Origin of the sequence: Pseudomonas sp. RA_15y_Pfl2_54, assembly GCF_963971015.1 — a bacterium.
Lineage (GTDB): Bacteria > Pseudomonadota > Gammaproteobacteria > Pseudomonadales > Pseudomonadaceae > Aquipseudomonas > Aquipseudomonas baetica_A.
Genome location: NZ_CAXAPN010000019.1, coordinates 1 through 54,315, shown reverse-complemented (window position 1 = coordinate 54,315; position 54,315 = coordinate 1). Strand labels below are relative to the sequence as shown.

The following is a 54,315-nucleotide window of genomic DNA, read 5'->3' as shown; positions in this document are numbered from 1 at the left end:
GTTGAGGGTCATTTTGCCCAGCGGCGTGATCGGCACGATTTCTTCGGGGATCAACTTGGTCGGGTCGAGGATGTCGAAATCGAAGTCGTGCTCGTTTTCCTCCTCGATGACCTGCACGCCCAGTTCCCATTCCGGGTAGTCGCCCATCTCGATCGATTCCCAAAGGTCGCGACGGTGATAGTCCGTGTCCTTGCCGGCGAGTTTCTGCGCCTCATCCCACACCAGCGAGCAAGTGCCGGCGGTAGGGCGCCAGTGGAATTTGACGAAGCGCGATTTGCCTTCGGCGTTGATCAAACGGAAGGTGTGGATGCCAAAGCCCTGCATGCTGCGCAGGCTTTTGGGGATCGCCCGGTCGGACATCGCCCAAATGACCATGTGCGCCGATTCCGGGACCAGCGAGACGAAATCCCAGAAAGTGTCATGGGCCGAACCGCCGGTAGGGATTTCGTTGTGGGGCTCGGGTTTCACCGCATGGACGAAGTCGGGAAACTTGATCGCATCCTGAATGAAAAACACCGGCATGTTGTTGCCGACCAGATCGAAGTTGCCCTCATCTGTGTAGAACTTCACCGCGAAACCGCGTACGTCACGTACGGTATCGCCAGAGCCGCGTGGCCCCTGCACCGTGGAAAAGCGCACGAACACCGGAGTTTTCTTCCCCGGATCCTGTAGGAAGCCAGCCTTGGTCAGCGTGGCGTGATTCTCGTAGGCCTGAAAGAAGCCGTGAGCCCCGGTGCCGCGGGCGTGGACGATGCGTTCTGGAATCCGCTCGTGGTCAAAGTGCGTGATCTTTTCACGCATGATGAAATCTTCGAGCAGCGACGGCCCGCGGGCGCCGGCCGTCAGGGTGTTCTGGTTGTCGGCTATTTTTACGCCCTGATTGGTGCGCAGGGCCTGGCCGGTGGCGTCGGAGCGAAACTTCTCCAGGCTGTCGAGTTTGGCGTTGGTGTTGGCGCGATCCTTGGTATCGGTTCCGGCCAGTTGGCTTTTGTCAGCGGTGGGCTTCTTACTGCTCATCAGACGTAAACTCCTCGTTTGACCCCGAGGCTTGCCGGGGGCTCTTGAGTGGTTCCCGGGCACGGCACCCAGGGTTTTCAAGTCGCTTACCTAGTGACTGACGAGGATTTTGAGCGTTCCTTTTTTATGACCTTTGATCTTGTTATTGCCAAATCGAAGGTTAATTGCGAAATAAATGCTAAGAACCTCTATACGGACAGGCTAAAATGCGCGCCCGGCTAAACGCTGATCCTTTTCTAACGCGCCCCACAAGGTTCGCTACGTGATCGAGTTTCAAAACGTCCACAAGACTTACCGCGTCGCCGGTAAGGACATTCCCGCCCTGCACCCGACCAGCCTCTCGATCGAGAATGGTCAGGTCTTCGGCCTGATCGGTCATTCCGGTGCGGGCAAAAGTACCCTGCTGCGTCTGATCAATCGCCTGGAAGATTCCAGCGGCGGCAAGATCTTCGTCGACGGCGAAGAAGTCACCGCGCTGGACGCCAACGGCCTGCGTCGTTTCCGTCAGCAAGTCGGGATGATCTTCCAGCACTTCAATTTGCTCGCGTCCAAAACGGTGGCCGACAACGTTGCGCTGCCGCTGACCCTGGCGGGCGAATTGTCGAGCAGTGAAATCGACAAGCGCGTGGCTGAGTTGCTGGCGCGGGTCGGTCTGTCCGATCACGCCAGGAAGTACCCGGCGCAATTGTCCGGCGGCCAGAAGCAGCGCGTCGGCATTGCCCGCGCCCTGGCGACCAAACCCAAGATTCTGCTCTGCGACGAAGCCACCAGCGCCCTTGACCCGCAGACCACCGCGTCGGTCCTGCAACTGCTGGCCGAGATCAATCGCGAGCTGAAACTGACCATCGTCCTGATCACCCACGAGATGGATGTGATCCGTCGCGTGTGCGATCAGGTTGGCGTGATGGATGCCGGCGTGATCGTCGAGCAAGGTTCGGTGGCTGATGTGTTCCTGCATCCGCAGCACCCGACCACCAAGCGTTTCGTGCAGGAAAGCGAGCAGATCGACGACAACGAACAGCGCGATGACTTCGCGCATGTGCCGGGTCGCATCGTGCGTCTGACTTTCCAGGGCGAAGCGACCTACGCGCCGTTGCTCGGTACCGTCGCCCGGGAAACCGGGGTCGACTACAGCATCCTCGCCGGTCGCATCGATCGCATCAAAGACATTCCGTACGGGCAATTGACCCTCGCCGTCACCGGTGGCGACATGGAAGCGGCGTTCGCCCGCTTCACCGCCGCTGACGTTCACATGGAGGTGCTGCGTTAATGGAACTGCTCAAGACTTTCTTCGAAAACATCGACTGGTTTGAAATCTGGCTGGCGACGGGCGACACCCTGCTGATGCTCGGCGGTTCGCTGCTGTTCACCGTGCTGCTCGGTTTGCCGCTGGGCGTGTTGCTGTTCTTGTGCAGCCCGCGTCAGTTACTCGAAGCCAAAGGCGTCTACGCCATGTTGTCGCTGGCGGTGAACATTCTGCGTTCGCTGCCGTTCATTATTCTGTTGATCGTGATGATCCCGTTCACGGTGCTGATCACCGGCACGTCGCTGGGCGTGGCCGGTGCGATTCCGCCGTTGGTGGTGGGTGCCACGCCGTTCTTCGCGCGTCTGGTGGAAACCGCCCTGCGTGAAGTCGATCGCGGCATCATCGAAGCGACCCAGTCGATGGGCGCGACGACCCGGCAGATCATCGTCAACGCTTTGCTGCCTGAGGCTCGTCCGGGGATCTTCGCGGCGATTACGGTGACGGCGATTACTCTGGTGTCCTACACGGCCATGGCCGGTGTCGTGGGCGCGGGTGGTCTGGGTGACCTGGCGATCCGCTTCGGCTATCAGCGTTTCCAGACTGACGTGATGATCGTCACCGTGGTCTTGCTGTTGATCCTGGTGCAAGTGTTGCAAATGGTAGGTGACAGACTGGTCGTGCATTTCTCGCGCAAGTAACCGGTTTCGTCATTAATAAATGAGCCGGCCATTCGCTGGCAGGCGCCGCAAGCGGGTGCCTCAAATGGAGTTAGCTGAATGAAAAAACTGATCGTTGCCCTCGCCGCCGTGGCGGCTTTTTCGGCCCAGGCAGAAGAAACCCTGACCGTTGCCGCCACTCCGGTGCCGCACGCTGAAATCCTCGAGTTCGTGAAGCCTGCTCTGGCCAAAGAAGGCGTGGATCTGAAGGTCAAAGTCTTCACCGACTATGTTCAGCCGAACGTGCAGGTCGCGGAAAAGCGTCTGGACGCCAACTTCTTCCAGCACCAGCCGTACCTCGATGAGTTCAACAAGGCCAAGGGCACCCACCTGGTGGCTGTGACCGGCGTGCACCTGGAGCCGCTGGGCGCTTACTCCAGCAAGATCAAGGATCTCAAAGACCTGCCAAGCGGCGCCAATGTGGTGATCCCGAACGACGCCACCAACGGCGGCCGTGCGCTGTTGCTGCTGGCCAAGGCTGGCGTGATCAAGTTGAAGGATTCGAACAACATCCTGTCGACCGTCAAAGACATCGTCGAAAACCCGAAAGACCTGAAGATCCGTGAACTGGAAGCCGCGACCATTCCGCGCGTGCTGACTCAGGTCGACCTGGCGCTGATCAACACCAACTACGCGCTGGAAGCCAAGCTTGATCCATCCAAGGACGCGCTGGTGATCGAAGGCAATGACTCGCCTTACGTGAACATCCTGGTGTCCCGCGAGGACAACAAGGACAGCGACGCGATGAAGAAACTGGCTGCGGCGTTGCACAGCCCAGAAGTGAAGCAATTCATCACCGAGAAGTACAAAGGCGCGGTATTGCCGGCGTTCTGATTCAGAACGCGGCAATGAAAAAAGGGGCGCATTCGATGCGCCCCTTTTTTTGCCTGGAATATGGCCCCTGTGGAAGCGGGCTTGCTCGCGAAAGCGGTGTGTCAGTCAGTAGAGAGCTTGGCTGGACTGACGCCTTCGCGAGCACGCCCGCTCCCACCAGGGAACCGTGGTGTCTTTACTTGCGGTTAAGCATCACTGGCAACTGCGCGACAAGCTTGGCGTTGTTCAACGGTGCCCGAATAAACCCGCGCTGTGTCCCGTCCGGCCCGATCACCGCCAGGTTGCCGCTGTGATCAACCGTGTAATTGGGCTTGCTGGTATCGGCCGGGATAAACGGAATGCTCACCGCGTTGGCGACTTTCTGCAGCTCCTCGATCGAGTTCGGCGTCAGGCCGATGAACTGTGGATCGAAGTAGCCCAGGTACTGCTTCAACTGCTTCGGGTTATCGCGATTCGGGTCGACGCTGACCAGCACGATCTGCAACTTATCCACAGCCTCTTTGGGCAACTCGCTCTTGATCTGCCGCAGTTGGGCGAGGGTGGTCGGGCAGATGTCCGGGCAGAAGGTGTAGCCGAAGAACAACAGGCTCCACTTGCCTTTGAGCTCATTGATCGCGACCGGTTTGCCGTCCTGATCGGTCATCGTCACGTCCGGCAGGGTGCGGCTCTGCGGCAGCAGGATGATGCCGGCGTCGATCAGCGCGGTGGGGTCGCCCTGGCCCTTGCCGCTCAGCACTTTGTTAACGGTAAGTCCCAGGATCAGCGCGATCACGGCGACGAGGATGAAGACGGTTTTCTGGGTTCGAGTCATAGGTTCAACAGTAAGTAGTGGTCTACGAGCAGGGCGATGAACAACAGGAACAAGTAATAAATAGAGTACTTGAAGGTGTTGATCGCCGCGTGCGGCCGAGTGCCACGGTACAGCACCACGGCCCATTGCAGAAACCTTGCACCCAGGCCGAGGGCGCAGATCAGGTACAACACGCCGCTCATGTGGATCACATACGGCAGCAGGCTCACCGCGAGCAGGGCGAAGGTGTACAGCAGAATGTGCACCTTGGTGTAGTGCTCGCCGTGGGTGACCGGCAGCATCGGTATATCGGCCTTGGCGTATTCCTCTTTGCGGTGGATCGCCAGTGCCCAGAAGTGCGGCGGGGTCCAGGCGAAGATGATCAGCACCAGCAGTAACGGTTCGGCGCTGACATGGCCGGTGGCAGCGGTCCAGCCGAGCAGCGGTGGCGCGGCGCCGGCGAGGCCGCCGATGACGATGTTCTGCGGCGTCGCGCGTTTGAGAAAACCGGTGTAGATCACCGCGTAACCGAGCAACGAGGCCAGCGTCAGCCACGCCGTCAGCGCATTGGTAAAGGTCAGGAGAATCGCCTGACCAAGTAAGGCCAGCACCAGTGCAAAGGTCAACGCCGCTACTGGCGAGACGCGACCTTCAGCCAATGGCCGTTTGTGCGTGCGCGCCATCACTGCATCGATACGCCGATCCACCACATGATTGACCGCCGCCGCGCCACCGGCACACAGCGCAATACCCAGATTGCCAAACACCAGCACCGTCCACGGCACCCCGGCGCGGGTCGCGAGGAACATGCCGACCAGCGAGGTGATCAGCATCAACACCACGACTTTTGGTTTGGTCAGTTCCAGATAATCACGCCAGATCGCCTGAGTGGGACGTTCGCCAATCAGAATCGCCATGGCGTTTCTCCTTTTAGGGTGATGGGCGCAGCGCAGTGTTTACGTGGGCTCAGGCGCCAGCGCGCAAGCACCGGCTGCTTGACCCGGACCAGACTGGTGCGCGCGTGATAATTGACCAGCACCAAAGTCAGCAACAGCGCTGCGCCGCCGGCGTTGTGCGCCACGGCCACCGGCAGTGGCAGATGGAACATCACGTTGCTGATGCCGAGCGTGATTTGTGCGCCGAGGGCGATCAGCACCAGCCCGGCCAGCCGCGTCATGCCGACCACTTTCAGTTGCCAGGCCAGGCCGAGCAGCACCAGCGTCACCAGCAGCGCGCCGATGCGATGAGTCAGGTGAATCGCCGTGCGCGCATCGCTGTCGAGTTGTCCGCCCAGGTAATTGGGGCCGATGTGTTGAGTCAGGTGAAAACCGTTGGCGAAGTCGGCGGGCGGCAGCCATTGGCCGTGGCAGGTCGGGAAGTCGATGCAGGCGACTGCCGCATAGTTGGAGCTGACCCAGCCACCGAGCGCGATCTGGCCGATCACCAGCAACAATCCGGCAGTTGCCCAATATTGCAGACGTTTGGGCACGGTCAACGCCGGCAGCACGCCGGACAATCTCAGGGTCAGCAAAAACAACAGACTCAGCGTCGCAAAGCCGCCGAGCAAATGCCCGGTGACCACTTGCGGCCAGAGCTTGAGCGTCACCGTCCACATGCCGAACGCCGCTTGCGCGAACACCACCGCCAGGAGAAACAGTGGCAGCTTCAACGGTTGTCCCGGATGACGACGGTTGACCCACGCACGCCCGGCCAGAATCGAAATGAGCAGGCCAAGGGTGCCGGCGAAGTAGCGGTGGATCATCTCGTTCCAGCCCTTGTGCGCCTCCACTGGCGAGTCGGGGTAATGCCGTTCGGCATGGGCCAGTTGGGCTTCGCTTTTCGGCACGCTGATAAACCCGTAGCAGCCCGGCCAGTCCGGGCAGCCGAGGCCGGCGTGGGTCAGGCGGGTGTAGGCGCCAAGCAGCACGACAATCAGTGCCAGCAGGGTGGCAAACAGCGCGAGGCGAAATCCAGGTTTGGCCATGACGATGCCCTTATCCGATGTTCGACAGTTTCAGCAGGTGGCGCAGGTCGTTGAGCAGGTCCTTGCCCTTCACCTTCGGGTCGTAACGCAGCACAAGGTTGCCGTGGGGGTCGATGATCCACAGTTGCGGCGTGACCTTGTCGCCCGTCGTTTTGCTGAACACGGCGGCGTCCAGCCGATAGCGCTGCAATTGCGGGTATTCGCGGCTGAGTTTGGCTTGATAGTCGGTGCTCAGCGGTTGCGCGGCGGCGAGGGCGTGGCTGGCACGGCCGGCATCGCGGCCCAGGCCGATCTGGATTTGTCGCGCCAGGTACACCAGTTGCTGGCAATCCACCGCGCAATCTTTCGGCGCGGTCACCAGCATCTGCCAGCGCTCTTCATCGGCCTGCACGCCAAGGTCGGCGCGGGTCTGGCCGTTGCCGATCAGTTCGCCGTGATAGCTGCGACCTTCCGGCACCCAGAACTGCAATTTGTACATGCCGGTGGCGAGGATCATCGGGCCGACCACGCCGAGCACAATCAGCAGCAGTTGAAGGCGTCCGCGACGACGGCTGGCGGCAGGTTTCGCCTCAGACATGCTGGGTGGATTCATGGCCGTTCCCATGGTGTTTCTCCTTTGCGTTGTGCCAGCCGAGGTAGACATAGAGACCGAGCAGGGCGGTGGCCATGGCGAACCACTGCACGGCGTAACCGAGGTGTTTTTCCGGGCCCATGGCAACCACCGGCCAATCGGCCTGATAGCTGGCCGGGCCGGGCTCGGCGCGTAATTCATAAGCGAAGCCGTCGCGCTCGAGGGTTTTCCACAGCCTGGCCGGCTCGACGGCGGTGATGGTTTGCGGCCAGGTATTGCTGACCGGGTCGGCGTGCAGCTGGAAGGTTGCGCCGGGGGCGACGTAGACCCAGGCGTCGATGTTCAGCGCCTGGGTAGGCGTGGTGAATTGCGGCGGTACGCGTCGGTCCGGCCACGGCAGCCAGCCGCGATTGACCAGCAGCCACAATCCCGTGCGCTGATCCTGAAACGGTTGCAGCAACTCGACGCCGACCTTGCCGTTGCGCTGGCGGTTGTCGAGCAGCAGGCTGTGGGCGGTATCGAACTGGCCATAAAGGTGTACGCGGCGATAGGCCGGGTCGGCGCTGTGCAGCAACTCGCCGCTGGCCATAGGATCAGCGGCACGACGTTCGGCATAACTGGCGAGCAGGGCGGTTTTCTCTGCGCCACGGCCCAGTTGCCAGAAGCCCAGCGACACCAGCAACGGCAGCAACAACGCCACCACCACCGTCGGTATGACGCCCGGACGGAAGCGCATCATGGCCGCGCCACAAAGTCAGTCGTCGTGATCGCTATACTCAAACACATCGCCTGTCCCCCGGAGTCTTCCCATGCTCAAAACAGCCATCGTCCTGATGCTGATAGCCACGGTGATCAGCCTGTTCAGCGGCCTGTTTTTCCTGGTCAAGGACGACAGCAGTTCCAATCGCCTGGTCATCGCCTTGAGTGTTCGGGTGGCGTTGGCCGCTGCCACCGTCGGCTTGATCGCCTGGGGCTTTTACAGCGGCCAACTGGTGTCGCATGCGCCTTGGTAGTGCTGATTCTCAGAGCACGTAAACGAAAACGAACAAGCCGATCCACACCACGTCGACGAAGTGCCAATACCAGCTCGCCGCTTCGAAGCCGAACTGGTGCTCGTTGTCGAAGTGGCCCTTCATGATCCGCATCAGCATCACAAACAGAATGATCGTGCCGATGGTCACGTGGGCGCCGTGAAAACCGGTGAGCATGAAGAACGTCGCGCCATAAATGCCCGAACCCAGTGTCAGGCCCAGTTCGTGGTAGGCGTGCATGTATTCCTCAGCCTGGAAGCCGAGGAACGCGCAGCCCAGCAGCACGGTGATCGCCAGCCAGATTTTCAGCGCGCCGCGATGGCCCTTCTTCAAGGCGTGGTGGGCGATGGTGATGGTCACGCTGGAGCTGACCAGCAGAATCGTGTTGATCAGCGGCAGGCCCCACGGGCTGATGACTTCCTTGGGTGGCGGGAACAGTTTCGGATCCGGGGTGTGCAGCAGCGGCCAGGTGAACTGGAAGTTCGGCCACAGCATATGGGCAATGCCTTTGGGGCCTTCACCGCCGAGCGCCGGGCCGGAGATGTGACGCACGTAAAACAGCGCACCAAAGAAGGCGGCGAAGAACATCACCTCGGAGAAAATGAACCAACTCATGCCCCAGCGGAACGAGCGATCGAGTTGCGAGCTGTAGAGCCCCGCACGGCTTTCCTTGATCACCACCCCGAACCAGCCGAACAGCATGTACGCCAGTAACAGTCCGCCGACGAAAAAGATGTACGGCCCGTGGGATTCCGGGCGTGCAGCCTTCAGATCGTTGAACCAGGTGGCCAGGCCATACATGGTGATGGCCATGCCGAACGTGGCGATGATCGGCCATTTGCTCTGGGCCGGGACGTAATAGTGCTCATGAGTTGCCATTTATTGTTCTCCTTATCGGGCACGCTTAACCGCCAGTGTGTACAGCCACCGGTGGATGTCGGGCGGTGATATCGAACAGCGTGTAGGACAGCGTCAGGTGCTTCACATCCTTGGGCATGTCGCGGTCAACAATGAAACGCACCGGCATCTCGATCTGTTCACCGGGCTGCAGCACCTGCTGGGTAAAACAAAAGCACTCGGTCTTGTGGAAATACGCCGCCGCGTTGCTCGGCGCGATGCTCGGCACGGCTTGCGCACTCATTGGTTTGTCGGTGGGGTTGCGGGCGATAAAGATCATCTCGTTGACCGCCCCGGGGTTGGCCGTCAGCTCGTCGTGCTTGGGGTAGAAGTCCCACGGCATGTCGACGTTGTTGGTCGACAAAAACTGCACGCGCACCTGCCGCGAAGTGTCGACGACCTGCTCGCCCTCATACTGCCCGGCGGTCTTGCCATTGATACCCAAGGCTTTGCACATCACGTCGTAGATCGGCACCAGGGCGAAACCGAAAACAAACATCGCCACCACCACGCCGAGCAGGCGGGTGACCAGTTTCTTCAACGAAATCGAGTCAGCCATGGTTCCAGCCCTCAACCGAGAACCCCTGTGGGAGCAAGCCCCCTCCCACAAAGGCAAGGCGTTTCATTTCACTTCCGGCGGCGTAGTAAAGGTGTGATACGGCGCCGGTGATGGCACGCTCCACTCCAGGCCTTCGGCGCCATCCCATGGTTTGGCCGGTGCCGGCGGCCCGCCGCGAATGGTCTTGATCACGATGAACAGGAAGAAGATCTGCGTGGCGCCGAACATGAACGCGCCGATCGAGGAGACCATGTTGAAGTCGGCGAACTGCAGGTTGTAGTCCGGAATCCGCCGCGGCATTCCCGCAAGGCCGACAAAGTGCATCGGGAAGAAGGTCAGGTTCATGCCGACGAATGACAGCCAGAAGTGCAGCTTGCCGAGGGTTTCGTCGTACATGTGGCCGGTCCATTTCGGCAGCCAGTAGTACGTGGAGGCGAAGATCCCGAAAATCGCACCCGGCACCAGCACGTAGTGGAAATGCGCCACCACGAAGTAGGTGTCCTGATACTGGAAGTCCGCCGGGGCGATGGCCAGCATCAGCCCGGAGAACCCGCCGATCGAGAACAGGATCACGAACGCCACGGCAAACAGCATCGGCGTCTCGAAGGTCAGCGAGCCTTGCCACATGGTGCTCGCCCAGTTGAACACCTTGACCCCGGTCGGCACGGCGATCAGTAGTGTGGCGTACATGAAGAACAGCTCGCCGACCAGCGGAATGCCGACCACGAACATGTGGTGCGCCCAGACAATGAACGACAGGAACGCGATGCTCGCCGTCGCGTAGACCATCGAGGTGTAGCCGAACAGCGGTTTGCGCGAGAAGGTCGGGATGATCGAGCTGACGGCACCGAAGGCAGGCAGGATCATGATGTACACCTCGGGGTGGCCGAAGAACCAGAACACATGCTGGAACAAGACCGGGTCACCGCCACCGGCGGCGCTGAAGAAACTGGTGCCGAAGTGAATGTCCATCAGCATCATCGTCACGCACCCGGCCAGCACCGGCATCACCGCGATCAGCAGGAACGCGGTGATCAGCCAGGTCCAGACGAACAGCGGCATTTTCATCAACGTCATGCCGGGGGCGCGCAGGTTGAGGATGGTCGCGATCACGTTGATCGCGCCCATGATCGAACTGATCCCCATCAAATGGATGGCGAAGATGAAAAACGTCACGCTTTCCGGCGCGTAGGTGGTCGACAGCGGCGCATAGAACGTCCAGCCAAAGTTCGGCCCGCCACCGGGGGTGAACAGGGTCGACACCAGGATCAGGAACGCTGCCGGCAGCAGCCAGAAACTGAAGTTGTTCATCCGTGGCAGGGCCATGTCCGGCGCGCCGATCATCAACGGGATCATCCAGTTGGCGAGGCCGACGAACGCCGGCATCACCGCCCCGAAAACCATCACCAGACCGTGCATGGTGGTCATCTGGTTGAAGAACGCCGGTTCGACGATCTGCAATCCGGGCTGGAACAGCTCGGCGCGGATCACCATGGCGAACGAGCCGCCCAGCAAGAACATGGAAAACGCGAACCACAGGTACAGCGTGCCGATGTCCTTGTGGTTGGTGGTCAGCACCCAGCGCATCAGGCCTTTGGCGGGGCCGTGGGCGTGGTCGGCATGACCGTGGTCGTCGATGACAGCGCTCATGGCCGGTCTCCTTTACTTGAGTGGACGGGGCTGGCCGGGGCGCGCTGCCCCGGCCGGTTCACGAAGTACGCGATAGACCGGCTCATTTGCTTTGCGCCTGTTTCAGCTCCAGCACTTCTTTTGGCGTGACCATGTCGCCCTTGTTGTTGCCCCAGGCGTTACGTTCGTAAGTCACGACCGCTGCGATATCGACTTCCGACAGTTGCTTGCCGAACGCCGCCATGGCGGTGCCGGGTTTGCCGTGGAAGACAATGCTCAGGTGACCTTCTTTCGGCCCTGTGGCGATTTTCGAGCCCTTGAGTGCCGGGAACATCGGCGGCAGGCCCTGGCCTTCGGCCTGGTGACAGGCTACGCAGGTGGTGTGATAGACCTTGTCGCCGCGCTCCTTGAGCTCGTCGAGGGTCCATTCCTTGCTGGTCAGTTCTTTGAGCTGCGCGGCCTCGGCCTTACGCTCGGCGAGCCACTTGTCGTAGTCGGCCTTCTCTTTGACCTCGACCACGATCGGCATGAAGCCGTGATCCTTGCCGCACAATTCGGCGCACTGGCCACGGTAAATGCCGGGCTTGTCGATGCGCGTCCAGGCTTCGTTGACGAACCCCGGGATCGCATCGCGCTTGACCGCGAAGGCCGGCACCCACCATGAGTGGATGACGTCGGCTGAGGTTACGAGGAAGCGCACCTTGGCCCCGGTTGGCAGCACCAACGGCTTGTCGACCTCAAGCAGGTAGTGCTCGCCCTTGGCTTCCTTGTTGTGGATCTGCTCGGCGGGGGTGGCCAGATTGCTGAAGAACTCAACGTCCTGGCCCAGGTATTTGTAGTGCCACTTCCACTGATACCCGGTGATCTGGATATCGATATCCGGCTCACTGGTGTCGTACATCTTGATCAGGGTGGCGGTCGCCGGCACGGCCATCGCCACCAGAATCAGGAACGGCACGATGGTCCAGAGAATCTCGACGGTGGTGCTTTCGTGGAATTTTGCGGCGACCTGCCCGGTAGAGCGGCGGTGCACCATCATCGACCAGAACATGGCGCCGAAGACGATGACCCCGATCACCACACAGATCCAGAAGATGGTCATGTGCAGGTCGAATACTGCGTGACTGATCTCAGTCGCTCCAGGCGCCATATTCACAGTCCAGGCCGCATTAGCCTGGCTGAAAATCGACCACAACAGGAGGCCCATCCAGACGTGTGGATGTCGCATCATTGCGGGTTCCCCTTATCGTTCTTGTTATCCCGTAGGCGCAACGCCTGCGGCAAGGGAGCGGCTGCATCAGACTACGAACTTGAATCGCCGGGCCTTGCTGCGTGGGCAGTCGGGCGTCATCAGCTAACTCCATTCAATGGCGAGTATAGACAGCGACTGGAAATTGCAATGTGAGGACGTAAATGAACTGAAACAGCCGGGACTTGCGTTCGAGGGCACGAATGGAGAAGGATGCAGACGAGTGGTGGCAAACGGATATAACGCGGGTGCATCAAGGATGAAATAATTATGACAAATGCGTCTTAGCATTTTTCGTAAGCCAGCTAACTTATGTCTTCCCTATTTCATTGCCTTGTTTCCTGGAGTTTTCATGAACACCGCCGCATTGCGCGAGCAGATCCAAACAGCCCAACAACATGAGAAAGACACCGGCCTGCTGACTCGTCAGCTGGAAAGCAAGCTGCCTCATTTACATCCGGCGATCCAATTGCCGGAAGCCGACGCCCAAGGCGTACTGACGCGTTTTGTCGCCGCCTACATCGAAGAAGTGCCAGACCTGCTGGATGCAGCCAATGAAGTCGCCAGGGAAGCGGGAATCGAATCGCAGATCAAACCGGTGCTGAAAATCGCCGAGCAGTATTTCCTCCAGCCGCCGGCCATCATGGCCGGGCACGTTGGCCTGGACAGCCTGCTGGACGAAGCCTATCTGGCGCACCGTTTTGTCGAAGAGGTCAACGACCTCTACATCAAGCATTTCGGCCAGCCACTGATCCCCCTGGACATGACGGTCGCCAACCTGATTGCTCACCAATTGATCGGTGAGGAATTTGCCAACCAACTGGACGAAGCTGTGCATCACGCCATCGACGAGATGCTCGACGAAGAGAGTTTTGCGCTGGAGTCGGTAGAGGCCTACCGCGAAAAACTCAGCAGCCCGGACACCGGCGCCGCGTGGAAACGCTGGCCGTGCATGGGCCGCCGACTGGGCGTGGGCCTGGAGCTGGATCAACCGGCTGCCTGATTTAAAGGCGTGCGCAAATGCCAATGTGGGAGGGGGCTTGCTCCCGAAGGCGGTGTGTCAGTCACTAACAATGTCGACTGATTCACCGCTTTCGGGAGCAAGCCCCCTCCCACAGGGTTTGTGTTCAGGCGGGAAGATTTAGCCGGCCGTGCCGATCCCGGTGGTAGTACGAATCCGCCCCTCTAGCCTGCGCTTCAACCCACGCGACTCAATCAACAGTTTCGACCCCTTCGCCGCATTCGCCCGGCCCCACTCCTCCAGCAACTCCAGACACGAATGGTCGATGTAGCTCAGGTTATTGAGCGGCACATGCACCGTCGTGCCCGTTGGAATCGTGTTCAGCACCTGCGTCAGCGCCGGCACCTTGAGGAACGTCGCCGCGCCGAACAGGCGCAACTCCATCTCGCCTTGTTGCGGCAGATCGATCAGGCTGATTTTCAGTCGTGAAGCCTTGAACGCCAGTTTCAGCAAGGTCAGACCGAAACCGATCAGTACGCCGGTCAGCAGATCCGTGAAGATGATCGCCAGCGCCGTCGCGGCGTAGGTGAACATCGGCATCCGGCCATAACGGCTCAGACCACGGAAGACTTTCAGGTCCACCAGTTTGAAACCGGTATACACCAGCACACCCGCCAGACTCGCCACCGGAATGCTTTGCAGCACGCTCGATAACAACAGCACGAACGCCAGCAACCACAGGCCATGGAAAATCGTTGAGTAACGCGTGGTCGCACCGGCCTGAACGTTGGCCGAACTGCGCACGATCACCCCGGTCATCGGCAGCGCACCGACAAGACCGCAGAGCATGTTGCCCACACCCTGCGCCGACAGTTCTCGGTCGAAGTCCGAGCGTACGCCGCTGTGCATCCGATCGACCGCGGCCGCCGACAACAGGGTTTCGGCGCTGGCGATAAACGCTACGGCAAGCGCAGCGATCAGCAGCGTCGGATCCGCCAGACTGAGCAGATCCGCAGGTTTCAGCCAGTCGATGGCTTGCGCCAGGTTCGCCGGCACTTCAACCCGTTTCACCTGCAAGGCGAGCATCAGGCTGGCGCCCGTAGTCAGACCGACCCCCAGCAATGCGCCGGGAATGAAGCGCAGCGAATGCGGGCGCAATTTCTCCCACAGCCACATCACGGCAATGGTCGACAGCCCGAGCAGTCCGGCCTGCCAGCCGAATGACGGCAAGGCTTGCGCCACCGCACCGGGGAAAGCCGTGAGGTTATCCAGCCCGGAGGGCTTTGGTGAGGCGTCGAGCATCACATGGATTTGTGAGAGCACGATCAATACGCCGATCCCTGCGAGCATGCCGTACACCACCGCTGGCGCCGTGACGCGAAACCAGCAACCGAGCTTCAAGCGCCCGGCCACCCATTGCAGGAAACCTGCCAGCAACAGAATCGGCCCGAGCATCTCGATGCCGTGCTGTCGTACCAGTTCGAATACCAGCACCGCCAAACCCGCTGCCGGTCCGCTGACCTGCAGAGGGGAACCGGCCAGCCAACCCACCACCAGACCACCGATGATCCCAGTGATCAGCCCTTTGGCCGGTGGCAATCCCGACGCAATCGCAATACCCATGCACAGCGGCAGGGCGACCAGAAACACAACCACTGAAGCGAGCAACTCCCGTGGCAATACCGCTTTCAATTGAGCCGCACGCATGGCGATTCTCCCGAAGTTTTCTTCAGGCATGGCTTCGCCGAACCGCTGAAACAGCGGCCGGCGTCAAACCACACAGATTTTTAGGAAGATTTAGAAGCGCGCTTTGGGCGTCGCCACCGGAATCGGATGGCTGCCGTCGAGCGGCAGGAATCGACTCTGATCCGCGTCGTAAGCTTTGATTTCGCTGGTTTCGATGTTGTAGACCCAGCCATGGATGAACAGATGACCGTTCGCCATGCGTGAGGCTACCGAAGGATGGGTACGCAAGTGCTGCAATTGGGCGATGACGTTTTCCTCGGTGAGGATCGGCATGCTTTCTTTTTCGTCGGCGCAGTGACAGTTGTCGTGCACCATGGTTTTCGCGACTTCAGCGTGGCGCAGCCAGGCTTTGACCGTCGGCATTTTTTCCAGGCTGTCCGGGTTGAGCACCGCACGCATGGCGCCACAATCGGAGTGCCCGCAGATGATGATGTGCTGCACGCCCAGCGCCAGCACCGCGTATTCGATGGCGGTGGAAACGCCGCCGTTCATCTGGCCATAAGGTGGAACAACGTTGCCGACGTTACGCGTCACGAACAGATCGCCGGGTGAACTCTGAGTGATCAGCTCGGGGACGATGCGCGAATCGGCGCAGGTAATGAACATCGCCCGTGGCGATTGGGCCGTGGCGAGTTTCTTGAAGAGTTCTTCCTGCTGCGGGAAGACCTCATGATGAAAATGCAAAAAGCCGTCAACGATCTGTCGCAGCGCTGCATCGGCGGATTGCGCCTCAGGGGCTTGCGCCGACGCAGCCAACGGCTGTTTATCCTTGTCACTCATGATTCATCCTCTTTGGCGGATTCTGGGAGTCATTCCCGTGTATTCCGGTGTGAAGCCAGTGGCTGTTTAAAACATCCGGGTTATCCCGACCCGTCAGTCACTCGATGAACAAGGTAGCCGTCGAAACTTAATTCAAACTGAATCAAACGCTCTAGAACGTGTGTTCCAGGTCACAAAAAACGTGACTGAGGCAGTTCGACGGAAGGGTTACAACCGCTCAACCATAGGTCAATTGTCGCTAAATCTAGGAAATCTGGCGACCCGGCGGACAGAGGGCTGTGCAATTTTTATCGGGCCTTGAGGTGGGTGAGTCCTCCCTTGCCGTGACAAGTCGTGGCGGCGTCGCTGGCGCTCAGCAATTGAGGGCAGAGCAGTGGCCCGAGCCAGTCCCTGGGTTAACCATACGAAACCTGATGAAACAGATGTTGAATGGCGTTGAAGATGATGGCCCGTATGATCCGAAGTGCCGAGACGTTCAATAAGGCAAATAAATTAAAAAAGGGATTTTTTATGACATCTGTTTTGCGTCCAAATAGTATCAAAGGTATTTTTCTAGAAAAGATGGAAATTTCGCTGCCTCGCAAAGAGATCATGGTGATCATGAACTTTGCAACTAAACAAAAACAACAGGATCCAGAAACAAAACTTATAACCGAAAAGTTGGTTGACATTAAACAGATTGCTGCAATATCGCGCGATAACGGCAAAAATTTTGAGGTCGGGCCATACGGCGATATGGACGGTGACGGTGATATTGACCGTCATGACCGGGCGAAGTTGATCGCGTTGGCGAAGGCTTACAGTGGCATCGTCATTGCGTAAATAAAGACAAGGCCTGTATGAGTTCTCATACAGGCCTCGTTATATCCATGCATTGGCCCGTTTGCTAAATCAATGACATCTGCCGTCCTGGCGGACAGAAGGCTGTGCAATCGAGGTTGTAGCCCTCGCGGTGATTGAGTCCAAGACGCTTGATGGCTTTGGCGAAACGTTGCGCGAGCAGATCGGCAAACGGCCCTTCGCCCCGCATCCGTGCGCCGAAACGGCTGTCGTAGAGCTCGCCGCCACGGCTCTGGCGAATCAGGCTCAGCACATGCGCCGCCCTTTGCGGGTAATGCGCGTTCAGCCATTCTTCGAACAGCGGCGCCACTTCCAGCGGCAGGCGCAGCATCATGTACGCAGCACTTTGCGCGCCGGCGGCGTGGGCCTCGGTGAGCAGGCTCTCGATCTCGCTGTCGTTGATCATCGCAATCATTGGCGAACACAGCACGCCCACCGGAATTCCTGCTTCGCGCATCACCCGGATTGCCCTCAGCCGTGCCTTGGGCGCTGCGGCGCGGGGTTCGAGGATGCGCTTGAGCTCATCGTCCAGCGTCGTGAGGCTGATCATCACCGCCACCAGCCGTTGCTGCGCCAGTTCGGTCAGTAGATCGAGATCACGCAGGATCAGCGAGCCTTTGGTGACGATGGTCACCGGGTGTCGATAGCGCAAAAGCACTTCGAGGATCTGACGAGTGATCTTGTGTTCGCGTTCGATTGGCTGATACGGATCGGTGTTGGAACCGAGATTGATCGGCGCGCATTGATAGCCTTTTTTTCCGAGCTGTTCTTCCAGTACCTGTGCGGCATTGGTCTTGGCGATCAGCTTCGTTTCAAAATCCAGACCCGGCGACATATCCCAATAGGCGTGGCTGGGTCGCGCGTAGCAATAGATGCAGCCGTGCTCGCAGCCACGATAGGGATTGATCGAACGATCAAAGGGCAAATCCGGCGACGTGTTACGAGTGATGATGGTCTTCGCGGTTTCGATCATCACCTCGGTGCCCTGCGTCTCGGGCACTTCCTGATACCAGCCGTCGTCCTCGGCCACCGAGCGGTTCGGCGCGAAACGGTTGTGCGGGTTGGTGGCGGTGCCGCGACCGCGGGGAGGGAGATGGCTGATCATTGAAGAATCTCGGGTCTGTATATGCATACAGTATCCGGTAATGCCCATCGTGATCCAGTACCGTTCAGCCATGCAGCTTGCTGATAGGTTTCTTAAATAGCCATAACTATGGAAAGCCGGCGATACATATGTTCCGTTGTATATGAAAATTATCAAATATAGTCTTGTTCAACTTTCAGGTACTGATGCCTGATTTTTAAACTAAAAGGACTTTATGTATGTCGTACCTCAATCAACGTGGTGTTTTTCTACAAATGATGCTGCCGGGTCCATCGGAACCCAATACCATTGTTTCCATGCAACTTGCCCGCAAGGAACTGGGTTGGAATGCCGAGGAGCAACTATCGACCGAGGCGTTGGTCGATTCCATTTACGTGGTGGCGGTATCCGATGATCGCGGCAAGTCCTTCACCATCCGCACGGACAAGAAAGATGTCGACGGCGACGGTGACATTGATGGCGATGACAAAGCCAAGTTGATGGCGCTGGCCAAGGCTTATGCAAGTATCGTTAATCCGTAAGGCGCACGGCGATAAATGCAAGAAAACCCTGCATGATTCACGCATGCAGGGTTTTTTGTCGGACAGTGTTTCGTCGACACCGTAGCAACCATGTCAGCGCTTATTTCAAATTTTAAAATCTCTCATTGACGCAAAGGAGACCGCGATTTTTCTGAAAATAAACTCATCGTCCAGATCAATATCGCCATCACCGTCTGCGTCCGTCGATCCTGACACTTTCTTATACATACCCTTGTCATAACCTGTGACGGTCACGACTGAATCCGGGCGAGTCAAATCGGAGTTCGCGACATTAAACAAACCAATGTTGACGTCGCCAAGTTTGCTCCCTGAGGCGTTGTCTCCAAATGAGATAAGTATGCATCGGTAAAGACGACCCGCACCGACGGTACTCAAACCGACCAAAGCAGAGGCGAGGTCGCTTGCCAGGGCATAATAGGATTCGTCATCCTCATCAATGTCACCGTCACCGTCACCGTCACCGTCACCGTCGCCCTCGACGTCGTCGACTCCGGTGACCGTGTCAAATTTTCCGTTGGCGGTATTGGCCTACGCCGTGACCACAACGTCGGGCATTGAATTAACTGCATCTCCATTGTTGTACCGGGAAATTACCGCTTCTGCCTTTCCGTCCCCATCCGTGTCTTTGAACTCATATAGCAATGAATAGCTCATGTCTTTGTGCTCCATACCAGGGCGATATTAAGGACAATTGCGTCTGCGTCCCTTTGCACCCTAAGTAACGTAAAGAAGAGTGTCTACTGTCAGAGTTGACAGGTGTCAGTATTTACAGTGGTTATTGTTCAGGCCAGACGACTGTATGGGTATACATCCTGTCAAGTCTGACAGTAGACCCGATTTCTCCCCAACTTTAATGTCCAGAAGCCTAGGCACGATTGTCGGTTGTACGGGCGAAATCAACTGAAAGGACTTGATCAATGGCTATCAGGATATTGCTGGAAATTGCGGATATGGACCGAGACGGAAATCCTGAGGTCGCGTTTTATCACTATGATGAAGACGCGACCGAAATGATGGACTACGACTACTCGCTCTTCGCCTCTTCATCGGAAGGCAATGGTCGTTATGACCTGATTTCCGAAGACGCCGTTGACGCCGATGGCGATGGTGACGTCGATAAATACGACAAAAAACTTTACCTGCAGTTAGCCGATGCCTTTGCGCAATTCAAGGGCTTTCAGTCCACGCGTTGAATTGCCCGCTGACACAGCAAAAACACCCATGCCATGTCAGCGGTATTCAAGCCTCGTTACTGCGCAGTAACTTGCCCCAGGTCATCCCCGGAAGTGGTCTGCGTATCGTTCTTGCGCAGGCTCGCGACATCGGCAGCGTTCACCGGCGCGCCCTTGTTGCCCCAACTGCCGCGAATGAAGCTCACCACATCCGCCACTTCCTGATCCGACAACCGCCAGGCGAAGCCGGGCATGGTGAAGGTCGAAGGCGCGGTGTGCGTTGCCGGCAATGTCCCGCCCTTGAGCACGATGTGGATCAATGAGGTTGGATCTTCCGATTGCAGCACCGGATTACCTGCCAGCGCCGGGAATACCCGCGTATAGCCGTGGCCGTCGGTGCGGTGGCATGCCGCGCAGTTGTCGATGTAAACCGACGCGCCGCGCTGGCTGTCGTCACCGTTCCATAGGGCCTTGGCGGCTTTTTCATCGTACGAGTGCGGTTGATCGTTCGGATCAGTCGCTGGCAACGACTTCAGGTAGCGAGCAATTGCAGTCAGGTCGGCGTCGGTCATGTATTGCATGCTGTGGGTGACCACATCGCTCATGCCGCCGAACACTGCGCTGCGGTCACTGCGGCCGGTCTTGAGGAACTGCACCAGTTGCTCTTCGCTCCAACTGCCGAGGCCGTCCTTGTGATCGCCGCGCAGGCTCTTGGCGATCCAGCCTTCCAGTGGCGCGCTGCCGGCCAGGAACGTGCTGCCATCGGCCGCGCTCAGGGATTTTTCCTGCAGGGTCAGGGCACGCGGCGTGTGGCAGGCGCCGCAATGGCCCAGGCCTTCCACCAGGTACGCCCCACGGCTGATCACCGGATCATCCGATGTCGCTTTATAGCCCTCGACCTTCGGCGCAAACATCCAGCGCCAGCCCATCAGCGGCCAGCGCATGCTCAACGGCCATGGAATGTCGCTGGCCTTGTTCTGTTGCGCCACCGGTTCTACGCCCTGCATGAAATACGCGTATAGCGCTTTCATGTCGGTTTGGCTGACACGGGCGTAGGACGGATACGGCATCGCCGGGTACAACGTACTACCGTTTTTAGCGACACCATGACGTACGGCCTGATCAAAGTCCTCGAAGCTGTAATCACCGATGCCGGTTTTATCCGGAGTGATGTTGGTCGAATAGATCGTGCCGATCGGGGTTTCCATCGGCAGGCCACCAGCGAACGCCTTACCGTTTTTTGCAGTGTGGCAAGCCACACAGTCGCCGGCACGGGCGAGGTATTCGCCCATTTTGATCAAGGATTGATCAACTTCGGCGGCCTGCAAAGAGGCGCTGCTGAGCAGGGCCAAGGTCGCGATAACAAGATTTTTCATGGTCATCGCTCCTTACGCCTGAACCAGCGGGCCGGGGTTTTTCAGGTATTGCTCGCGGATCGCTTTTGCCGACCAGTAGGTCAACGCAGCCACCAGCCCGGTCGGGTTGTAACCCAGGCCCTGCGGGAACGCTGAAGCGCCCGGCACGAAGACGTTATGCACGTCCCAGCTCTGCAAGTAGCGGTTCAGCGCGCTGGTCTTCGGATCGGTGCCCATGATCGCGCCACCGTTGAGGTGCGTGGTCTGGTAGGCCGCGGTGTTGAAGTGATCGCCAACGTTCTTGCCAATCACCGCAATGGCTTTCGGGCCCATCGCCTCGGCGACTTTGCCCATTTTCTCGACCATGAAGCGGTTCATTTTGATGTCGTTTTCCTGCCAGTCGAACGTCATCCGCAGCAGGGGCAAGCCGTAGGCATCGCGGTACACCGGGTCGAGATCGAGGTAGTTGCCTCTGTAGGATTGATGCGCGCCGTGAGCGTCCATCGACACCTGGTGGGTGTAGTAATCGGCGGTCGCGCGTTTCCAGGCACTGCCCCAGGCCGGAGTGCCCGGTGGGTTGGAGGTGCCGGCAATCGGTCGGCTGCCCGCCTGGTTGACCCACATTGGCGAACCGCCGACGAAGCCGTGCGGGCCGTGGTCGAAGTTGTCGGCGTTGAAGTCATCCAGCGCCACGCCGTTACCGCCGGCGCCGATGAAGTTGTTGGTGTGGGTGTCCTTGTCGAAGAACGCCTTGATGGTCGCCATGTTCTGGTAGGCGAAGTTACGCCCCACCACACCTTCGCCGCTGATGGGGTCGTAAGGTTTGCCAATCCCGGAAAGCAGCATCAGACGCACGTTGTGCAATTGGAAAGCGCCGAGGATCACCAGGTCCGCCGGTTGCTCGATCTCGCGGCCCTGGCTGTCGACGTAAGTGACGCCGGTGGCTTTGGTTTTGCTGCTGTCGAGGTTGATCCGCAGCACATGGGCATTGGGTCGCAATTCGAAATTCGGCAGCGGCTTGAGCGCCGGCAGAATGTTCACGTTCGGCGAGGCCTTGGAATACATGTAGCAAACGTAACCGCTGCAGAACCCGCAGAAATTGCACGGGCCCATCTGCGCGCCGTAGGGATTGGTGTACGGGCCCGAGGTGTTGGCCGAAGGCAGGTTGTAGGGTTTGTAACCGACCTCCGTGGCCGCTTTGCCGAACAGCTGTGCGGACACGGTGTTTTTCTGTGCCTGCAGCGGGAACGGGTTGGAGCGATCCGGTGCGTAAGGGTTGCCCCCCTTGCCCTGACCGACCAATTGACCTTTCACGGTCCAGGCCTGGCCCGACGTGCCGAAAACCTTTTCGGCGAAATCGAAGAACGGCTCCAGTTCTTCATAGCTGACGCCGAAGTCCTGGATGGTCATGTCTTTGGGGATGAAGCTTTTGCCGTAACGCTCTTCGTAATGGCTGCGCATGCGCAACTCGATCGGGTCGACACGAAAGTGCACACCCGACCAGTGCAGCCCGGCGCCGCCGACGCCATTGCCCGGGAGGAACGCGCCCAACTGGCGGTTGGGCAAGGCAATGTCGTTGACGCTATGGCGAATGGTCACGGTCTCTTTGGAAATGTCCTGGAAGAGTTTTTTCCGCACGCTGTAGGTCAGTTCGTCAATCACCTGTGGATAGTTGCCGTCGGGGTAGGTGTCCTGCATCGGCCCGCGCTCCAGCGCCAGCACGTTGAGCCCGGCCTCGGTCAGCTCTTTGGCCATGATCGCGCCCGTCCAGCCGAAACCGACGATCACGGCGTCGACCTTCTTCATTACCGTTGCCATGCTCACGCCCTCTCGCCGCGAATCGAAACTGCCGGAAAGGGGTATTGCTCGTTGCGTTCCACCCAATCCATGAAATCGGCGCGGGCGCCGGGGAAGCCGATCATGGTCCAGCCGACCATGCCTTTATTGCCGCCGTGGATCGGGTCGCAGAAGAATCCTTCCTTGGTGTTTTGCAGCAGCAGGTTGAAGAAAATCTTCGCGGGGACGGTATCGAATTGCGGTTTTCCGGCTTCGAGTTGTTTGAGTAAATCGTCTCGGGTAGCGCTGTCTTGGTCAGCAAATACTTTACCGTTGATGGATTTTGCCCACTGATCCGTGGCGGCGATGCCGAGGCGATAGATCTCTTTTGGCACGAGTTTGCTCTGCCAGCCCATCTCCGGCGCCGCGTCGGCGTTGAAGGGGCCTTGCATGTACCAAAGGGCGCCAGCGGCATACGGGGTGTTCATCTGACGATCGATGTATTGCGGCACGCCAGCTTCCAGCGCTCCCGGGCCTTGATCGTCGTTGGGGATCAGTTGCGCCACGGCGGCATGGATGAAGGCCCATTCTTGGGCGGTGAAATAGCTTGGCTGATAATCGTCGGCGTCAGCGCGAACCGGTTGCATTGCGGGCGCAGGTTCAGGCGCGGCTTGCAGCACGCTGCTGCCCAGACCGGTACCGGCCAGGGTGACGACGGGAATCAGGGTCAGGGATTTGCGCAAAAACTCACGCCGCGGGTTGTCTCGATCTTCATCAGACATGGGGGGGGCACCTCATCAGGCATTAAGGGTGGTCAGCCGTTTCTGCGAACGGCTTGAGGATTTTTCGTCGCGACGTGGCCGGGATGATCCGGAGAGCTGCAACATGATGTGACAAATGGTAGCAGCCTAAGCATTGAGATGAATCGTTTCAGTCGAAAAAAGCCGAAATGGCTGACCCGCTTTTCAGCGGATTGATGCCGATTCACATTTCTTTGACAGACGGCTCACGGGGCTTTGACCGGCAAACCTTGAAGCTTCAATTCTTCAAAAACCCGACACGGTCTACCCAGCATGTCTCGAGTGCGTTTTTCCCCCGCTTTGTGTTTGTCGCTTGTCGCCATGCTGCATCTGATCCCGGCCCAGGCGGCTGATACCGTGCCTTCCCGTCCCGAGGAGTGGGCGCAGCCGGTCGAGGTGCAATACAACCTGTTCCAGATGTCGCCGACCCTCTATCGCAGTGCATTGCCCGATAGCGGCGCGGTGCCGCTGTTGAAAAATCTCAAAGTGGCAACGGTGATCAACTTCTTGCCGGAGGCCGACAGTCGCTGGCTGTCCGAGCCAGGCATCAATCAAGTGCAGTTGTCCTATCGCACCAATCACGTTGATGACAGCGATGTGCTCAAGACTTTGCGCGCTATCCAGAGCGCCGAAGCCAAGGGCCCGGTGTTGATGCATTGCAAACACGGTTCTGACCGCACCGGCCTGATGGCAGCGATGTACCGCGTGGTGGTGCAAGGCTGGAGCAAAGAGGATGCCTTGAACGAGATGACCCAAGGTGGTTTCGGCGAAAGCGGCCATTTCAAGGATGGCATTCGCTACATGATGCAGGCCGATGTCGACAAGCTGCGCACTGCGCTGGCCAATGGTGATTGCAGCACCAGCGCGTTCGCCACCTGCTCGATGAAGAGCTGGTTTCAGACCGTCAATCTCAAGTGACCAGAGAATTCATTGAGGTGCGGCCGCAAAAAATTGCGTGTTGACCGGCTCGCCGAGAAACGCCTGCGCCGCGCTCAGCAACGAGCGCGAGTCGCCGGGGGAAAAGAACGCCTCGCGAAAATCCCGACCCGTTTGTGCGTCGAACACCCAGTCTCGCTGAAACCGCTTGAACACTTCGGTTGCCAGCACGCCAGACCATTTGTAGGCATAGACTGACGCCTCGTAACCGGTCACCAAATAGTCAAAGCCATAGGCGAAGCGGTGATACCCCGACATTCCTAGATGAGGCATTTCGCGTTGTACATCCTCGAACACTTGTTCGATGCTTCGGCCATCGCCATGAGAGCGGTGCAACTCCAGATCAAACAGCGCCGTCATCAGTAACAGCGCGGTTGTCCGGCTGGTGTGGGCGCCAATGGCGGCCAGCGCGGTGTTGACCCGCGCTTCTGTCAGGCGTTCGCCGCTCTGGTAATGCGCCGCCAGCCACACCAGAAACTCGGGTGACAGGCACCAGTGTTCAAACAACTGCCCGGCAAATTCGGCGGTATCACGCGCCAGTTGGGAAATCCCCGACAAGTTGCGATGGGGCGAGCGCGTCAGCACATGCTGCAGGCAATGGCCGAATTCGTGGAACAGCACCCGCAGGTTTTCATGGGAGAGCAGGCACGGGTGCTCGTCGGTGGCAGGGCTGAAATTGCAGTAGAGGCAAGCAATCGGCAGTGACGGCCGTCCCTCGGCATTGATTCGACGGGTGCGCAAGACGGAGGTGAAGGCGAAGTCGGCCGCGTCTTCGCGGTGATAGGGGTCAACATAGATATGCCCGATCACCTGCCCATGTTCACTGACCTCCAGTAGCCGTACGCTTTGATGCCAGTGGCTGGCGGTCGTCTGTTCGACGATGCTGATCCCGAACATGCGCTCGCTGAACAGACAAAGTCGGCGCAACGTGCCCTCCAGCGGGAAGTACTCACGCAAGCCTTTCAACGCACCGTTCAACTGCTGGAGGCGTAACTGCTCGGCGAGGAAGTCTTCATCCCACGCCTGGATATCCACAATCCCTTGGGTGTGCGCAAACGCTTTCAGGGCTTGGGCATCGCGCAGCAGGGCCGGCGTATTCAACGCCAGTTGCTGGCGCAAAAAAGCTTCAACCTGTGCAGCAGAGGTGGCCATGCGGTTTTCGAGACGCATCTGGACGAAATTCTCGAAGCCCAACAATTGGGCTTTCTCGTGACGCAATGCGATCAGCACCTTGAGTACCGGATCGTTATCGAGTTTTTTCGCCTGTGGGCCTAGATCCGACGCCCGGTTGATCCAGGCTGTGAAATAGGCCTCACGCAGCGCCCGGTTTTGCGCATGGGTCATGATTTGCCGGTAGGTGTTTTGCTCCAGCGTCAGCCGCCAGCCCTCGTGTCCTGCCTCTTTGGCGTTGAGCGCCAGGCGCGCCTTCACTGCCGCAGACAAGCCTTCGAGCTGAGTGACATCGTCTATGCGTTGGCTCCACGCGGCGTTGGCCAGCTCCAGATGACTTCGAAAACGTTGCTCCGTTAGCCGGATCTCGCCATTCAAGCGGGCAAGTTTGCGCTGTTGTGCGAGCGGCAGTTCGATACCGGACAACCGGAATTTGCGCAGAATTTTCGCCAGAGACGCTTTGCGTTGATCGTCGAAACCGGTGGCGACCGAACTCTTCGCCAGCCGTTGATAACTGCGGTACAGCGCCAGGTCAGCGGTCTTGTCGGCTCTGTACTGAGCGGCAACGACGCTGCACAACGCGCTTTCCCTGAGCCAGTCGATATCGTTGGATTTGACCGTCGAAAGCGTGTCGATAACGGCCATGGCCTCAACCAGACGTGCATCGGTTTCGTCGATGGCCACGACCAGATCGTCCCAGCCCGGATGCTCAGCCTGGCTGGTGATCACCCTGGCAATGACCTGGCGGTTATCGGTCACGATCGCGTTGATGGCTGGCAGCAGATGTTCGGCGCGTATCGCCGACCACGGAGGCAGGGTCCAGTGTTGTAAAAGAGGGTTGGTGTGGAGCATGGCGTCTTCCTTGAGCGATGGCTGAAAGTGCCAGCCTAAGCAGGAAGCGCGGCAGAAGGGTGGTACATAGTTACCACCTTCCACCGCAATCGGTGGAAGGTGGCACTGACTCAGTGTTGTTCGTCGGGTTTTTTCTTCAATTTTGGATTCGGGAAGAACTGCACCGCCTGGACGTTCTTGTCTGCTGGCGGTTTGAGCGCGCTGGTATTGACCCGCGTGCCCAGTTCTTTGGGCACCGACAGCCCTTGCTCGTTGAGCGTGTCGGCGTAACCGCAGGCCACGCATTCGCGGTGTGGCACGCTGTCCTCGTTCCACATCATCAACTTGTCCGGCTCGCTGCACGCCGGGCAAACCGCCCCGGCGATAAAGCGCTTCTTGGTAATCACAGGCCCCTCACTCATGCTGCCGCGTCCTCACTCAGGCCGCTGTGGCGCAAGAGTGCGTCAATCGACGGCTCGCGACCACGGAAGTCGACGAACAGCACCATCGGCGCCTGCGAACCGCCACGCGCCAGAATCGCTTCGCGGAAAGCGCGGCCGGTTTCAGCGTTGAGCACGCCGTCTTCTTCGAATTTGGAGAAAGCATCCGCCGACAGCACTTCGGCCCACTTGTAGCTGTAGTAACCCGCCGCGTAACCGCCGGCAAAGATGTGCGCGAAGCTGTTGGGGAAGCGGTTGTAGGCCGGTGGACGCATCACCGACACCTCGTCGCGTACGCCTTCGAGCACCTGCGCGGCGCTGCGCCCGTCACCGTGGGTGGCGTGCAGTTCGAAGTCGAAAAGCGAGAACTCCAACTGACGCACCATCATCAGGCCAGACTGGAAATTCTTCGCCGCGAGCATTTTTTCCAGCAGATCCTGGGGCAGCGGCTCGCCGGTTTCGTAGTGACCGGAAATCAGCGCCAGGCCTTCCGGCTCCCAGCACCAGTTTTCCATGAACTGGCTTGGCAGCTCGACGGCGTCCCACGCCACGCCGTTGATCCCGGACACGCCGGCATGTTCGACGCGGGTCAGCAGGTGATGCAGGCCATGACCGAATTCGTGGAACAGGGTGGTGACTTCATCGTGGGTCAACAGCGCAGGTTTGCCGCTGTCGGCCGGGGTGAAGTTGCACACCAGATTGGCCACTGGGCTTTGCAGCACGCCGTCGACAGTGCGACGACGATCACGAGCGCCGTCCATCCAGGCACCGCCGCGCTTGTTGGCACGGGCATAGAGGTCGAAGAAGAAGCGGCCGACGTGCTGGCCGTTTTCCTTGATTTCGAACAGGCGCACGTCCGGGTGCCAGGTGTCGAAGCCTTTGAGCTCGGCAATCTCGATGCCGTACAGGCGTTGAACGATGGCGAACAGGCCGCTCAGCACCTTGTCGATCGGGAAGTACGCGCGCAGGGTTTCCTGGGCGACGCTGTAGCGTTGTTCACGAAGTTTTTCGCCGTAGAAACCGCTGTCCCAGCTTTGCAGATCGGCGCAGCCCTGTTCGGCGGCGTAGGCACGCAATTGTTGCAGATCCTGCGCGGCAAACGGTTTGCTGCGCTTGGCCAGGTCGCGCAGGAAGCTCAGCACCTGATCGCTGGACTCGGCCATTTTCGTCGCCAGACTCAACTCGGAGAAACTGGCGAAGCCCAACAGTTGGGCCAGTTCCTGACGCAGATCCAGAATCTCTTCCATCACCGGGCCGTTGTCGTTCTGGCCAGCATTGGGGCCTTGATCCGAGGCGCGGGTGCAGTAGGCGGCGTAGACTTCTTCGCGCAGCGCGCGGTCCTGGGCATAGGTCATCACCGCGTAGTAGCTCGGGAATTCCAGGGTGATCAGCCAGCCGTCCAGACCTTTAGCCTGTGCGGCGGCAGCCATTTGCGCCTTGGCCGAATCGGTCAGGCCGGCGAGGGCGGCTTCGTCGGTGACGTGCTTGGTCCAGGCCTGAGTGGCGTCGAGCAGTTGGTTGGAGAAGCGGCTGCCCAGCTCGGACAGTTTGCTCTGCACTTCGGCGTAGCGCTTCTGTTCGGCTTCCGGAAGGTCGATACCCGACAGACGGAAATCGCGCAGGGCGTGTTCCAGAATGGTTTTTTGCGCCACGTCGAAACCGGCAGCTTGCGGGCTGTTGGCCAGGGCTTCATAGGCCTGGAACAATTCGCGGTTCTGGCCCATCTCGGTGGAGTAGGCGCTCAGGGCTGGCAGGCACGACTCGTAGGCATCACGCAGTTCGGCACTGTTGCACACGGCGTTGAGGTGGCTGACCGGGCTCCATGCCGCACCGAGGCGGTCATTGAGTTCGTCCATCGCCAGTACCAGGCCGGCCCATGTCGGGTTCTGGCCTTGGGTCTTGAGGATGTCGGCGATGGCGGCGCGGTTGTCGGCCAGGATGGTTTCAATGGCCGGCAGGACGTGTTCGGCACGGATCGTGGAGAACGGCGGCAGGTCGTAGGACTGCAGAAGAGGGTTGTTCACGCTCACGGTTGGCACCTTGGCTGGAAGAAACATGCGCCCATCTTAATTACAATCGACACTCACCGCAGCTATCGGCGACAGAGAGAGAACTAATCGTGTCCCTTCGCAAATACCAGAATCACACCCCGCAGTTGAGCAAAGGCGCATTTGTCGACGGCTCGGCGGTGGTGATCGGCGACGTCGAAATCGGCGAAGACAGCTCCGTCTGGCCGCTGACGGTTATTCGTGGCGACATGCACCGCATCCGCATCGGTGCGCGCACCAGCGTGCAGGACGGTTGCGTGTTGCACATTACCCACGCCGGCCCGTTCAACCCGGACGGCTTCGCGCTGCTGATTGGCGACGACGTGACCATTGCCCACAAAGTCATGCTCCACGGCTGCACGGTTGGCAGCCGCGTGTTGATCGGCATGGGCAGCATTGTCATGGACGGCGCGGTGGTCGAGGACGATGTGATCATCGGCGCTGGCAGCCTGGTGCCGCCGGGCAAACGTCTGGAAAGCGGCTTTCTGTATGTGGGCAGTCCGGTGAAACAGGTCCGTGCGCTGACCGATAAGGAAAACGCCTTCTTCACCTACAGCGCGGCGAATTACGTGAAGCTCAAGGATCTGCACCTGGCTGAAGGCTACGACCAGCTCTGAATCGACTTACACCTGCTCAGGATTTCTCATGCATTACCAGACCGTACTGTTCGACCTCGATGGCACCCTGACCGACCCGCGAGAGGGCATCACTCGTTCCATTCAGTTCGCCTTGAGCAAACTCGGCATCGACGAGCCGGACCTGACAAAGCTTGAGCATTTCATCGGCCCGCCGCTGTTGCAGGCGTTCATGCAGTTCTACGATTTCGACGAGGCCAAGGCCTGGGAGGCGGTGAATTTCTACCGCGAGCGTTTCAAGGTGACGGGACTGTACGAGAACCGCGTGTTCGACGGTGTCACGCCGTTGCTGGAAACCCTGAGTGGCCAAGGGCGGCAGCTGTATATCGCGACGTCCAAGCCATGGGTGTACGCCCGCGAGATCGCCCGGCACTTCGACTTTGCCCGACACTTCAAGGTGATCTACGGCAGCGAGCTGGATGGCACGCGGACCAACAAGGTCGAGTTGATTGCCCACCTGATTGCCGAGCAAGGGCTGAATCCGGCGGATACGCTGATGATCGGCGATCGTAAACATGACCTGATCGGTGCACGCAGCAATGGCCTGGATGGGGCGGCGGTGGGCTATGGGTTTGGCAGTTTTGAAGAGTTGAACGCTGAAGCGCCGGCTTATCACTTTGAAACGCTGGAGGAGTTGCATCAGGCGTTTTTGCAGAACCGATGAAATTGCGCTCCCACAGGGCCTGTATGTCGTGTGCAAGTCCAGTGTGGGAGCCGGCTTGCTCGCGAACAGGCCCGTTCAGTCAGCCATCATGAATCTGCCAGCGTTTTCAACGCTGCCTTACGCTCGAGCACCGGCAAATTCCCCAGCCTCTCCACCGCTGAATAAAACCTCACCCAATCACCTCCCACCTGCCTGAACAGCGCAGCAAACGCCGGCACCCACTGGTCGTACAGTCCAAACGGCAACAGCCGCGCATTGTTCAGCGGCGCATTGACCCACGCGTCATAGCGCTTGTCCCCGGCCCACTGACTATCCCGCATCACCCGGTAATCCCGGCGAAACTGTTCGAACTGCGCCGCTTTGCGCTCACGCATCTGCTCGGCCGGCAATGACTGGGCGTAGAGCTTTTCCAGACGTGAACGGGTATCGAGCACCAGTGCAATGAACTGGTCACGTTGTTTGAGTTTTGAGTCGTTGTCCGCTGGCAATCCACGAAACGCCCGCCATTGCCGGGTGCCTTCCTGCTCGACGAAGGTGGCGAAGGACTCGTTGAACTCGGTGTCGTCCTTCACATAGAAGCGCTGATGGGCCAACTCATGAAAAATCAGTGTGGCCAACCGCTCGTCGCCCCAACCCATCATCGAATTGAGGATCGGGTCGTTGAACCAGCCCAGCGTGGAGTACGCCTCGACGCCGCCGATCGACACGTCCATGCCCTGCAGGCGTTGGATCGCGGCTTCGCCCCGGGCCGTGCTCTGGCTGTAGTAGCCGCGATAGGCCACGCATCCGGCAATCGGGAAACAGTGGTTTTGCGGGGTCAGCGAAAACTCTTGGGTGGCGAACACATTCCACACCACAAACGGCCTTCCAATGTCGGCGTACAGGCGATAGCTCTGGTTATCCGGAAGGTGCAAGTGCTGGCTGGCGAAGGTGCGGGCCTTTTGTGACTGCGCCAAGTGTGCGCGTAACTTTGCGTCGCGGCTTGGGTCGGCAATCACCTCGGCCACCGGCTCGCGGGCCCGCAGCAATTGCCATTGACCGTTGGCCAACTGGCCGTAGTAGCTGACGCTGGCGCAACCGTTGAGCAACAAAAGCATCACACCCGGAAACAAAATCCGAAAAACGCGATCAAGTAACCGATGGCTTGGAAGCGGCCTGATCAAAATAAGAAACCCCTGGAAAGTCTGCCCGCAAGACTATCCCGCCCATTGGAGCTGCGCTATGCGTATGTTGATGCTGACAGGAGGCCTGCTGACGCTGGCCGGATGTGCCGGATTTGGAGTGCCTGATCCTGACCCCTCGCAGGCCTGGATCGATCTGAATGCCCGGCAGCAGGACACGGCACTGCAAGCACTGCAAGTCGACCGCAAGGCTGCCATCGACAAACGCTATTTCGAGGTGCAGCCCGGCAGTCATGAGCTGACGGTGCGTTATCAGTTTCCGGTGGAAGCCACCAATATTGGTCCCGACGCCGAGCCGCTCTGGCGCGATTGCCAGTTGAACGTGAAATTCAATGATTTCAACGCCGGCCAGCGATATCAATTGCAGGCCGGCAGTATCGGTTTCCGACCTTGGGCCAAGCTCTATGACGAACAGCGCAAGGTCGTGGGACAGGGCACTCCGGCTGGATGTCAGAAGACCTGATCGGCGCTATGCTCAATCTCCCATCCAAAGGACATTGATCATGCGCAGGTTGACGTTGTTGCTTGCTGCAAGTGTGGTTGCCGGTTGCCAGAGCCCGATGCCAGCGGCTGACCCCGGCAAGGCCTGGGTCGACTTCGCCATGCCCACCCCTGGCGGCAAAGTGCTGATGGCGGAACGGCTGGACAAACAGAGAATGCCGGACGGACGGTTTTTCCAGGTCACGCCGGGCAGTCACGAGTTGACGGTTCGCTTTGATTTCGAGGTGTTCGGCGGTGGCATGAGCATGAACACCGATCCGCAGGAGCGGCTGTGTTACCTGACCGTGCGTTACGATCATTTCGAGGCCGGGCAACGTTATCGTCTTGAAGCCAGGTCACTGGCCTTTACGCCGAGCGCCCGGTTGATCAATCGCCAAGGTCAGATCGTTGCCGAAGAACGGCAGGTCAACTGCGTGCCGTGATCGACCTCAATTGTCGTTTTTCTGATAGATGATCGCTTTGGTGCCGTTTTCGCATGTCCCTACGACCATGGCGATTTCGTGCTTTTCAGCCTCTTCCTTGCTGACGATTTCCAGCGTGTAGGAGGGCACGGCATTCGCCTGGATTTTGATTTCGATCTCGTTCTTCAATTCTTCACAGTCTTTGGGGGCGGCAAGAACCGAGGTGGCCAGTGCACTGCAAAAAATCGCCAAGCCAATACGTTTCATGAGAGAAGCTCCTTGAGGCAGCGCGCACGGGTGTGCGCTGAAGCTGCTGTCATTTATTCGACCATACTTTTACTCGGCGAGTTCTGACTTCGCTCACAGGTCTTGTTTATCGCTTCAGGCTTCGTGGGGATTTTCAGGTCGCTTTCGCAAGCAAGCCCGCTCCCACAACAGATCTTGTGAAACACCAAAGATCCTTTGTGGGCGCGGGCTTGCTCGCGAAGACGTCGGCCCAGCCAACGCCTGCTTAAGCGACCAGCGATGCCTCAAGGGTAATCTTCGCATTGAGTACCTTGGACACCGGGCACCCTTCCTTGGCCTTGTTGCTCAGTTCTTCAAACTGCGCCTGACTGGCTCCCGGGATCTTCGCCTTGAGAATCAGCTTCACCGCCGTGATCGCAAAACCGCCATCGACCTGGTCGAGGGTGACTTCAGCGTCGGTGTCGATGCTGTCGGCCTTCAGGCCTGCATCGCCGAGAATCATCGAGAACGCCATGGAGAAACAACCGGCATGTGCGGCGCCGATCAGTTCTTCCGGGTTGGTGCCCTTACCGCCTTCGAAACGGGCCTTGAAACCGTAGGGTGCTTCTCTGAGGACGCCGGTTTCAGTAGAAATCGAGCCGATACCGGTTTTCAGATCACCTGCCCAATGTGCGGATGCTTTCTTAACGATAGCCATGCTGCCTCCTCAAGATCAGACGCGGAACGCCGCGCCGTTGTGAATTTTGCTTGCAAGGGTTCTGAGGATAGACGTCGGGACAAAGTTCAGCTCGTCTGAATCGTTGACTTTTTTAGTAGGATTTTTCGTTCTGCTATTGAAACTCGGGTATATGCCCTCATTGCACAAAACACGCTTATGATTCGGCAGGTTTTCGTTTGCAAGAAAAACCTGCCTCCTCACTCGGAGACGCAGGTTTATGAAGCAACTGTCCGACGTAAAATTTTCCACCCTCGACCTGGTGCCAGTGCGCGAGAACGGCAGCCCGGCGCAATCGCTGCGCAACTCGCTGAACCTAGCGCAGCATGTCGAGAAACTCGGCTATACGCGGTTCTGGGTGGCTGAACATCACAACATGGACGGCATCGCCAGTTCCGCTACCTCGGTGCTGCTCGGTTATCTGGCCGGGGGTACGTCAACCATCCGCGTCGGCTCCGGCGGCGTCATGCTGCCCAACCATGCGCCACTGGTGATTGCCGAGCAGTTCGGCACGCTGGAAAGCCTGTATCCGGGGCGGATCGACTTGGGACTGGGCCGCGCGCCCGGCTCCGATCAAATGACCGCCCGTGCCCTGCGCCGCGAGCGTTCCGGCAGTGCCGATGATTTCCCGGAAGACGTCGCCGAACTGGCGCGCTTCCTCGGCCCGCGCACCCCGGAGCAACGAGTCATCGCGATGCCCGGCACCGGCACCCATGTGCCGATCTGGCTCCTTGGTTCCAGCCTGTTCAGTGCACAACTGGCCGGCGAGCGCGGTTTGCCCTACGCCTTCGCCTCACATTTCGCACCGCGCTTGATGCATGAGGCGATCCGCGTCTACCGCAATCACTTCAAACCGTCGGCAGTGCTCGACAAACCGTATGTGATGCTCGGTGTGCCGCTGGTTGCAGCAGATACCGATGAGCAGGCGGATTACCTGGCGACTTCGGTGTACCAGCGCATTCTCGCGTTGATGCGTGGACAAAGCCTGGTGCAACGCCCTCCCGTGAAAACCATGGACGGCCTGTGGCGGCCTCACGAGCGTGAAGCGGTCGGCGATTTCCTCGGTCTGGCGATGGTCGGCAGCCCGCAGAAAATCCGCGCCAAACTGGAAATGCTGGTTGAACAGACCCAGGCCGATGAGCTGATTTTCACCTGCGATCTGTATGAACATGCTGATCGCCTGCATTCCTATGAGTTGCTGGCGCAGGTGATGAATAACTAGATTGCCCTATTATTCATTAAACGTAACAACCTTCTAAAAAAGTAGAGAGTCTGGAATAATGATGGCGAATTGAAATCAATGTTCGGTAGAGGGAAAGATGAGCGGAAATTTTCAGGATGATGCGCGTGAGAAGCAAATGTGCGAGCTTTTCAACCTTCGCAAAGATGAAACGGAAGGACGATCAGGTATTGACGCCTTCTTAGATCTGGAATCCGGTTCGATCCCTTTCGAATTGAAGACTACATCAAAGGGCTCGGTCACAACGGTTCGTGACTTCGGTCTTGATCATATTAAAAAATGGAAGGGTAAGCACTGGCTGATTGGCTTCTTTCATGCGGGAAATAATTATTATGTTTATGGCTCTCCGTGTGCAATGGCGCCTTGGATTGCGTCTAAAGAAACTTATATTGCGCCAGATATAGCGTTGGCAGCAATTGCTGCGTCGAAGTTAAGTCTAAGTGATGTGTTCGATGCATTGGGTCGGAAAGATGTTTATAGCATCGAAGACGCAAAAGCCCTACAGAAGAAGCAGTATAGTGCTGCTCGCTATTTAGAATTGATGGATAGGAGTTTTGGTTATAGTCCAGAACGAATGCTTGAAATTCTTAAAGAAAGAACTATTTATCTAATGACTAGAGGGAGTACGCTTAATAACCCACACATCCCTCTTAGCTATTTCGAGGGATGGGTGCGGATTGAGAAAAACCACGCTAATGAATTACGGGCGTTGGTTTTAGAGTATATGGGTTAACTTATTCGTTAAGATTGATTGCTTCAAGCAGTTTTTTCGCGACTTGATAGGCAACAGGTGGGGCAACCGAATTTCCGATTTGCCCCAATACTTGATATACAGCGCCGGCGAATTTCCAGTCCTCTGGGAAGCCTTGTAATATCGCTACATCCTGTACAGATAGCCTAAAATGATCTTCCTTTGCTGGAAATATTGAAGCAGAAACTCTGTCACTCTGTACGCCATTTGGCCAGATTTCCATATCCCCCCAAGTTTTTTGACCTGCAGAGCTGTTTAGAATTGAAGTGGTGTTTCTTTTTCCTGTAAATGCACTTCGGATTGTAGGTGCGAGGTCATCATATCCGATGTCAGATAATCCGAGGGCCATGCGAACCCCCATCGTTTTTGGCAGTATGTTGTCGAATAGAGGAGTCGCATTTTTTTGAGATTTAAATAGGGCGCTTGCATCATGCGTTGGCGTTGGTGATTTAAATTTTTGCAGATCCTTCGCATATTTGAAGCCAACAAAAAAAACCCTGCGGCGAATTTGAGGAACACCATAATCAGCAGCATTCATTTCGAATTTTACAATGTGGTAATCTGGAAGCTTGTCAAGAATTTGGACTTTTACGAAGCTTTCAAATTTAGGGTTCAGTATTCCTAGTACGTTTTCTGCCACAAAAGCACGTGGGCTGATCGAGTTAACCGCTCTTATGAACTCTCCCCACATGTTCCGTTCATCGTCCATTCCCTTTTGCTCACCGGCGATAGAAAATGGTTGGCAAGGTGGACCGCCATGAATTATGTCGACTTGGCCGTTGTAGGAATCCCACTCAACTTTCGTCACATCTCCATCTTGTTGTCCGCCGAAAACATTCCAGTTCGATCTATTTTTCTGGAGTGTTTCTTTGCATATTGGAATGAGCTCATATGAGGCTACGTGTTCGTAACCTGCTCTATCGAAACCAAGGTCAAGTCCTCCGCCACCAGAGAACAGACTTAGGCAGCGTAAGCCGTTGCGTTCAAGTTGAGGCATGAGATTACACGGATTCAACCTAGGGGAATTAATATCATGGCATGATTTAATTAAGCCGAGTTCCGCGGAGGATTTAGCTAATCGCGAATCCTGAGAGGTTTGGCGATAAACAGCGCGCTGCTCATCTGTTAGCACGTATTCCTTCTTGGAGGAGTTTTTATAGACTGATGAACTTGTTTCCATAATAGAAATCCCCCGAGGAGCCAAAACTGGCGGCTATACTATCAGGGAGATTTGGAAATGTCAGCTGCTTTCTGATGATATGTGACGTAAGCGATTGTAGATTTATAAAAAGCCGACGCATGAGCGTCGGCTTTTGCATTTCAGGCGCGATCAACCGCGCTTGTAGACGATTTCCTTGGTGCCGCCTTCACAACTGCCGACCACCTTGCCGTCAGTCGCTGCACCCTTATCGACGATCTCCAGCGAATACCCGGCAACCCCCTTGGCATCCAGCTTCGCCGCAATCTCGCTCTTGAGCTCGTCACAAGGCTTGCCAGCAGCAAACGCGCCACCCGCAAGGCTCAACAAACCTACTGCCAATATGAACTTCTTCATCGGTCGCACTCCCTGGTCGGATTAATAGAGGCGGGCATCGGAGCATTGGCCCGATGCGCTCACCCTGTAGCGCTTTGCCATTCCTATGGCACTCGGCCAGCGCGCAAGTTCAGAAGTGTAGACCCAACTCAGCTACTGGCGATCCGGAAGCCGACTTTGAGCGTCACTTGAAAGTGCGCGGCCTTGCCGTCCTTGATGTGACCACGGGTGTCGATCACTTCGAACCATTCCAGATGCTTGATGCTTTTGTTGGCTTCGGCCAGCGCGTTGTTGATGGCGTCCTCGATGCTGTTGGTGGAAGAACCGACCAGCTCGACTTTCTTGTACGTGTGATGGTCACTCATGACGATCTCCTAGGCGTGTGGATTTGAGACTAGCAGTGAATTGCACTGTTGATTTCGGTGGCTACACGCAAGCGAAGTTCAGATTTTCTGCACTTTCTCAAACCGCTGAAGTCCCAATCAACACACGCCACTCATCACCAATGCAGGAGAGCCACCATGGCCAACACCTCTTTACGTAAAGCCTCGTTGCAAAGCATGGAAGCCGAGATCGAGAGTCTGCTCAAATCGTTGGAAAGCCTCAAAGACGACGCTTCGGACGAGTCGCGCAAGACCCTCAAGGCGCTCAAAAGCAACGCCGAGAGTGCGCTGAAACACTCGCGCCACCTGCTCAGCGATGCCTATGAAGAAGTCAAAGTGAAAACCCGCGAGACCGGGCTCGCCACCCGTGATTACGCTCAGGAACATCCTTGGACAACGGCCGGTGTGGCGGTCGGTGCACTGGGCCTGCTCGCGGCCTACTTGCTGTTCAAGCGCGGCGAATGATCCGGCTGGCGCAGCTCGTTCTTGAGCCATTGCGCCAGTTGCCGGGCGCGCCCGTCTGCGGCGCGTTTGGGTAGCCACAGCGCCAGTTGCGCCGGGGTTTCACAGAAGCCCCACGGCGCAACCAGGCGACCAGCCTTCAAGTCTTCAGTCACCAGCGGCTCCGGCGCGATTGCCACCCCCAGTCCCGCCACTGCGGCCTCCAGCAAGTAATACAAATGCTCGAAACCTTGCCCGAGCTTCAACGTTTTGGCGTCGAGGCGGTTTTGCTGTGCCCAACTGGGCCAGGCTTGCGGGCGCGATGTGGTGTGCAGCAATGGCTCATCGAGCAAAGCCTCGGCAGATGCCCTTTGCAGGCGTTGATAGCCGCTGAATAGTGGGCTCATCACCGGGCCGATGCGCTCGGCAGCTAATTCATACACCTGCATGTCCGCCGGCCATGGCGGCTCGGCGAACAACAGCAAAGCATCGAGCCCGGGACGTCGAGGGTCAAGATCGCCCTCACCGGCCGACAGATGCAGGCGCAAATCCGGCAGATCGGCATTCAGCCGTCCCAAGCGTGGAATGAACCAACGCGCCAGCAGGCTTCCGGAACAACCGAGCACAAATGGCGCGTCGGCAGTGCTTTGGGTTAATTCGGTGCAAACACTGCGCAACCGATCAAAGGCTTCAGCGCTGGCGTCGCGTAGACGCACGCCTGCATCTGTGAGTTTCAAGCCGCGTCCATCCTTGATGAACAGGCTGAGACCTAGGTGCTCTTCCAGCACCTTGAGCTGACGACTGACCGCGCCATGGGTGACGTGCAGTTGTTCGGCCGCCTGACTGACGCTGTTCAGGCGTGCGGTGGCTTCGAAGGCGCGCAAAGCGTTCAGCGGGGGAAGGTCATGGCTCATGGTATCTGTGAGTTTTCCTGACAGGTTGCGGCGATCTTATCGGTTTTCAGCATAGAAGGTCAGGGGTAGAGTGGTCGTCATTGTCTTTTGACCCCCTGGAGCAAACCATGACCCAGACTTCGCACAACGCCGATCTGCGTAACGGCCCTGACGCCAACGGCCTGTTCGGCTCGTTCGGTGGCCGCTACGTGGCGGAAACCCTGATGCCGTTGATCCTCGATCTGGCCCGCGAGTACGAAGCGGCCAAAGAAGATCCTGCCTTCAAAGAAGAACTGGCCTACTTCCAGCGCGACTACGTCGGACGTCCCAGTCCGTTGTATTTCGCCGAACGTCTGACCGAGTTCTGCGGTGGCGCCAAGATCTACCTCAAGCGCGAAGAGCTGAACCACACTGGCGCGCACAAGATCAACAACTGCATCGGCCAGATCCTGCTGGCGCGGCGCATGGGCAAGAAACGCATCATCGCCGAGACCGGCGCTGGCATGCACGGCGTGGCAACTGCCACCGTGGCTGCGCGCTTCGGTCTGGACTGCGTGATCTACATGGGCACTACCGACATCGAGCGTCAGCAGGCCAACGTGTTCCGCATGAAGTTGCTGGGGGCCGAAGTGATCCCGGTGGTCGCCGGCACCGGCACCCTGAAGGACGCGATGAACGAAGCCCTGCGTGACTGGGTGACCAATGTCGACAGCACTTTCTACCTGATCGGCACCGTGGCCGGGCCGCACCCGTATCCCGCGATGGTTCGCGACTTCCAGGCCGTAATCGGCAAGGAAACTCGCGACCAACTGCAAGCCCAGGAAGGTCGCCTGCCGGACAGCCTGGTGGCCTGCATCGGCGGTGGCTCCAATGCCATGGGCCTGTTTCACCCGTTCCTCGACGACAAAAGCGTTGAAATCATCGGTGTTGAAGCGGCCGGTTACGGCATCGAAACCGGCAAGCATGCGGCCAGCCTCAACGGCGGCGTACCGGGTGTATTGCACGGCAACCGTACCTTCCTGCTGCAGGACGACGACGGCCAGATCATTGACGCGCACTCGATTTCCGCCGGTCTCGACTATCCGGGCATCGGTCCGGAACATGCCTGGTTGCATGACATCGGCCGCGTGCAGTACACCTCGGTGACCGACGATGAAGCCCTCGCTGCGTTCCACAAATGCTGCCGCCTGGAAGGGATCATTCCTGCCCTGGAAAGCGCTCATGCCCTGGCTGAAGTGTTCAAACGCGCACCGAAGCTGCCCAAGGATCACCTGATGGTGGTCAACCTGTCCGGTCGTGGTGACAAAGACATGCAGACCGTGATGCACCATATGGAACAGTCGCAGCAGGAGAAACACTGATGAGCCGCCTGCAAACCCGTTTTGCTGAACTCAAGGAACACAATCGCGCCGCACTGGTGACCTTCGTCACCGCCGGTGACCCGGACTACGACACCTCGCTGGCGATCCTCAAAGGCCTGCCGAAAGCCGGTGCCGATGTGATCGAGTTGGGCATGCCGTTCACCGATCCGATGGCGGACGGCCCGGCCATCCAACTGGCCAACATCCGTGCGCTGGGTGCCAGGCAGAATCTGGCGAAAACCCTGCAAATGGTTCGCGAATTCCGTGAAGGCAACAGCGACACGCCGTTGGTGCTGATGGGCTACTTCAACCCGATCCACAAGTTTGGCGTTGAGCGTTTCATTGCTGAAGCCAAAGACGCGGGCGTCGATGGCCTGATCGTGGTCGACATGCCACCGGAGCACAACGAAGAGCTGTGCGACCCGGCCCAGGCTGCCGGTCTGGACTTCATCCGTCTGACGACTCCGACCACGGATAACGCGCGTCTGCCGAAGGTGCTTAACGGCAGTTCCGGATTTGTTTACTACGTCTCGGTGGCCGGTGTCACCGGTGCCGGTGCAGCGACGCTGGAACACGTCGAAGAGGCGGTCACTCGCCTGCGCCGCCACACGGATCTGCCGATCAGCATCGGTTTTGGCATTCGTACGCCGGAACAAGCGGCGGCCATTGCGCGTCTGGCAGACGGTGTTGTGGTGGGGTCGGCGCTGATCGATCACATTGCTAATGCCACGACGCCCGATCAGGCGATCGACGGCGTGCTGAGCCTGTGCTCGGCGCTGGCCGAAGGCGTGCGTAAGGCCCGGGTCAGTTGAAGGTAAAGTTCCTGATACAGAGGAATTAGCACCTCGCGGCACAGCCTAACCAAGCAAGACCGAGGGATTCAGAACCACGTTCTGAATCCCTTTTTGCTGTTAGTGCAATGAGGAACCCCCCATGAAAATGCCGAAACGTCTGATTGCCAGTCTGGGCGTGCTGATGATCAGCGCGACACCGCTGCTGGCCAGCGCTGATCAGCGCGATGATCACGACCGCGGCGGCCCGCAGCAGGGCCACTACGATAACCGCGGGGACAATCGCGGCAACGATCACCATGGCCCACAGAACAACCACCGAGGTGGCCCGCCGCCGCGCGACTTCGGCCCGGTGCGCCAGACCATTCGCGACAACCACGGCTACTTCGTGCGCGGCGCACCGCCGCCACCGGGCATCCATCTGGTACGAGGCCGGCCGCTGCCCCACGGATATTACGGTGAGCGCCTGGAGGGTCGTGCGTTAGGTCGTTTGCCGGTCTATCCGGGTTACGAATGGCGCCGGGCCGGGCGCGATATCGTGCTGATCGCGGTGGGTACCGGGATCGTGTATGAAATTCTGGATGGGGTTTTGTACTGATTTACAGGCAATAAAAAAGATCGCAGCCCAGGCGGCGATCTTTCGCGTCAGGGCAACTCCAGCCCGCCCGAGGCTTTGTGCAGTTTGCGCAAATGCTCGCCAATGTGTTTCACATTGGCTTCACTCGCGGCAATCTCGGCCGCGCGCTTGGGTTCAAGCAGCTTGCGCACCTCCGTGTCCAGATCGCCGGAAAGCGCCAGGAGCTTTTTCTGCCGCTGGCTGCTTTCCGCTTGCAGTCGGCTGAACTCGCTCGGTTGCGGCAAACCGTAACCCTTGGAATCGAGCAACTCTGCCGGACGACTGAGGAAACCGCTGTTGGCGAGGATTTGCTGCAAAGTCGCGTTGGCCTTGTCCATCCCGCCGTTATCCAGTTCGCGTTCACCGAGGTAGCGCTGCTTGACCTCGTCCTGAGCCAGCAGCAGTTGTCGGCGAAAACTGGCCTGCTCCAACAGCAGCAGTGCGGCGCTGGTGCGCAGGTCGGCGCGATCAAACCACGGACGGCGTTCCTCGGCCGACAACGATAGCCACTCCTCGACGCTGTTCTGTTTGATCGGTAATTGTTTCTTCAGTACAGCGAACATCGCTTGATAGCGATCGCGGAACGAGTCGAAGCGATACCCCAGGCGCAGAGCCTCCTTCGGATCGTCCAGCACGCTGGTGTCGGCGAGGCCGCGTCCTTTAAGCACTTCCAGCAAACCATTGGGCATGATGCTGTCCAGGCCGACGAGCTGAGCGTTGTTGCTGCCGCTGCGCAACAGCTTCAGGCCTTCCACTGCGCAATTGTTGGACAGGAAGAAGTAGTTGCCGTCGTAGCTCCAGTGCATCTCGGCGGCGTGTTCGACCACGCCTTCAATCTCGCTGCGTGACAGGTTCAGCGGCACCGATGCAAGGCTGCGCAGCTCGGTTTTGGTGTATTCATCGATGACCTGCGCCAGTGGCAAGACGAACAGCCGCGAAGGGTATTTGCCGACCAAGCCGTCCCAACTCGACAGTTGTACATCGCCCACGAAGGCGCGGTAGGACAGCACCAGATGCTGGTCCAGATCGAGCCGGCAATCCGGGCCACGTGGCCGACCCGGTGCGCAAATCACCAGACGCAACATGCTGTGGCCCCAACGGCTGACCCAGTTCTGGTTGGCCTCGGCGAGCAGGTAGTCGACGGCGTACACCCGCTCCGGATCGACTTGTCCCAACGGCTGCTTGGCGAAGTCGTTGCCCGCATTGAGAAACGCGAAACTCTTGCTGCAAGTGTCCTTGGCGGGCGGCGCCCAGCCAAAGTGTTCCTTGTAATAGCGGTACAGAGCCGGGCGGCGGCAGGCGTAGCTCGGGTCGAGGAGGAAATACTCCATGTTGACCGCGACGAACTCTTTCGGACTGGAGATTTCGTACAGATCCGGGCTGCGGGCAATCTGGCGGTTGTGTTGTTCGCGCTCGCCACGACGACCGACGTATTGCTGCCAACCGGCGAGATCGAGCAGGCGTGGGTCATCACTGAGGGTGAAGCGGCGGCCGTTCTGGCCACGGCACTCATCGGGAATACCGATCAGCCCGGCGCTGTTGAAACGTCGAGTGCAGCGCTGGATCAGCGTGCGCTCGGCACTCGGCCACAGGCGCGCGCGATCATAAATATGGGTGACTTCGTGCAGCACCGTGGCGAGCAGTTCCTGGCGCACAGTACCGTGGGGGCGATTGGTTTTTTCTTTGGCCGCGCTGCCGTCGGTGAGGCTGTCGAGCAGTTTGCGGTTTAGATCGAGCTCGGCAACCAGCGTGGCCTGGCCGTAGGCATTGCCGGGCATGTCGTCGGTCCAGCCAACGTCGATGTGCCGGTCCAGCCGCTCGATGAAGCTGGGCGGCAAGGCCTGCATGGCTTCATCGATCAGCGCTTGACTGGCCTGTTGTTGCGCGGCGCTCAGACCGTCGGTCTTGAGCCGCAATTGCAGGCCGGCGTGGGCGCTGTTGCCTAGCAGCAACAACGCCCCGGCCAGCAGCCAGGCGCCGAGTGATTTCACAGTGCGAGGATGGCTTCGGCGAGGACCTGATCGCTGGCGTCGCGAGCTTCCGGTACGCGAGTGCGCAAGGTATTGAGAGCGGCTTCCAGGTGTGCGCCGCGAATATCACCGTTGCTGGCGACAAAACTGGCGGCATCGTCGTGGGCTTCGCGGATGATTTTCGAGTCGCGAATCGAGGTGGTGGTATCGGACGTGAAATCGATGCTGCGCTGGGAGGCACGAACGATGATGTTACTGGTGGCTACCAGGGTGTGCGCCTGGGCCACATCGGCCAACAAAAACAGGCCAAGGGTGGCAGCAATCAGCGGGCTACGCATGGAACGACTCCGGAAGGACAAGGGTAGCTATTGGACGAGAATTGCCTGTGCCAGTTCACGGTCGCTTACATGAAGTTTCGGCCGGGTTTTGCGCAGGTAATGCAGCGCTGATTCCAGTCGAGCGCCTCGCAATTCACCGTCAGTGGCTACAAACGCTGCCGCGTCATCGTGAGCGGCGAGCACCAGTTTACGGTCGAACGGCGCGGAAGACACCATGCCGGTCGCCCAAAGGCTCACTACGGTGTTCTGCGTGGAGACATCGAAAGCATAGGCCGGTGTCACCCAGCAGGCGGTTAACACTACGGAAGGGATAAGCAGTTTTTGAAAAAAGTGCATAAGACTCGGTAACTGTTAGCGAGCCTCAAGGCTAGCGCAATGCCCGGGCCAGAGCCAGCGCCAAAAACATCGGGACACGACCGGCGTGTCCCTTCATGCCACGTTGATTCAGATCGCAAGAATCGCTTGGGCCAGTTGTGCATCGGTCGCGCTCAACTGTGGTGCTTGATGGCGGATAAGATCCAGCGCGCTTTCCAGCTTCACGCCACGGATCTGGCCTTCGCTGGCAACGAAGCTGGCCGCGTCGTCACGGGCGGCGAGTACTGTTTTGTTGTCACGCAACGACGAGGTGGCGTCGGAGGTAGCATCGGAAGAAGACTTGAGCGCACCAACAACGGCGTCGGTGGTCACGATGAAGCTGGAGGCGCTGGCATTGGCAGCCACGGCCAGCAGGGCGGCAGCGCTGAGCAGGCGAAGACGGGACATGATGTATCTCCTGTGGATAAACCGTATTGAGAGGTGGCTCGGTATCTGAGGAGTCAGACGCCAATGGCACAGCATTCGCCACGTTCTGCGTGGATATTAGGCCTGCAGACGAAGTTCGCACAGTGGGCAGAATGCTAGCGCCAGAAGGTTTTCTCCAGTTCATTCAGCCGATCGGCGTGGCTTAGCCCCAGATCCGCGAGATCCCGCCCATCCAGTTGCGTCAATAGACGCCGCGTCCTGGCTCGTTCAAGGCCTTGGCAGAAGCGGCGCAACAGGCGTTTTACGAGGTTGCAGCGAAGGGCGGGTTGTAAAGAAGCTGCTGAAACATCCTGTAAGCCATTCATGACAGATTCCTTTTTACTGGCAAGGTCGGAAAGTCATGTTGAACCCGTTGCAGGCAAGGGGGCAGATACATCCGTTTTAAATTGTACTGGTTCAGGTTCGGTATTCTTATAACTGTACTGTTGTTTGTAGCTGCCACCTGTAATGCATGTTTTCCTCGCCTGAAACGACAAAACCCGTCGCGGTTTCCCGCGACGGGTTTTGTTTGTTCAATTCGGGTTGCTGGCGGTGGGTCTAACGACCAGAGCCAGCGACGCTACTTAGCGCCAGAACGGCTTGCTCAGCTCTTCGTAGCGTTGTGCTTCGCTGATACCGGCGTCAGCCAGCAGACGCGAATCCAGACGAGCCAGTTGGTGGCGGCTGGAGATGCGGCGCTGCCACAACATCAGGTTGGCGATAACGCGCAAAGGCAGGGAAGCCTGGGTTTTTGCAGCTTTGTCTTCGAAGAACAGATCGGAACTGAGTGTACGTTCCATGGTTGACATCCTTCCGCTTGTGGCGGGATTAGGTAGTGGTTTAACTGGTGCCCATGATCCTCTCGTTTGCCTAGTCTCTCTAGATACAGTTCAACTGTATTGTGAGTGACCAGTTAACTGTTTAAAGGCGGTGTACGGGTCAAAATTGAGCAAACTGTACCTGTCTGCACTAACTCGGTGCGTTTTCGGGTGAGGCGGGCGTATTTGTAGGTAAATACTGTAGGAAATGACCAGTACAGAAGTACAGTTTTCGCAAGGAAGGCAATTTTAAAAAATCCATCGACGCAAACTGTGTTTGCGTCGATGGATTATCTGTGCGGATTACACCGCCAGCATGCGTCCGGTTTCTTCCAGGTTAATGTGCCAGCTCAAGGCTTCACGCAGGATATGCGGGGTGTGACCACCGATTGCACAGGCCGCAGTGAAGTAGTCATCCAGTGCCTGACGAAAGTCCGGATGCACACAATTATCGATGATTACCCGCGCGCGCTCCCGTGGCGCCAGCCCACGCAGATCCGCCAGGCCCACCTCGGTCACCAGAATGTCAACGTCGTGCTCGGTGTGGTCAACGTGGCTGACCATCGGCACCACGCTGGAAATCGCGCCACCCTTGGCGATCGATTTGGTCACGAACACCGCCAGATGTGCGTTGCGCGCGAAGTCACCGGAACCGCCGATACCGTTCATCATCCGTGTGCCGCAGACGTGGGTCGAGTTCACATTGCCGTAGATGTCGAACTCCAGCGCCGTGTTGATGCCGATAATGCCCAGGCGCCGTACGACTTCTGGATGGTTGGAGATCTCCTGTGGGCGCAGTACCAGTTTGTCTTTGTATTTCTCCAGGTTGCCGAACACGTCGCTGTTGCGGCGTTCCGACAAGGTGATCGAACTGCCCGAAGCGAAACTCAGCTTGCCGGCATCGATCAGGTCGAACGTCGAATCCTGCAGCACTTCGGAGTACATGGTCAGGTCTTCGAACGGTGAGTCGATCAGGCCGCACATCACCGCGTTGGCGATGTTGCCGATCCCGGCTTGCAGCGGGCCAAGCTTGTTGGTCATGCGCCCGGCATCGACTTCCTGCTTGAAGAAGGTGATCAGGTGATCGGCGATGGCGTTGGTGTCGGCATCCGGCGACGATACGGTCGATGGCGAGTCCGCCTGCTGCGTGATGACGATGGCCACGATTTTTTCCGGCGGAATCGGGATCGCTGTGCTGCCAATGCGGTCGTCGACCTTCACCAGCGGGATTGGCGTGCGCGTCGGACGATACGTCGGGATATAAATGTCATGCAGGCCTTCCAGGTTGGCGTTGTGCGCCAGGTTGATCTCGACGATGACCTGTTTGGCGAAAATCGCGAAGCTCGCTGAGTTGCCCACCGAGGTGGTCGGCACGATGTGGCCCTGTTCAGTGATGGCCACGGCTTCGATCACCGCGATGTCCGGCAGCTTCAGTTGCTGATTGCGCAGTTGCTCGACGGTTTCCGACAGATGCTGGTCAATGAACATCACTTGGCCGGCGTTGATCGCCTTGCGCAAGGTGCTGTCGACCTGAAACGGCATGCGTCGCGACAGCACGCCGGCTTCGGTCAGTTGCTTGTCGAGGTCGTTGCCCAGGCTCGCGCCGGTCATCAGGCTGATCTTCAGTGGCGTGACCTTGGCGCGTTCGGCCAACGCGTGAGGGACGGCTTTGGCTTCGCCGGCGCGGGTGAATCCGCTCATGCCGACGGTCATGCCGTCCTCAATCAAAGCGGCGGCGTCGGCGGCGCTCATCACTTTATCCAACAACGAAGGCAGGCGAATACGGTCACGGTACATGGATTATTATCTCGGGAAGCGAGTATCAGGATGCGCAGTCTAGTGAATTTCGCGGGCGCCTGTCCCGCTACCAAGGTCGCAAAAGAGGCGTCTATTTAGCGGGTTTGAAGTAAAACACCGTTACCGGATCTGCAACAACGCGGCATATTGTCCGATTGTTTTCGCCAACGAAAACGCCCCGACAAGTCGGGGCGTTCGGTATTGCTGCGAGGTGATTACTCGACCGCTTTAACCATGTCTTCGATAACTTTTTTCGCGTCGCCGAACACCATCATGGTCTTGTCCAGGTAGAACAGTTCGTTGTCCAGACCGGCATAGCCGCTGGCCATCGAGCGTTTGTTGACGATGATGGTCTTGGCCTTGAACGCTTCGAGAATCGGCATGCCGGCAATTGGCGATTTCGGATCGTTCTTCGCGGCCGGGTTGACCACGTCGTTCGCGCCGAGCACCAGCACCACGTCGGCCTGGCCGAACTCGGAGTTGATGTCTTCCATCTCGAACACCTGGTCGTAAGGCACTTCGGCCTCGGCCAGCAGGACGTTCATGTGCCCTGGCATCCGCCCGGCCACCGGGTGGATTGCGTACTTCACGGTCACGCCACGGTGGGTCAGCTTCTCGGTCAGCTCTTTCAGAGCATGCTGTGCACGCGCTACCGCCAGACCGTAGCCCGGTACGATGATCACGGTGTCGGCGTTGGTCAGCAGGAAGGTCGCATCGTCAGCCGAACCGGATTTCACCGGACGTGCTTCTTTCGCGCCAGCCGGGCCAGCGTCGGCCGTGTTGCCGAAACCGCCGAGCAGTACATTAAAGAAGGAACGGTTCATCGCCTTGCACATGATGTACGAGAGGATCGCACCGCTCGAACCCACCAGCGAACCGGCGATGATCAGCATCGAGTTGTTCAGCGAGAAACCGATACCTGCCGCTGCCCAGCCGGAATAGCTGTTGAGCATCGACACCACCACCGGCATGTCGGCGCCGCCGATCGGAATGATGATCAGCACGCCCATCACGAACGCCAGCGCCAGCATCAGCGCGAAGGCGGTGAGGTTGCCGGTGAGCATGAAGGTCAGGCCGAGCACCAGCGTCGTCAGACCCAACACCGCGTTGAGCTTGTGCTGACCGGCAAACTGTACCGGTGCGCCCTGGAACAGACGGAACTTGTACTTGCCCGAGAGCTTGCCGAACGCGATCACCGAACCGGAGAAGGTGATTGCACCGATGGCTGCACCGAGGAACAACTCCAGACGATTGCCCGCCGGAATCGAGTCGCCCAAGTGTTTAACGATGCCCAGCGACTGCGGCTCGACCACTGCGGCAATGGCGATGAACACCGCGGCCAGACCGATCATGCTGTGCATGAACGCGACCAGTTCCGGCATCTTGGTCATTTCAACGCGCTTGGCCATGATCGAACCGGCGGTGCCGCCGATCAGCAAGCCAACGATGACGTAACCGATGCCGGCGGTGGCCAGTTCAGCACCCAGCTTATAGATGAGGCCGACGGTGGTGAGGATGGCCAGTGCCATGCCGAGCATGCCGAACAGGTTGCCGCGCCGCGATGTGGTCGGGTGCGACAGGCCTTTGAGGGCCTGGATGAAGCAGATCGACGCGATCAGGTAGAGCGTCGTGACGAGATTCATGCTCATTACTTCGGCGCCTCTTCTTTTACTTTCGGGGCTTTCTTCTTGAACATCTCAAGCATGCGGCGGGTGACCAGGAAGCCACCGAACACATTGACCGCCGCCAATGCCACGGCGAGGGTGCCCATGGTTTTGCCCAGCGGCGTGACGGTCAGCGCAGCGGCGAGCATGGCACCGACGATCACAATGGCTGAAATGGCGTTAGTCACCGCCATCAACGGCGTGTGCAGCGCAGGCGTCACGTTCCAGACCACGTGGTAACCGACATAAATCGCCAGCACGAAGATGATCAGGTTGTAGATACCGGGGGAGATAAGCTCTTCCATCGTCTGAATCCCTGCTTAGGCGTTTTTGCGGATGACTTGGCCGTCGCGGCACATCAGGCACGCGGCGACGATGTCGTCTTCGAGGTTCACTTCGAACTGGCCTTCTTTGGTGAAGACCAGCTTCAGGAAGTCCAACAGATTGCGCGCGTACAGCGCCGAGGCGTCTGCAGCGACTTCACCGGCCAGATTGGTCGGGCCGCAAAGGGTCACGCCGTTCTCGATCACCACCTGATCGGCCACGGTCAGCGGGCAGTTGCCGCCCTGAGCCGCCGCGAGATCGATGACCACCGACCCCGGTTTCATCTGCGCCACGGTATCGGCGCTCAACAGCGTCGGTGCCTTGCGGCCCGGAATCAACGCGGTAGTGATGACGATGTCAGCTTGCTTGGCGCGCTCGTGCACAGCCTGGGCCTGACGCTGCATCCAGCTCGCCGGCATTGGTCGTGCGTAACCGCCGACACCGACGGCGCATTCGCGCTCTTCATCGGTCTCGTAGGGCACGTCGACGAACTTGGCGCCGAGGGATTCGATCTGTTCCTTCACGGCCGGACGTACGTCGGACGCTTCGATCACCGCTCCCAGACGTTTCGCTGTCGCGATCGCCTGCAAACCCGCCACACCTGCACCGAGGATCAGCACGCGCGCCGCTTTCACGGTGCCCGCCGCCGTCATCAGCATCGGCATGAAACGCGGATAGTAGTGAGCGGCCAGCAACACAGCCTTGTAGCCGGCAATGTTCGCCTGGGACGACAACACATCGAGACTCTGCGCCCGCGAGGTGCGTGGTGCCGCCTCCAGGGCGAACGCGGTAATCCCGCACTCGGCCATTTTGGCGATGGTTTCGTTATTGAACGGGTTGAGCATGCCCACCAGCACCGTGCCACGCTTGATCAGCGTCAGCTCGGCGTCGCTCGGGGCGACCACTTTGAGAATCAGCTCGGCACCGAACGCGTCATTGGCACTGCCAATCGTTGCGCCTGCCGCTTCATAGGCACTGTCGACAACACTGGCCTTAATGCCGGCGCCGGTTTGCACAGTGACCTTATGACCTTGGCTGATCAGCTTTTTAATGGTTTCCGGGGTTGCAGCAACCCGTGTTTCACCGGTCTGGGTTTCGAGAGGAACACCAATGTGCACGTCAAATCTCCTGCGTGATCTTATTGAGTAAACCCAGGCACTGCGGATGGTGCGACTGGGGCGGCCGATCAGCACGATCCCGCCGAATCAAGGCGGGGCGCGGCATTTTGCAGGCGAACTTTATGCCCTTCAAGGGATTATGACGGGTGACGGAAAATTAACTACAAGTCATCCCGTGACCGAATGTCGCAGATGACCGGCTGAACCCCTTGCAGGCCGTGCTTTTCAAGGATTCTGGCTGAATTTGAAATTTTTTCTCATCGGTGACGTGAATAGGCAGTGATGAGTCGTGAATAGAGGCTCAAAGCCACGCCATTAGGCGCTTGTGGGACGTCTGTACGACTTTCGGATACAGTCTGTGAAAATGCGACAAATATTTATATCTGTAGCGCTTTTCATTTGCTGACTACGGAGTCAACTACGGCGAAGAGCCTTTATCCTTCAAGGCTGTAGCTGTTCGCCTGATTCACCAGCCAATCGCGAAATGCCTTTAGAGACGCTGATTCGACCTTTCGCTCCGGAATCATCAGGTAATAAGCTTTGATGCTGGACAGGGCCTGCGGGTTGGCAATCACCAAGCGCTTCTCCCCCAATTCCCGCTGGATCAGGAAGGGCGGAATCAGCGCGATGCCCATGTCGTGCATGGCCGCTTGGGCGAGCATAGAGAATAGCTCGTAACGCGGGCCTGTCATGTCGCGAGGGATATTCAAGTGCTGGGAGTTAAACCACTGGCGCCAGGCATAGGGACGAGTGGTTTGCTGCAGTAACGGTAGATCGGCGATTTCTTGGGCTGTCAGGTGTGTCTTGTTACCGAGTAGGGCGGGGCTGCACACCGGCATCGGATTCTCGCCCATCAACCTGTGGGATTCGGTACCGGACCAATCCGCGTCGCCGAAGTAGATCGCGGCGTCGAACTCGGTGTCGGCAAACAGGAACGGCCGGGTGCGGTTGGTCAGATTGACCGTCACTTCCGGATGCTTGAGCTGGAAATCCTTCAGTCGTGGCAGCAGCCATTGCGTACCGAATGTCGGCACCACCGCCAGTTCGATCACGTTGGTCCCCTGTTGGCCCATCACCGACAGCGTATCCCGTTCAACTGCATCGAGTTGGGTCGCCACCCGGCGGCTGTAGGAAAGTCCCGCTTCGGTCAGCTTCACCCCACGTCTCGAACGTCGGAACAGTTCTACGCTGAGGAACTCCTCAAGGCTGGCGATCTGTCGGCAAATGGCGCCTTGGGTGAGGGAAAGTTCTTCGGCAGCTTTGGTAAAGCTCTCGTGCCGCGCGGCGGCCTCGAAGCTGATCAGGGCAGTTGTGCTGGGGATCTTTCTGCGCATGTACATCAACCTCACTAATGCGCCGCATAAAAGGCATTTAGCGACGTTTCGGAGTGAGAAATTAGCACAACAGAATGCGAAATCCTCGTTTGCCGTGACGACGAACCGCGCCTAGGATCAATGCCACGTTAATTCACCGATTTGCGAGGACACACTCATGGGCGGTAAAGCTAGCTTCAACTGGATCGATCCCCTGCTGCTGGATCAACAGCTCACTGAAGAAGAGCGCATGATCCGCGACACCGCCGAGCAGTTCGCTCAACAGAGCCTCGCACCGCGTGTCCTCGAAGCCTTCCGCCATGAGAAGACTGACCCGGCGATCTTCCGCGAGATGGGGGAGGTCGGCCTGTTGGGCGCAACCATCCCGGAGCAATACGGTGGCAGCGGCCTCAACTATGTCAGCTACGGCTTGATTGCCCGTGAAGTGGAGCGTGTCGATTCCGGCTATCGCTCGATGATGAGCGTGCAGTCCTCGCTGGTGATGGTGCCGATCAACGAATTCGGCACCGAAGCGCAGAAGCAGAAATACCTGCCAAAACTGGCGTCCGGCGAATGGATCGGCTGCTTCGGTCTGACCGAGCCGAACCACGGTTCCGACCCGGGCGCGATGATTACCCGGGCTCGCAAGGTCGACGGCGGTTACAGCCTGACCGGCGCGAAGATGTGGATCACCAACAGCCCGATCGCCGACGTGTTCGTGGTGTGGGCCAAGGACGATGCTGGCGACATCCGTGGCTTCGTACTGGAGAAAGGCTGGAAAGGGCTGAGCGCTCCGGCGATTCACGGCAAGGTCGGCCTGCGTGCTTCGATCACCGGTGAGATCGTGATGGACAACGTGTTCGTGCCGCAAGAGAACATTTTCCCGGACGTGCGCGGTCTGAAAGGTCCTTTCACCTGCCTCAACTCCGCGCGCTACGGCATTTCCTGGGGCGCACTGGGCGCTGCCGAATTCTGCTGGCACACCGCTCGCCAATACACGCTGGATCGCCAGCAGTTCGGCCGACCACTGGCTGCTACTCAATTGATTCAGAAGAAGCTCGCCGACATGCAAACCGAGATCACGTTGGCGCTGCAAGGCTGCTTGCGTCTGGGTCGTATGAAGGACGAAGGCACGGCTGCCGTTGAAATCACGTCGATCATGAAACGCAACTCGTGTGGCAAGTCGCTGGATATCGCCCGTATGGCCCGTGACATGCTCGGTGGTAATGGTATTTCCGACGAGTTCGGTGTGGCCCGTCATCTGGTCAACCTGGAAGTGGTGAATACCTATGAAGGTACCCACGACGTTCACGCGCTGATCCTCGGGCGTGCGCAAACCGGTCTGCAGGCGTTCTATTAACAGGAGAGCGACCATGGGCGCGCTGTCGCATCTGCGGGTACTGGATTTATCGCGAGTGCTGGCCGGGCCTTGGGCCGGGCAGATCCTCGCCGACCTTGGCGCTGAGGTGATCAAGGTCGAGCGCCCGGGCAATGGTGACGATACTCGCGCCTGGGGGCCGCCCTTCCTTAAAGACGCCTATGGCGAGAACACGTCCGAAGCCGCGTATTACCTGTCGGCCAACCGTAACAAGCAATCGGTGACCATCGACTTCACCCGCCCTGAAGGGCAAAAACTTGTGCGGGAACTGGCGGCCAAGTCCGACATCTTGATCGAGAACTTCAAGGTCGGCGGCTTGGCGGCTTATGGGTTGGATTACGAGTCGCTGAAGGCAGTCAATCCGGATCTGATCTACTGCTCGATCACCGGCTTCGGTCAGACCGGGCCGTATGCCAAGCGCGCTGGTTATGACTTCATGATTCAGGGGCTGGGCGGACTGATGAGTCTGACCGGTCGGCCCGAGGGTGATGAGGGGGCGGGGCCGGTGAAGGTCGGGGTGGCGCTGACGGATATTCTGACGGGGCTCTATTCGACGGTGGCGATCCTCGCGGCACTGGCCCATCGCGATCATGACGGTGGGGGGCAGCACATCGATATGGCGTTGCTGGATGTGCAGGTGGCCTGCCTGGCTAACCAGGCGATGAACTACCTGACTACTGGCAATGCGCCTAAGCGTCTTGGCAATGCGCATCCCAACATCGTGCCTTATCAGGACTTCCCGACGGCTGATGGTGATTTCATTCTTACCGTGGGTAATGACGGTCAGTTCCGCAAATTCGCGGAAGTGGCGGGGCAACCGCAGTGGGCTGATGATCCGCGTTTCGCTACTAATAAGCTGCGGGTGGCGAATCGGGCGGTGCTGATTCCCCTCATCCGACAGGCGACGGTGTTCAAGACTACGGCTGAATGGGTGGCCCAGTTGGAGCTGGCGGGTGTGCCGTGCGGGCCGATCAACGATCTGTCGCAGGTATTTGATGATCCGCAAGTCAAGGCGCGGGGGTTGGCAATTGAATTGCCGCATGCGTTGGCAGGGATGGTACCCCAGGTGGCGAGCCCTATTCGGATGTCGCAGACCCCGGTCGAGTATCGCCGAGCGCCTCCTTTATTGGGTGAGCACACGTTGGAGGTATTACAGCGGGTATTGGGTTTGGAGGCGGGAGCGGTTGCTACGCTGAAGGAGGAGGGGGTGCTCTGACCATTTCTTCTATATAGAGGAATGGTGTTTCGATCCTGGTTAGAGGCGGATCTGGATGTTTTTTAACCGATCTGCAAGTGATTGATAGAAAAGCGAAATTAACGGTTGACGGCAGATTCTGGAAGCCTATAATTCGCCCCACTTCCGGCGCAGTCGAAACAGAAAACTCCTTGAAATTCAATGAGTTATGAAGTTTTCGGCAGCAAGTTGCTTCAGTTCAT

59 protein-coding genes (1 of these 59 only partly in view) are annotated in these 54,315 nt (G+C 58.4%); 21 read left to right on the top strand and 38 right to left on the bottom strand.

The window, feature by feature from the left end; genetic code table 11:
* Window positions 1–1,017: the beginning of a catalase HPII gene (gene katE / locus AACY50_RS15495; protein ID WP_339432376.1), read on the bottom strand. It extends 1,125 nt beyond the left edge of the window; the window shows 1,017 of its 2,142 coding nt (coding positions 1–1,017); its start codon is at window positions 1,015–1,017; its stop codon lies off the left edge, out of view.
* Window positions 1,018–1,279: 262 nt separating this feature from the next.
* Here katE and AACY50_RS15490 point away from each other — a divergent pair, with 262 nt between their 5' ends.
* The 3 genes from AACY50_RS15490 to AACY50_RS15480 all read left to right on the top strand — a co-directional run bounded on the left by AACY50_RS15490 (window position 1,280) and on the right by AACY50_RS15480 (window position 3,813).
* Window positions 1,280–2,287: a methionine ABC transporter ATP-binding protein gene (locus AACY50_RS15490; RefSeq protein WP_339432377.1), complete on the top strand. Its 1,008-nt coding sequence runs from the start codon at window positions 1,280–1,282 to the stop codon at window positions 2,285–2,287.
* Entirely contained in the window at window positions 2,287–2,961 is a 675-nt protein-coding gene (locus tag AACY50_RS15485; RefSeq protein WP_221732278.1) for a methionine ABC transporter permease, read from the top strand. Before AACY50_RS15490 ends, AACY50_RS15485 begins: the two co-directional genes overlap by 1 nt.
* Window positions 2,962–3,039: 78 nt before the next feature.
* Window positions 3,040–3,813 (top strand): MetQ/NlpA family ABC transporter substrate-binding protein, encoded by a 774-nt coding sequence (locus AACY50_RS15480; RefSeq protein ID WP_339432378.1) that lies wholly within the window; start codon window positions 3,040–3,042, stop codon window positions 3,811–3,813.
* A gap of 175 nt (window positions 3,814–3,988) precedes the next feature.
* Here AACY50_RS15480 and AACY50_RS15475 read toward each other — a convergent pair whose 3' ends face one another.
* From AACY50_RS15475 to AACY50_RS15455, 5 genes are read right to left on the bottom strand one after another with little or no spacing between them, the layout of a single operon-like run.
* Window positions 3,989–4,624, bottom strand: a complete 636-nt coding sequence (locus AACY50_RS15475; protein ID WP_339432379.1) for an SCO family protein — start codon at window positions 4,622–4,624, stop codon at window positions 3,989–3,991.
* Window positions 4,621–5,520 carry a heme o synthase gene (cyoE, locus tag AACY50_RS15470; protein ID WP_339465418.1) on the bottom strand — a complete coding sequence of 300 codons (900 nt, stop codon included), beginning with the start codon at window positions 5,518–5,520 and terminating at the stop codon, window positions 4,621–4,623. The genes AACY50_RS15475 and cyoE overlap by 4 nt, the downstream gene beginning before the upstream one ends.
* A complete protein-coding gene (locus AACY50_RS15465; protein WP_339538809.1) occupies window positions 5,508–6,587 on the bottom strand; it encodes a COX15/CtaA family protein in 1,080 nt (359 codons plus the stop codon). Before AACY50_RS15465 ends, cyoE begins: the two co-directional genes overlap by 13 nt.
* A gap of 10 nt (window positions 6,588–6,597) precedes the next feature.
* Window positions 6,598–7,191, bottom strand: coding sequence for a hypothetical protein (locus tag AACY50_RS15460; protein WP_339465419.1), 594 nt, complete (start codon window positions 7,189–7,191; stop codon window positions 6,598–6,600).
* A complete protein-coding gene (locus tag AACY50_RS15455) occupies window positions 7,157–7,897 on the bottom strand; it encodes an SURF1 family protein (RefSeq protein WP_339538808.1) in 741 nt (246 codons plus the stop codon). The genes AACY50_RS15460 and AACY50_RS15455 overlap by 35 nt, the downstream gene beginning before the upstream one ends.
* A 70-nt stretch (window positions 7,898–7,967) precedes the next feature.
* On the opposite strand from AACY50_RS15455, the gene AACY50_RS15450 reads away from it, so the two are divergent.
* A complete protein-coding gene (locus AACY50_RS15450) occupies window positions 7,968–8,171 on the top strand; it encodes a twin transmembrane helix small protein (RefSeq protein WP_007911731.1) in 204 nt (67 codons plus the stop codon).
* Window positions 8,172–8,180: 9 nt separating this feature from the next.
* Here AACY50_RS15450 and AACY50_RS15445 read toward each other — a convergent pair whose 3' ends face one another.
* The 4 genes from AACY50_RS15445 to coxB form a co-directional block, all read right to left on the bottom strand.
* Window positions 8,181–9,068, bottom strand: a complete 888-nt coding sequence (locus tag AACY50_RS15445; protein ID WP_339432384.1) for a cytochrome c oxidase subunit 3 — start codon at window positions 9,066–9,068, stop codon at window positions 8,181–8,183.
* 25 nt (window positions 9,069–9,093) lie between these two features.
* Complete coding sequence (locus AACY50_RS15440; RefSeq protein ID WP_339432385.1) at window positions 9,094–9,645, bottom strand: cytochrome c oxidase assembly protein; 552 nt, start codon at window positions 9,643–9,645, stop codon at window positions 9,094–9,096.
* Window positions 9,646–9,708: 63 nt separating this feature from the next.
* Window positions 9,709–11,295 carry a cytochrome c oxidase subunit I gene (ctaD, locus tag AACY50_RS15435; RefSeq protein ID WP_339432386.1) on the bottom strand — a complete coding sequence of 529 codons (1,587 nt, stop codon included), beginning with the start codon at window positions 11,293–11,295 and terminating at the stop codon, window positions 9,709–9,711.
* Window positions 11,296–11,377: 82 nt separating this feature from the next.
* Window positions 11,378–12,505, bottom strand: a complete 1,128-nt coding sequence (gene coxB / locus AACY50_RS15430) for a cytochrome c oxidase subunit II (protein ID WP_221732288.1) — start codon at window positions 12,503–12,505, stop codon at window positions 11,378–11,380.
* A 370-nt stretch (window positions 12,506–12,875) separates the two neighbouring features.
* Here coxB and AACY50_RS15425 point away from each other — a divergent pair, with 370 nt between their 5' ends.
* On the top strand, window positions 12,876–13,526 hold the full coding sequence (locus AACY50_RS15425) for a hypothetical protein (protein WP_339432388.1): 651 nt from the start codon (window positions 12,876–12,878) through the stop codon (window positions 13,524–13,526).
* Window positions 13,527–13,664: 138 nt separating this feature from the next.
* Here the strand turns inward: AACY50_RS15425 and AACY50_RS15420 are convergent, their stop codons facing one another.
* Both AACY50_RS15420 and AACY50_RS15415 read right to left on the bottom strand, forming a co-directional pair.
* Complete coding sequence (locus AACY50_RS15420; RefSeq protein WP_339538807.1) at window positions 13,665–15,191, bottom strand: SulP family inorganic anion transporter; 1,527 nt, start codon at window positions 15,189–15,191, stop codon at window positions 13,665–13,667.
* Between the two features lie 90 nt (window positions 15,192–15,281).
* Window positions 15,282–16,010, bottom strand: coding sequence for a carbonic anhydrase (locus tag AACY50_RS15415; protein WP_221732291.1), 729 nt, complete (start codon window positions 16,008–16,010; stop codon window positions 15,282–15,284).
* Window positions 16,011–16,439: 429 nt separating this feature from the next.
* Here AACY50_RS15415 and AACY50_RS15410 point away from each other — a divergent pair, with 429 nt between their 5' ends.
* Complete coding sequence (locus AACY50_RS15410) at window positions 16,440–16,832, top strand: hypothetical protein (RefSeq protein ID WP_339465423.1); 393 nt, start codon at window positions 16,440–16,442, stop codon at window positions 16,830–16,832.
* Window positions 16,833–16,896: 64 nt separating this feature from the next.
* Here AACY50_RS15410 and AACY50_RS15405 read toward each other — a convergent pair whose 3' ends face one another.
* Complete coding sequence (locus AACY50_RS15405; RefSeq protein ID WP_339538806.1) at window positions 16,897–17,955, bottom strand: PA0069 family radical SAM protein; 1,059 nt, start codon at window positions 17,953–17,955, stop codon at window positions 16,897–16,899.
* Window positions 17,956–18,173: 218 nt separating this feature from the next.
* On the opposite strand from AACY50_RS15405, the gene AACY50_RS15400 reads away from it, so the two are divergent.
* The gene (locus AACY50_RS15400) at window positions 18,174–18,476 is read left to right on the top strand and encodes a hypothetical protein (RefSeq protein ID WP_339538805.1); all 303 of its coding nucleotides are present in this window, start codon (window positions 18,174–18,176) and stop codon (window positions 18,474–18,476) included.
* Between the two features lie 105 nt (window positions 18,477–18,581).
* Here AACY50_RS15400 and AACY50_RS15395 read toward each other — a convergent pair whose 3' ends face one another.
* Window positions 18,582–18,731 (bottom strand): hypothetical protein, encoded by a 150-nt coding sequence (locus tag AACY50_RS15395; protein WP_339508058.1) that lies wholly within the window; start codon window positions 18,729–18,731, stop codon window positions 18,582–18,584.
* A 683-nt stretch (window positions 18,732–19,414) separates the two neighbouring features.
* On the opposite strand from AACY50_RS15395, the gene AACY50_RS15390 reads away from it, so the two are divergent.
* Window positions 19,415–19,690 carry a hypothetical protein gene (locus AACY50_RS15390; protein WP_221732296.1) on the top strand — a complete coding sequence of 92 codons (276 nt, stop codon included), beginning with the start codon at window positions 19,415–19,417 and terminating at the stop codon, window positions 19,688–19,690.
* 56 nt (window positions 19,691–19,746) lie between these two features.
* On the opposite strand, the gene AACY50_RS15385 is transcribed toward AACY50_RS15390, so the two are convergent.
* From AACY50_RS15385 to AACY50_RS15375, 3 genes are read right to left on the bottom strand one after another with little or no spacing between them, the layout of a single operon-like run.
* A complete protein-coding gene (locus AACY50_RS15385; protein WP_339538804.1) occupies window positions 19,747–21,045 on the bottom strand; it encodes a c-type cytochrome in 1,299 nt (432 codons plus the stop codon).
* 12 nt (window positions 21,046–21,057) lie between these two features.
* A complete protein-coding gene (locus tag AACY50_RS15380) occupies window positions 21,058–22,842 on the bottom strand; it encodes a GMC family oxidoreductase (protein ID WP_339432395.1) in 1,785 nt (594 codons plus the stop codon).
* 2 nt (window positions 22,843–22,844) lie between these two features.
* Window positions 22,845–23,582, bottom strand: a complete 738-nt coding sequence (locus tag AACY50_RS15375) for a gluconate 2-dehydrogenase subunit 3 family protein (RefSeq protein ID WP_339494994.1) — start codon at window positions 23,580–23,582, stop codon at window positions 22,845–22,847.
* A 291-nt stretch (window positions 23,583–23,873) separates the two neighbouring features.
* Between AACY50_RS15375 and AACY50_RS15370 the strand changes: the two genes are divergently transcribed.
* Entirely contained in the window at window positions 23,874–24,518 is a 645-nt protein-coding gene (locus tag AACY50_RS15370; RefSeq protein ID WP_339538803.1) for a phosphatase domain-containing protein, read from the top strand.
* A 9-nt stretch (window positions 24,519–24,527) separates the two neighbouring features.
* Here AACY50_RS15370 and AACY50_RS15365 read toward each other — a convergent pair whose 3' ends face one another.
* The 3 genes from AACY50_RS15365 to prlC form a co-directional block, all read right to left on the bottom strand.
* Window positions 24,528–26,558, bottom strand: a complete 2,031-nt coding sequence (locus tag AACY50_RS15365) for a M3 family metallopeptidase (RefSeq protein WP_339538802.1) — start codon at window positions 26,556–26,558, stop codon at window positions 24,528–24,530.
* A gap of 110 nt (window positions 26,559–26,668) precedes the next feature.
* A complete protein-coding gene (locus AACY50_RS15360; protein ID WP_339432399.1) occupies window positions 26,669–26,959 on the bottom strand; it encodes a YheV family putative zinc ribbon protein in 291 nt (96 codons plus the stop codon).
* Window positions 26,956–29,034: an oligopeptidase A gene (gene prlC / locus AACY50_RS15355; RefSeq protein ID WP_339538801.1), complete on the bottom strand. Its 2,079-nt coding sequence runs from the start codon at window positions 29,032–29,034 to the stop codon at window positions 26,956–26,958. The genes AACY50_RS15360 and prlC overlap by 4 nt, the downstream gene beginning before the upstream one ends.
* 62 nt (window positions 29,035–29,096) lie before the next feature.
* Between prlC and AACY50_RS15350 the strand changes: the two genes are divergently transcribed.
* Both AACY50_RS15350 and AACY50_RS15345 read left to right on the top strand, forming a co-directional pair.
* Window positions 29,097–29,642 carry a gamma carbonic anhydrase family protein gene (locus AACY50_RS15350; protein ID WP_339432401.1) on the top strand — a complete coding sequence of 182 codons (546 nt, stop codon included), beginning with the start codon at window positions 29,097–29,099 and terminating at the stop codon, window positions 29,640–29,642.
* 28 nt (window positions 29,643–29,670) lie between these two features.
* Entirely contained in the window at window positions 29,671–30,324 is a 654-nt protein-coding gene (locus tag AACY50_RS15345) for an HAD family hydrolase (protein ID WP_339465434.1), read from the top strand.
* A gap of 86 nt (window positions 30,325–30,410) precedes the next feature.
* Here the strand turns inward: AACY50_RS15345 and AACY50_RS15340 are convergent, their stop codons facing one another.
* Complete coding sequence (locus AACY50_RS15340) at window positions 30,411–31,487, bottom strand: aminopeptidase (protein ID WP_339538800.1); 1,077 nt, start codon at window positions 31,485–31,487, stop codon at window positions 30,411–30,413.
* A gap of 58 nt (window positions 31,488–31,545) precedes the next feature.
* Between AACY50_RS15340 and AACY50_RS15335 the strand changes: the two genes are divergently transcribed.
* Both AACY50_RS15335 and AACY50_RS15330 read left to right on the top strand, forming a co-directional pair.
* Window positions 31,546–31,968 (top strand): PA0061/PA0062 family lipoprotein, encoded by a 423-nt coding sequence (locus AACY50_RS15335; RefSeq protein WP_339432404.1) that lies wholly within the window; start codon window positions 31,546–31,548, stop codon window positions 31,966–31,968.
* Window positions 31,969–32,008: 40 nt separating this feature from the next.
* Window positions 32,009–32,428 carry a PA0061/PA0062 family lipoprotein gene (locus AACY50_RS15330; protein ID WP_339432405.1) on the top strand — a complete coding sequence of 140 codons (420 nt, stop codon included), beginning with the start codon at window positions 32,009–32,011 and terminating at the stop codon, window positions 32,426–32,428.
* A 6-nt stretch (window positions 32,429–32,434) separates the two neighbouring features.
* On the opposite strand, the gene AACY50_RS15325 is transcribed toward AACY50_RS15330, so the two are convergent.
* Entirely contained in the window at window positions 32,435–32,674 is a 240-nt protein-coding gene (locus AACY50_RS15325) for a DUF1161 domain-containing protein (protein WP_339432406.1), read from the bottom strand.
* A gap of 244 nt (window positions 32,675–32,918) precedes the next feature.
* The gene (locus AACY50_RS15320; protein ID WP_221732310.1) at window positions 32,919–33,350 is read right to left on the bottom strand and encodes an OsmC family protein; all 432 of its coding nucleotides are present in this window, start codon (window positions 33,348–33,350) and stop codon (window positions 32,919–32,921) included.
* A gap of 238 nt (window positions 33,351–33,588) precedes the next feature.
* On the opposite strand from AACY50_RS15320, the gene AACY50_RS15315 reads away from it, so the two are divergent.
* Window positions 33,589–34,590 (top strand): LLM class flavin-dependent oxidoreductase, encoded by a 1,002-nt coding sequence (locus tag AACY50_RS15315; protein ID WP_339465436.1) that lies wholly within the window; start codon window positions 33,589–33,591, stop codon window positions 34,588–34,590.
* Window positions 34,591–34,687: 97 nt separating this feature from the next.
* A complete protein-coding gene (locus tag AACY50_RS15310; RefSeq protein WP_339465437.1) occupies window positions 34,688–35,341 on the top strand; it encodes a hypothetical protein in 654 nt (217 codons plus the stop codon).
* Between the two features lies 1 nt (window position 35,342).
* Here AACY50_RS15310 and AACY50_RS15305 read toward each other — a convergent pair whose 3' ends face one another.
* The 3 genes from AACY50_RS15305 to AACY50_RS15295 form a co-directional block, all read right to left on the bottom strand.
* Complete coding sequence (locus AACY50_RS15305; protein ID WP_339465438.1) at window positions 35,343–36,539, bottom strand: DNA cytosine methyltransferase; 1,197 nt, start codon at window positions 36,537–36,539, stop codon at window positions 35,343–35,345.
* 150 nt (window positions 36,540–36,689) lie between these two features.
* Entirely contained in the window at window positions 36,690–36,914 is a 225-nt protein-coding gene (locus tag AACY50_RS15300; protein WP_339432408.1) for a DUF1161 domain-containing protein, read from the bottom strand.
* A 128-nt stretch (window positions 36,915–37,042) separates the two neighbouring features.
* Window positions 37,043–37,258 carry a dodecin gene (locus tag AACY50_RS15295; RefSeq protein WP_339432409.1) on the bottom strand — a complete coding sequence of 72 codons (216 nt, stop codon included), beginning with the start codon at window positions 37,256–37,258 and terminating at the stop codon, window positions 37,043–37,045.
* 156 nt (window positions 37,259–37,414) lie between these two features.
* On the opposite strand from AACY50_RS15295, the gene AACY50_RS15290 reads away from it, so the two are divergent.
* On the top strand, window positions 37,415–37,741 hold the full coding sequence (locus AACY50_RS15290; protein WP_339432410.1) for a DUF883 family protein: 327 nt from the start codon (window positions 37,415–37,417) through the stop codon (window positions 37,739–37,741).
* On the opposite strand, the gene AACY50_RS15285 is transcribed toward AACY50_RS15290, so the two are convergent.
* On the bottom strand, window positions 37,714–38,631 hold the full coding sequence (locus tag AACY50_RS15285) for a LysR family transcriptional regulator (protein ID WP_339432411.1): 918 nt from the start codon (window positions 38,629–38,631) through the stop codon (window positions 37,714–37,716). The genes AACY50_RS15290 and AACY50_RS15285 overlap by 28 nt on opposite strands.
* 107 nt (window positions 38,632–38,738) lie before the next feature.
* On the opposite strand from AACY50_RS15285, the gene trpB reads away from it, so the two are divergent.
* From trpB to AACY50_RS15270, 3 genes are all read left to right on the top strand, one after another.
* Window positions 38,739–39,971 (top strand): tryptophan synthase subunit beta, encoded by a 1,233-nt coding sequence (gene trpB, locus AACY50_RS15280; protein WP_339432412.1) that lies wholly within the window; start codon window positions 38,739–38,741, stop codon window positions 39,969–39,971.
* Window positions 39,971–40,783 carry a tryptophan synthase subunit alpha gene (gene trpA / locus AACY50_RS15275; RefSeq protein ID WP_339538799.1) on the top strand — a complete coding sequence of 271 codons (813 nt, stop codon included), beginning with the start codon at window positions 39,971–39,973 and terminating at the stop codon, window positions 40,781–40,783. The genes trpB and trpA overlap by 1 nt, the downstream gene beginning before the upstream one ends.
* Before the next feature lie 121 nt (window positions 40,784–40,904).
* Window positions 40,905–41,360: an anti-virulence regulator CigR family protein gene (locus AACY50_RS15270; RefSeq protein ID WP_339432414.1), complete on the top strand. Its 456-nt coding sequence runs from the start codon at window positions 40,905–40,907 to the stop codon at window positions 41,358–41,360.
* 47 nt (window positions 41,361–41,407) lie between these two features.
* Here AACY50_RS15270 and AACY50_RS15265 read toward each other — a convergent pair whose 3' ends face one another.
* From AACY50_RS15265 to AACY50_RS15215, 11 genes are all read right to left on the bottom strand, one after another.
* Window positions 41,408–43,369, bottom strand: coding sequence for a DUF7844 domain-containing protein (locus AACY50_RS15265; protein WP_339432415.1), 1,962 nt, complete (start codon window positions 43,367–43,369; stop codon window positions 41,408–41,410).
* A complete protein-coding gene (locus AACY50_RS15260; RefSeq protein ID WP_221732320.1) occupies window positions 43,366–43,686 on the bottom strand; it encodes a DUF2388 domain-containing protein in 321 nt (106 codons plus the stop codon). Before AACY50_RS15260 ends, AACY50_RS15265 begins: the two co-directional genes overlap by 4 nt.
* A 27-nt stretch (window positions 43,687–43,713) precedes the next feature.
* On the bottom strand, window positions 43,714–44,022 hold the full coding sequence (locus AACY50_RS15255) for a DUF2388 domain-containing protein (protein ID WP_339432416.1): 309 nt from the start codon (window positions 44,020–44,022) through the stop codon (window positions 43,714–43,716).
* A gap of 108 nt (window positions 44,023–44,130) precedes the next feature.
* Window positions 44,131–44,448: a DUF2388 domain-containing protein gene (locus tag AACY50_RS15250; protein ID WP_221732322.1), complete on the bottom strand. Its 318-nt coding sequence runs from the start codon at window positions 44,446–44,448 to the stop codon at window positions 44,131–44,133.
* Window positions 44,449–44,582: 134 nt separating this feature from the next.
* Entirely contained in the window at window positions 44,583–44,792 is a 210-nt protein-coding gene (locus AACY50_RS15245) for a DUF1127 domain-containing protein (RefSeq protein WP_339432417.1), read from the bottom strand.
* A 258-nt stretch (window positions 44,793–45,050) separates the two neighbouring features.
* Window positions 45,051–45,266, bottom strand: coding sequence for a DUF1127 domain-containing protein (locus AACY50_RS15240; RefSeq protein WP_339432418.1), 216 nt, complete (start codon window positions 45,264–45,266; stop codon window positions 45,051–45,053).
* A gap of 321 nt (window positions 45,267–45,587) precedes the next feature.
* The gene (locus AACY50_RS15235) at window positions 45,588–47,081 is read right to left on the bottom strand and encodes an acetyl-CoA hydrolase/transferase family protein (protein ID WP_221732324.1); all 1,494 of its coding nucleotides are present in this window, start codon (window positions 47,079–47,081) and stop codon (window positions 45,588–45,590) included.
* A 215-nt stretch (window positions 47,082–47,296) separates the two neighbouring features.
* Window positions 47,297–48,730, bottom strand: coding sequence for an NAD(P)(+) transhydrogenase (Re/Si-specific) subunit beta (locus tag AACY50_RS15230; RefSeq protein ID WP_339432419.1), 1,434 nt, complete (start codon window positions 48,728–48,730; stop codon window positions 47,297–47,299).
* Window positions 48,730–49,050 (bottom strand): NAD(P) transhydrogenase subunit alpha, encoded by a 321-nt coding sequence (locus AACY50_RS15225; RefSeq protein WP_003187417.1) that lies wholly within the window; start codon window positions 49,048–49,050, stop codon window positions 48,730–48,732. The genes AACY50_RS15230 and AACY50_RS15225 overlap by 1 nt, the downstream gene beginning before the upstream one ends.
* Before the next feature lie 15 nt (window positions 49,051–49,065).
* Entirely contained in the window at window positions 49,066–50,187 is a 1,122-nt protein-coding gene (locus AACY50_RS15220; protein ID WP_339432420.1) for a Re/Si-specific NAD(P)(+) transhydrogenase subunit alpha, read from the bottom strand.
* Window positions 50,188–50,621: 434 nt separating this feature from the next.
* Window positions 50,622–51,521 (bottom strand): LysR family transcriptional regulator, encoded by a 900-nt coding sequence (locus AACY50_RS15215; RefSeq protein ID WP_339432421.1) that lies wholly within the window; start codon window positions 51,519–51,521, stop codon window positions 50,622–50,624.
* A gap of 157 nt (window positions 51,522–51,678) precedes the next feature.
* Between AACY50_RS15215 and AACY50_RS15210 the strand changes: the two genes are divergently transcribed.
* Together AACY50_RS15210 and AACY50_RS15205 are read left to right on the top strand one after the other, a co-directional pair.
* The gene (locus tag AACY50_RS15210) at window positions 51,679–52,860 is read left to right on the top strand and encodes an acyl-CoA dehydrogenase (RefSeq protein WP_339432422.1); all 1,182 of its coding nucleotides are present in this window, start codon (window positions 51,679–51,681) and stop codon (window positions 52,858–52,860) included.
* Between the two features lie 13 nt (window positions 52,861–52,873).
* Complete coding sequence (locus AACY50_RS15205; RefSeq protein WP_339432423.1) at window positions 52,874–54,094, top strand: CaiB/BaiF CoA transferase family protein; 1,221 nt, start codon at window positions 52,874–52,876, stop codon at window positions 54,092–54,094.
* Window positions 54,095–54,315 lie beyond the last annotated feature (221 nt).

What these genes read in the sequence shown, in the direction of transcription:
- trpB (WP_339432412.1), top strand. Translation starts at nt 38,739, where the DNA reads ATGACCCAGACTTCGCACAACGCCGATCTGCGTAACGGCCCTGACGCC.
- trpA (WP_339538799.1), top strand. Translation starts at nt 39,971, where the DNA reads ATGAGCCGCCTGCAAACCCGTTTTGCTGAACTCAAGGAACACAATCGC.
- AACY50_RS15215 (WP_339432421.1), bottom strand. Translation starts at nt 51,521, where the DNA reads ATGCGCAGAAAGATCCCCAGCACAACTGCCCTGATCAGCTTCGAGGCC.
- AACY50_RS15370 (WP_339538803.1), top strand. Translation starts at nt 23,874, where the DNA reads ATGTCTCGAGTGCGTTTTTCCCCCGCTTTGTGTTTGTCGCTTGTCGCC.
- AACY50_RS15400 (WP_339538805.1), top strand. Translation starts at nt 18,174, where the DNA reads ATGTCGTACCTCAATCAACGTGGTGTTTTTCTACAAATGATGCTGCCG.
- AACY50_RS15405 (WP_339538806.1), bottom strand. Translation starts at nt 17,955, where the DNA reads ATGATCAGCCATCTCCCTCCCCGCGGTCGCGGCACCGCCACCAACCCG.
- AACY50_RS15410 (WP_339465423.1), top strand. Translation starts at nt 16,440, where the DNA reads ATGGCGTTGAAGATGATGGCCCGTATGATCCGAAGTGCCGAGACGTTC.
- AACY50_RS15460 (WP_339465419.1), bottom strand. Translation starts at nt 7,191, where the DNA reads ATGGGAACGGCCATGAATCCACCCAGCATGTCTGAGGCGAAACCTGCC.
- AACY50_RS15475 (WP_339432379.1), bottom strand. Translation starts at nt 4,624, where the DNA reads ATGACTCGAACCCAGAAAACCGTCTTCATCCTCGTCGCCGTGATCGCG.
- AACY50_RS15285 (WP_339432411.1), bottom strand. Translation starts at nt 38,631, where the DNA reads ATGAGCCATGACCTTCCCCCGCTGAACGCTTTGCGCGCCTTCGAAGCC.
- AACY50_RS15465 (WP_339538809.1), bottom strand. Translation starts at nt 6,587, where the DNA reads ATGGCCAAACCTGGATTTCGCCTCGCGCTGTTTGCCACCCTGCTGGCA.
- AACY50_RS15310 (WP_339465437.1), top strand. Translation starts at nt 34,688, where the DNA reads ATGAGCGGAAATTTTCAGGATGATGCGCGTGAGAAGCAAATGTGCGAG.
- AACY50_RS15320 (WP_221732310.1), bottom strand. Translation starts at nt 33,350, where the DNA reads ATGGCTATCGTTAAGAAAGCATCCGCACATTGGGCAGGTGATCTGAAA.
- AACY50_RS15360 (WP_339432399.1), bottom strand. Translation starts at nt 26,959, where the DNA reads ATGAGTGAGGGGCCTGTGATTACCAAGAAGCGCTTTATCGCCGGGGCG.
- AACY50_RS15335 (WP_339432404.1), top strand. Translation starts at nt 31,546, where the DNA reads ATGCGTATGTTGATGCTGACAGGAGGCCTGCTGACGCTGGCCGGATGT.
- cyoE (WP_339465418.1), bottom strand. Translation starts at nt 5,520, where the DNA reads ATGGCGATTCTGATTGGCGAACGTCCCACTCAGGCGATCTGGCGTGAT.
- AACY50_RS15260 (WP_221732320.1), bottom strand. Translation starts at nt 43,686, where the DNA reads ATGCGTAGCCCGCTGATTGCTGCCACCCTTGGCCTGTTTTTGTTGGCC.
- AACY50_RS15480 (WP_339432378.1), top strand. Translation starts at nt 3,040, where the DNA reads ATGAAAAAACTGATCGTTGCCCTCGCCGCCGTGGCGGCTTTTTCGGCC.
- AACY50_RS15225 (WP_003187417.1), bottom strand. Translation starts at nt 49,050, where the DNA reads ATGGAAGAGCTTATCTCCCCCGGTATCTACAACCTGATCATCTTCGTG.
- AACY50_RS15325 (WP_339432406.1), bottom strand. Translation starts at nt 32,674, where the DNA reads ATGAAACGTATTGGCTTGGCGATTTTTTGCAGTGCACTGGCCACCTCG.
- coxB (WP_221732288.1), bottom strand. Translation starts at nt 12,505, where the DNA reads ATGATGCGACATCCACACGTCTGGATGGGCCTCCTGTTGTGGTCGATT.
- AACY50_RS15250 (WP_221732322.1), bottom strand. Translation starts at nt 44,448, where the DNA reads ATGTCCCGTCTTCGCCTGCTCAGCGCTGCCGCCCTGCTGGCCGTGGCT.
- AACY50_RS15330 (WP_339432405.1), top strand. Translation starts at nt 32,009, where the DNA reads ATGCGCAGGTTGACGTTGTTGCTTGCTGCAAGTGTGGTTGCCGGTTGC.
- AACY50_RS15230 (WP_339432419.1), bottom strand. Translation starts at nt 48,730, where the DNA reads ATGAGCATGAATCTCGTCACGACGCTCTACCTGATCGCGTCGATCTGC.
- AACY50_RS15450 (WP_007911731.1), top strand. Translation starts at nt 7,968, where the DNA reads ATGCTCAAAACAGCCATCGTCCTGATGCTGATAGCCACGGTGATCAGC.
- AACY50_RS15380 (WP_339432395.1), bottom strand. Translation starts at nt 22,842, where the DNA reads ATGGCAACGGTAATGAAGAAGGTCGACGCCGTGATCGTCGGTTTCGGC.
- AACY50_RS15485 (WP_221732278.1), top strand. Translation starts at nt 2,287, where the DNA reads ATGGAACTGCTCAAGACTTTCTTCGAAAACATCGACTGGTTTGAAATC.
- AACY50_RS15235 (WP_221732324.1), bottom strand. Translation starts at nt 47,081, where the DNA reads ATGTACCGTGACCGTATTCGCCTGCCTTCGTTGTTGGATAAAGTGATG.
- AACY50_RS15445 (WP_339432384.1), bottom strand. Translation starts at nt 9,068, where the DNA reads ATGGCAACTCATGAGCACTATTACGTCCCGGCCCAGAGCAAATGGCCG.
- AACY50_RS15425 (WP_339432388.1), top strand. Translation starts at nt 12,876, where the DNA reads ATGAACACCGCCGCATTGCGCGAGCAGATCCAAACAGCCCAACAACAT.
- AACY50_RS15205 (WP_339432423.1), top strand. Translation starts at nt 52,874, where the DNA reads ATGGGCGCGCTGTCGCATCTGCGGGTACTGGATTTATCGCGAGTGCTG.
- AACY50_RS15305 (WP_339465438.1), bottom strand. Translation starts at nt 36,539, where the DNA reads ATGGAAACAAGTTCATCAGTCTATAAAAACTCCTCCAAGAAGGAATAC.
- AACY50_RS15375 (WP_339494994.1), bottom strand. Translation starts at nt 23,582, where the DNA reads ATGTCTGATGAAGATCGAGACAACCCGCGGCGTGAGTTTTTGCGCAAA.
- AACY50_RS15385 (WP_339538804.1), bottom strand. Translation starts at nt 21,045, where the DNA reads ATGAAAAATCTTGTTATCGCGACCTTGGCCCTGCTCAGCAGCGCCTCT.
- AACY50_RS15415 (WP_221732291.1), bottom strand. Translation starts at nt 16,010, where the DNA reads ATGAGTGACAAGGATAAACAGCCGTTGGCTGCGTCGGCGCAAGCCCCT.
- AACY50_RS15295 (WP_339432409.1), bottom strand. Translation starts at nt 37,258, where the DNA reads ATGAGTGACCATCACACGTACAAGAAAGTCGAGCTGGTCGGTTCTTCC.
- prlC (WP_339538801.1), bottom strand. Translation starts at nt 29,034, where the DNA reads ATGTTTCTTCCAGCCAAGGTGCCAACCGTGAGCGTGAACAACCCTCTT.
- AACY50_RS15390 (WP_221732296.1), top strand. Translation starts at nt 19,415, where the DNA reads ATGGCTATCAGGATATTGCTGGAAATTGCGGATATGGACCGAGACGGA.
- AACY50_RS15255 (WP_339432416.1), bottom strand. Translation starts at nt 44,022, where the DNA reads ATGCACTTTTTTCAAAAACTGCTTATCCCTTCCGTAGTGTTAACCGCC.
- AACY50_RS15300 (WP_339432408.1), bottom strand. Translation starts at nt 36,914, where the DNA reads ATGAAGAAGTTCATATTGGCAGTAGGTTTGTTGAGCCTTGCGGGTGGC.
- AACY50_RS15420 (WP_339538807.1), bottom strand. Translation starts at nt 15,191, where the DNA reads ATGCGTGCGGCTCAATTGAAAGCGGTATTGCCACGGGAGTTGCTCGCT.
- AACY50_RS15270 (WP_339432414.1), top strand. Translation starts at nt 40,905, where the DNA reads ATGAAAATGCCGAAACGTCTGATTGCCAGTCTGGGCGTGCTGATGATC.
- AACY50_RS15440 (WP_339432385.1), bottom strand. Translation starts at nt 9,645, where the DNA reads ATGGCTGACTCGATTTCGTTGAAGAAACTGGTCACCCGCCTGCTCGGC.
- AACY50_RS15365 (WP_339538802.1), bottom strand. Translation starts at nt 26,558, where the DNA reads ATGCTCCACACCAACCCTCTTTTACAACACTGGACCCTGCCTCCGTGG.
- AACY50_RS15455 (WP_339538808.1), bottom strand. Translation starts at nt 7,897, where the DNA reads ATGATGCGCTTCCGTCCGGGCGTCATACCGACGGTGGTGGTGGCGTTG.
- AACY50_RS15240 (WP_339432418.1), bottom strand. Translation starts at nt 45,266, where the DNA reads ATGGAACGTACACTCAGTTCCGATCTGTTCTTCGAAGACAAAGCTGCA.
- AACY50_RS15315 (WP_339465436.1), top strand. Translation starts at nt 33,589, where the DNA reads ATGAAGCAACTGTCCGACGTAAAATTTTCCACCCTCGACCTGGTGCCA.
- AACY50_RS15290 (WP_339432410.1), top strand. Translation starts at nt 37,415, where the DNA reads ATGGCCAACACCTCTTTACGTAAAGCCTCGTTGCAAAGCATGGAAGCC.
- AACY50_RS15210 (WP_339432422.1), top strand. Translation starts at nt 51,679, where the DNA reads ATGGGCGGTAAAGCTAGCTTCAACTGGATCGATCCCCTGCTGCTGGAT.
- AACY50_RS15345 (WP_339465434.1), top strand. Translation starts at nt 29,671, where the DNA reads ATGCATTACCAGACCGTACTGTTCGACCTCGATGGCACCCTGACCGAC.
- ctaD (WP_339432386.1), bottom strand. Translation starts at nt 11,295, where the DNA reads ATGAGCGCTGTCATCGACGACCACGGTCATGCCGACCACGCCCACGGC.
- AACY50_RS15245 (WP_339432417.1), bottom strand. Translation starts at nt 44,792, where the DNA reads ATGAATGGCTTACAGGATGTTTCAGCAGCTTCTTTACAACCCGCCCTT.